The 55,727-nt window shown below is 72.8% G+C and carries 54 protein-coding genes (1 of these 54 running past the window's edge); 34 read left to right on the top strand and 20 right to left on the bottom strand.

Annotated features, from left to right (window positions below):
- The 7 genes from Sru01_RS02360 to Sru01_RS02330 all read right to left on the bottom strand — a co-directional run.
- Positions 1–129 carry the beginning of a Uma2 family endonuclease gene (locus Sru01_RS02360; RefSeq protein WP_203982143.1) on the bottom strand. 486 nt of this gene lie to the left of the window's left edge, so the window shows 129 of its 615 coding nt (coding positions 1–129); the start codon lies at positions 127–129; the stop codon falls past the left edge of the window.
- Positions 130–241: 112 nt separating this feature from the next.
- On the bottom strand, positions 242–1,267 hold the full coding sequence (locus Sru01_RS02355) for a PP2C family protein-serine/threonine phosphatase (RefSeq protein ID WP_239136794.1): 1,026 nt from the start codon (positions 1,265–1,267) through the stop codon (positions 242–244).
- 192 nt (positions 1,268–1,459) lie between these two features.
- Positions 1,460–1,972: a methylated-DNA--[protein]-cysteine S-methyltransferase gene (locus Sru01_RS02350; RefSeq protein WP_203982142.1), complete on the bottom strand. Its 513-nt coding sequence runs from the start codon at positions 1,970–1,972 to the stop codon at positions 1,460–1,462.
- Entirely contained in the window at positions 1,969–3,420 is a 1,452-nt protein-coding gene (locus Sru01_RS02345) for an AlkA N-terminal domain-containing protein (RefSeq protein ID WP_203982141.1), read from the bottom strand. The genes Sru01_RS02350 and Sru01_RS02345 overlap by 4 nt, the downstream gene beginning before the upstream one ends.
- Positions 3,421–3,502: 82 nt before the next feature.
- On the bottom strand, positions 3,503–4,438 hold the full coding sequence (locus tag Sru01_RS02340) for an NYN domain-containing protein (protein WP_203982140.1): 936 nt from the start codon (positions 4,436–4,438) through the stop codon (positions 3,503–3,505).
- A gap of 104 nt (positions 4,439–4,542) precedes the next feature.
- Positions 4,543–4,746, bottom strand: a complete 204-nt coding sequence (locus Sru01_RS36510) for an acyl-CoA carboxylase subunit epsilon (RefSeq protein ID WP_203982139.1) — start codon at positions 4,744–4,746, stop codon at positions 4,543–4,545.
- A gap of 8 nt (positions 4,747–4,754) precedes the next feature.
- Positions 4,755–6,353, bottom strand: coding sequence for an acyl-CoA carboxylase subunit beta (locus tag Sru01_RS02330; protein ID WP_203982138.1), 1,599 nt, complete (start codon positions 6,351–6,353; stop codon positions 4,755–4,757).
- A gap of 79 nt (positions 6,354–6,432) precedes the next feature.
- Here Sru01_RS02330 and Sru01_RS02325 point away from each other — a divergent pair, with 79 nt between their 5' ends.
- The 4 genes from Sru01_RS02325 to Sru01_RS02310 all read left to right on the top strand — a co-directional run bounded on the left by Sru01_RS02325 (position 6,433) and on the right by Sru01_RS02310 (position 12,384).
- A complete protein-coding gene (locus Sru01_RS02325) occupies positions 6,433–7,233 on the top strand; it encodes an ABC transporter ATP-binding protein (RefSeq protein ID WP_203982137.1) in 801 nt (266 codons plus the stop codon).
- A complete protein-coding gene (locus Sru01_RS02320; protein WP_203982136.1) occupies positions 7,209–8,762 on the top strand; it encodes a hypothetical protein in 1,554 nt (517 codons plus the stop codon). The genes Sru01_RS02325 and Sru01_RS02320 overlap by 25 nt, the downstream gene beginning before the upstream one ends.
- Before the next feature lie 91 nt (positions 8,763–8,853).
- Positions 8,854–11,559 (top strand): phosphoenolpyruvate carboxylase, encoded by a 2,706-nt coding sequence (locus Sru01_RS02315; protein ID WP_203982135.1) that lies wholly within the window; start codon positions 8,854–8,856, stop codon positions 11,557–11,559.
- Between the two features lie 195 nt (positions 11,560–11,754).
- Positions 11,755–12,384: an NYN domain-containing protein gene (locus Sru01_RS02310; protein WP_203982134.1), complete on the top strand. Its 630-nt coding sequence runs from the start codon at positions 11,755–11,757 to the stop codon at positions 12,382–12,384.
- A gap of 7 nt (positions 12,385–12,391) precedes the next feature.
- Here Sru01_RS02310 and fdhD read toward each other — a convergent pair whose 3' ends face one another.
- Positions 12,392–13,324 (bottom strand): formate dehydrogenase accessory sulfurtransferase FdhD, encoded by a 933-nt coding sequence (gene fdhD, locus Sru01_RS02305; RefSeq protein WP_239136792.1) that lies wholly within the window; start codon positions 13,322–13,324, stop codon positions 12,392–12,394.
- Between the two features lie 117 nt (positions 13,325–13,441).
- Here fdhD and Sru01_RS02300 point away from each other — a divergent pair, with 117 nt between their 5' ends.
- From Sru01_RS02300 to Sru01_RS02260, 9 genes are all read left to right on the top strand, one after another.
- A complete protein-coding gene (locus Sru01_RS02300; RefSeq protein WP_203982132.1) occupies positions 13,442–14,266 on the top strand; it encodes a biotin--[acetyl-CoA-carboxylase] ligase in 825 nt (274 codons plus the stop codon).
- Positions 14,267–14,396: 130 nt separating this feature from the next.
- On the top strand, positions 14,397–14,909 hold the full coding sequence (locus tag Sru01_RS02295) for a PH domain-containing protein (protein ID WP_203982131.1): 513 nt from the start codon (positions 14,397–14,399) through the stop codon (positions 14,907–14,909).
- Positions 14,910–14,942: 33 nt separating this feature from the next.
- Entirely contained in the window at positions 14,943–16,091 is a 1,149-nt protein-coding gene (locus Sru01_RS02290; RefSeq protein ID WP_239136790.1) for an adenylate/guanylate cyclase domain-containing protein, read from the top strand.
- 82 nt (positions 16,092–16,173) lie between these two features.
- Positions 16,174–17,259: an S-(hydroxymethyl)mycothiol dehydrogenase gene (locus tag Sru01_RS02285; RefSeq protein ID WP_203982130.1), complete on the top strand. Its 1,086-nt coding sequence runs from the start codon at positions 16,174–16,176 to the stop codon at positions 17,257–17,259.
- Positions 17,259–17,882, top strand: coding sequence for an MBL fold metallo-hydrolase (locus Sru01_RS02280; protein WP_203982129.1), 624 nt, complete (start codon positions 17,259–17,261; stop codon positions 17,880–17,882). Before Sru01_RS02285 ends, Sru01_RS02280 begins: the two co-directional genes overlap by 1 nt.
- 109 nt (positions 17,883–17,991) lie before the next feature.
- Complete coding sequence (locus Sru01_RS02275) at positions 17,992–18,171, top strand: (2Fe-2S)-binding protein (RefSeq protein ID WP_203982154.1); 180 nt, start codon at positions 17,992–17,994, stop codon at positions 18,169–18,171.
- Positions 18,172–18,199: 28 nt separating this feature from the next.
- Positions 18,200–18,700 carry a bacterioferritin gene (gene bfr / locus Sru01_RS02270; protein ID WP_203982128.1) on the top strand — a complete coding sequence of 167 codons (501 nt, stop codon included), beginning with the start codon at positions 18,200–18,202 and terminating at the stop codon, positions 18,698–18,700.
- Positions 18,701–18,941: 241 nt separating this feature from the next.
- On the top strand, positions 18,942–19,610 hold the full coding sequence (locus Sru01_RS02265) for a response regulator transcription factor (RefSeq protein ID WP_030451323.1): 669 nt from the start codon (positions 18,942–18,944) through the stop codon (positions 19,608–19,610).
- 11 nt (positions 19,611–19,621) lie between these two features.
- On the top strand, positions 19,622–20,896 hold the full coding sequence (locus Sru01_RS02260; RefSeq protein WP_203982127.1) for an ATP-binding protein: 1,275 nt from the start codon (positions 19,622–19,624) through the stop codon (positions 20,894–20,896).
- A 104-nt stretch (positions 20,897–21,000) separates the two neighbouring features.
- On the opposite strand, the gene Sru01_RS02255 is transcribed toward Sru01_RS02260, so the two are convergent.
- On the bottom strand, positions 21,001–21,717 hold the full coding sequence (locus tag Sru01_RS02255; protein WP_239136788.1) for a GtrA family protein: 717 nt from the start codon (positions 21,715–21,717) through the stop codon (positions 21,001–21,003).
- Between the two features lie 181 nt (positions 21,718–21,898).
- Between Sru01_RS02255 and Sru01_RS02250 the strand changes: the two genes are divergently transcribed.
- The 3 genes from Sru01_RS02250 to purE all read left to right on the top strand — a co-directional run bounded on the left by Sru01_RS02250 (position 21,899) and on the right by purE (position 24,643).
- Entirely contained in the window at positions 21,899–22,858 is a 960-nt protein-coding gene (locus Sru01_RS02250) for a hypothetical protein (RefSeq protein ID WP_203982125.1), read from the top strand.
- A gap of 67 nt (positions 22,859–22,925) precedes the next feature.
- Positions 22,926–24,119, top strand: coding sequence for a 5-(carboxyamino)imidazole ribonucleotide synthase (locus tag Sru01_RS02245; RefSeq protein ID WP_275412132.1), 1,194 nt, complete (start codon positions 22,926–22,928; stop codon positions 24,117–24,119).
- Positions 24,119–24,643 (top strand): 5-(carboxyamino)imidazole ribonucleotide mutase, encoded by a 525-nt coding sequence (gene purE / locus Sru01_RS02240; RefSeq protein ID WP_203982124.1) that lies wholly within the window; start codon positions 24,119–24,121, stop codon positions 24,641–24,643. Before Sru01_RS02245 ends, purE begins: the two co-directional genes overlap by 1 nt.
- Before the next feature lie 105 nt (positions 24,644–24,748).
- Here purE and Sru01_RS02235 read toward each other — a convergent pair whose 3' ends face one another.
- Positions 24,749–25,687 carry a helix-turn-helix transcriptional regulator gene (locus tag Sru01_RS02235; protein WP_203982152.1) on the bottom strand — a complete coding sequence of 313 codons (939 nt, stop codon included), beginning with the start codon at positions 25,685–25,687 and terminating at the stop codon, positions 24,749–24,751.
- A gap of 62 nt (positions 25,688–25,749) precedes the next feature.
- Here Sru01_RS02235 and Sru01_RS02230 point away from each other — a divergent pair, with 62 nt between their 5' ends.
- Positions 25,750–26,877 (top strand): epoxide hydrolase family protein, encoded by a 1,128-nt coding sequence (locus Sru01_RS02230; protein WP_203982123.1) that lies wholly within the window; start codon positions 25,750–25,752, stop codon positions 26,875–26,877.
- Positions 26,878–27,072: 195 nt separating this feature from the next.
- On the opposite strand, the gene Sru01_RS02225 is transcribed toward Sru01_RS02230, so the two are convergent.
- Complete coding sequence (locus tag Sru01_RS02225; protein WP_203982122.1) at positions 27,073–28,392, bottom strand: UDP-glucose dehydrogenase family protein; 1,320 nt, start codon at positions 28,390–28,392, stop codon at positions 27,073–27,075.
- Positions 28,393–28,562: 170 nt separating this feature from the next.
- Between Sru01_RS02225 and Sru01_RS02220 the strand changes: the two genes are divergently transcribed.
- Entirely contained in the window at positions 28,563–29,726 is a 1,164-nt protein-coding gene (locus Sru01_RS02220) for an acyl-CoA dehydrogenase family protein (RefSeq protein WP_203982121.1), read from the top strand.
- A gap of 610 nt (positions 29,727–30,336) precedes the next feature.
- Here the strand turns inward: Sru01_RS02220 and Sru01_RS02215 are convergent.
- Positions 30,337–31,311 (bottom strand): hypothetical protein, encoded by a 975-nt coding sequence (locus Sru01_RS02215; RefSeq protein ID WP_203982120.1) that lies wholly within the window; start codon positions 31,309–31,311, stop codon positions 30,337–30,339.
- Between the two features lie 266 nt (positions 31,312–31,577).
- Between Sru01_RS02215 and Sru01_RS02210 the strand changes: the two genes are divergently transcribed.
- From Sru01_RS02210 to Sru01_RS02200, 3 genes are all read left to right on the top strand, one after another.
- Positions 31,578–31,847: a transposase family protein gene (locus Sru01_RS02210; protein ID WP_275412133.1), complete on the top strand. Its 270-nt coding sequence runs from the start codon at positions 31,578–31,580 to the stop codon at positions 31,845–31,847.
- A 553-nt stretch (positions 31,848–32,400) separates the two neighbouring features.
- Positions 32,401–33,993 carry a glycoside hydrolase family 44 protein gene (locus Sru01_RS02205; RefSeq protein WP_203982118.1) on the top strand — a complete coding sequence of 531 codons (1,593 nt, stop codon included), beginning with the start codon at positions 32,401–32,403 and terminating at the stop codon, positions 33,991–33,993.
- A gap of 258 nt (positions 33,994–34,251) precedes the next feature.
- Positions 34,252–35,103, top strand: a complete 852-nt coding sequence (locus Sru01_RS02200) for an alpha/beta fold hydrolase (RefSeq protein WP_307811943.1) — start codon at positions 34,252–34,254, stop codon at positions 35,101–35,103.
- 102 nt (positions 35,104–35,205) lie between these two features.
- Here Sru01_RS02200 and Sru01_RS02195 read toward each other — a convergent pair whose 3' ends face one another.
- The 3 genes from Sru01_RS02195 to Sru01_RS02185 all read right to left on the bottom strand — a co-directional run bounded on the left by Sru01_RS02195 (position 35,206) and on the right by Sru01_RS02185 (position 37,987).
- Positions 35,206–36,636 carry a serine hydrolase domain-containing protein gene (locus Sru01_RS02195; protein ID WP_203982117.1) on the bottom strand — a complete coding sequence of 477 codons (1,431 nt, stop codon included), beginning with the start codon at positions 36,634–36,636 and terminating at the stop codon, positions 35,206–35,208.
- A 158-nt stretch (positions 36,637–36,794) separates the two neighbouring features.
- On the bottom strand, positions 36,795–37,487 hold the full coding sequence (locus Sru01_RS02190) for an SGNH/GDSL hydrolase family protein (protein WP_203982116.1): 693 nt from the start codon (positions 37,485–37,487) through the stop codon (positions 36,795–36,797).
- On the bottom strand, positions 37,484–37,987 hold the full coding sequence (locus Sru01_RS02185; RefSeq protein WP_203982115.1) for a hypothetical protein: 504 nt from the start codon (positions 37,985–37,987) through the stop codon (positions 37,484–37,486). The genes Sru01_RS02190 and Sru01_RS02185 overlap by 4 nt, the downstream gene beginning before the upstream one ends.
- Positions 37,988–38,079: 92 nt before the next feature.
- Here Sru01_RS02185 and Sru01_RS02180 point away from each other — a divergent pair, with 92 nt between their 5' ends.
- Entirely contained in the window at positions 38,080–38,673 is a 594-nt protein-coding gene (locus Sru01_RS02180) for a TetR/AcrR family transcriptional regulator (protein ID WP_203982114.1), read from the top strand.
- 29 nt (positions 38,674–38,702) lie between these two features.
- On the opposite strand, the gene Sru01_RS02175 is transcribed toward Sru01_RS02180, so the two are convergent.
- Positions 38,703–39,464 carry a DUF998 domain-containing protein gene (locus tag Sru01_RS02175; protein WP_239136784.1) on the bottom strand — a complete coding sequence of 254 codons (762 nt, stop codon included), beginning with the start codon at positions 39,462–39,464 and terminating at the stop codon, positions 38,703–38,705.
- A gap of 267 nt (positions 39,465–39,731) precedes the next feature.
- On the opposite strand from Sru01_RS02175, the gene Sru01_RS02170 reads away from it, so the two are divergent.
- From Sru01_RS02170 to Sru01_RS02160, 3 genes are all read left to right on the top strand, one after another.
- Positions 39,732–40,343 carry a TetR/AcrR family transcriptional regulator gene (locus Sru01_RS02170; protein WP_203982113.1) on the top strand — a complete coding sequence of 204 codons (612 nt, stop codon included), beginning with the start codon at positions 39,732–39,734 and terminating at the stop codon, positions 40,341–40,343.
- Between the two features lie 354 nt (positions 40,344–40,697).
- Complete coding sequence (locus Sru01_RS02165; protein ID WP_203982112.1) at positions 40,698–42,224, top strand: serine hydrolase domain-containing protein; 1,527 nt, start codon at positions 40,698–40,700, stop codon at positions 42,222–42,224.
- 44 nt (positions 42,225–42,268) lie between these two features.
- The gene (locus tag Sru01_RS02160) at positions 42,269–43,099 is read left to right on the top strand and encodes a phosphoribosylaminoimidazolesuccinocarboxamide synthase (RefSeq protein WP_203982111.1); all 831 of its coding nucleotides are present in this window, start codon (positions 42,269–42,271) and stop codon (positions 43,097–43,099) included.
- A gap of 6 nt (positions 43,100–43,105) precedes the next feature.
- Here Sru01_RS02160 and Sru01_RS02155 read toward each other — a convergent pair whose 3' ends face one another.
- A complete protein-coding gene (locus Sru01_RS02155) occupies positions 43,106–44,599 on the bottom strand; it encodes an LCP family protein (protein ID WP_239136782.1) in 1,494 nt (497 codons plus the stop codon).
- 105 nt (positions 44,600–44,704) lie between these two features.
- Here Sru01_RS02155 and Sru01_RS02150 point away from each other — a divergent pair, with 105 nt between their 5' ends.
- The gene (locus Sru01_RS02150; RefSeq protein WP_203982148.1) at positions 44,705–45,718 is read left to right on the top strand and encodes a glycosyltransferase family 2 protein; all 1,014 of its coding nucleotides are present in this window, start codon (positions 44,705–44,707) and stop codon (positions 45,716–45,718) included.
- A gap of 45 nt (positions 45,719–45,763) precedes the next feature.
- Here the strand turns inward: Sru01_RS02150 and Sru01_RS02145 are convergent, their stop codons facing one another.
- Complete coding sequence (locus Sru01_RS02145) at positions 45,764–46,498, bottom strand: IspD/TarI family cytidylyltransferase (protein WP_239136780.1); 735 nt, start codon at positions 46,496–46,498, stop codon at positions 45,764–45,766.
- 269 nt (positions 46,499–46,767) lie between these two features.
- On the opposite strand from Sru01_RS02145, the gene Sru01_RS36120 reads away from it, so the two are divergent.
- The 6 genes from Sru01_RS36120 (at position 46,768) to Sru01_RS02110 (ending at position 53,581) form a co-directional block, all read left to right on the top strand.
- Positions 46,768–49,056 carry a CDP-alcohol phosphatidyltransferase family protein gene (locus Sru01_RS36120; protein ID WP_275412131.1) on the top strand — a complete coding sequence of 763 codons (2,289 nt, stop codon included), beginning with the start codon at positions 46,768–46,770 and terminating at the stop codon, positions 49,054–49,056.
- Positions 49,053–49,676: a DUF5941 domain-containing protein gene (locus Sru01_RS02130; RefSeq protein WP_203982109.1), complete on the top strand. Its 624-nt coding sequence runs from the start codon at positions 49,053–49,055 to the stop codon at positions 49,674–49,676. The genes Sru01_RS36120 and Sru01_RS02130 overlap by 4 nt, the downstream gene beginning before the upstream one ends.
- Before the next feature lie 135 nt (positions 49,677–49,811).
- Positions 49,812–50,546: a phosphocholine cytidylyltransferase family protein gene (locus Sru01_RS02125; protein ID WP_203982108.1), complete on the top strand. Its 735-nt coding sequence runs from the start codon at positions 49,812–49,814 to the stop codon at positions 50,544–50,546.
- A gap of 76 nt (positions 50,547–50,622) precedes the next feature.
- Positions 50,623–51,663 (top strand): iron-containing alcohol dehydrogenase family protein, encoded by a 1,041-nt coding sequence (locus Sru01_RS02120; protein WP_203982146.1) that lies wholly within the window; start codon positions 50,623–50,625, stop codon positions 51,661–51,663.
- Entirely contained in the window at positions 51,641–52,408 is a 768-nt protein-coding gene (locus Sru01_RS02115) for a CDP-alcohol phosphatidyltransferase family protein (protein ID WP_203982107.1), read from the top strand. Before Sru01_RS02120 ends, Sru01_RS02115 begins: the two co-directional genes overlap by 23 nt.
- A gap of 294 nt (positions 52,409–52,702) precedes the next feature.
- On the top strand, positions 52,703–53,581 hold the full coding sequence (locus Sru01_RS02110; protein ID WP_239136777.1) for a glycosyltransferase family 2 protein: 879 nt from the start codon (positions 52,703–52,705) through the stop codon (positions 53,579–53,581).
- A gap of 60 nt (positions 53,582–53,641) precedes the next feature.
- Here Sru01_RS02110 and Sru01_RS02105 read toward each other — a convergent pair whose 3' ends face one another.
- Entirely contained in the window at positions 53,642–54,295 is a 654-nt protein-coding gene (locus tag Sru01_RS02105; protein WP_203982105.1) for a class I SAM-dependent methyltransferase, read from the bottom strand.
- 145 nt (positions 54,296–54,440) lie between these two features.
- On the opposite strand from Sru01_RS02105, the gene Sru01_RS02100 reads away from it, so the two are divergent.
- The gene (locus tag Sru01_RS02100) at positions 54,441–54,728 is read left to right on the top strand and encodes a type II toxin-antitoxin system Phd/YefM family antitoxin (RefSeq protein WP_203982104.1); all 288 of its coding nucleotides are present in this window, start codon (positions 54,441–54,443) and stop codon (positions 54,726–54,728) included.
- A complete protein-coding gene (locus Sru01_RS02095; protein WP_203982103.1) occupies positions 54,725–54,994 on the top strand; it encodes a type II toxin-antitoxin system RelE family toxin in 270 nt (89 codons plus the stop codon). Before Sru01_RS02100 ends, Sru01_RS02095 begins: the two co-directional genes overlap by 4 nt.
- Here Sru01_RS02095 and Sru01_RS02090 read toward each other — a convergent pair.
- Positions 54,985–55,727 (bottom strand): acetoacetate decarboxylase family protein (locus tag Sru01_RS02090; RefSeq protein WP_203982102.1); only part of this gene is annotated, 743 nt, incomplete at its 5' end. The genes Sru01_RS02095 and Sru01_RS02090 overlap by 10 nt on opposite strands.

The following is a 55,727-nucleotide window of genomic DNA, read 5'->3' as shown; positions in this document are numbered from 1 at the left end:
CCGGCCGCGCTGCTCGCGGGGGACCACGTAGCCGTCGACGATCTCCAGATCGCGGCGGACGTCCTCGTCGATGTCGAGGAACGTCTCCCACGTGATGGGCGTGTGTTGCGGTTCAGGCCACGCGATCATGTCGGGACGTCCTCGGCTCGGTCGGAATGGTTCCTACTCCACCTGCATCCTAGGGATCCCGGCCGGACGTGGCGGCGCGGCGGGCGATGCGGATCTGGTTTCCGGTGGCCGGTCACTGCTGGCGGCGCAGCAGGAGCATGGCGACGTCGTCCAGCACCGGGCCGCCCACGTGCCGTAGCAGGTCGGCCCGCAGCTCGTCCAGCGCCTCCTGCGGGTCGGTGGCGCCGGCCAGCAGCGTCGCGCGCTCGCCCAGCGGGTAGAAGGCGCGCGCGTGGTCGCGGGCCTCGATGACGCCGTCGGTGTACAGCAGGATCTGGTCACCGTCCTGGAACGGGATCCGCTGCGGCTTGGGCGCGCTCGCGGCGAGCGAGGCCAGGCCGAGCGGCGGGGCCTCGATGTCGGGGTCGACCGGCGTGATCGTGCCGTCGCCGCGGACGACCAGCGGGGCCGGGTGGCCGAAGTTGAGCAGGGTGATGCCGGTGCCGTCGACCTCGGCCAGGATGGCGGTGACGAACTTCTCGCCGCCCAGGTGGCGGGCCAGGCTGATCTCCAGCCGGTCGCCCACGCCGGCCAGCTCGGGCTCGTCGTAGGCGGCCTCGCGGAACGCGCCGAGCACCCAGGCGGCGGTCTCCACCGCGTCCAGGCCCTTGCCCTGGACGTCGCCGATGAGCAGCCGCACCCCGCCGGGCGTGGTGACCACCTCGTACAGGTCACCGCCGATGCGCGCCTCGGCGGTGGCCGAGGTGTAGGAGAGCGCGATCCGCAGGTCGCCGGCGCTGCGCGGCACCGGGCGCAGCAGCACGCGCTGGGCGGTCTCGGCCACCATCCGCACGTTGGCCAGCTCGAGTTCGCGGCGGATGCGCAGATGGGCGGCCAGCATGCCGGCCCCGGTCACCGCGAAGATCGTCACCAGGGTGAGCAGGTTCTGGGTGCTGAACTGCCGGTTGTGGAAGAGGGCGAGCGGTACGCAGACGGCCAGCGCCAGGACGCCGATGGCCGCGGTGCGCCGCACGCTGCCGGACACCGACGCGAACGTCGGGCCCAGGGTGAGCAGCGGCAGGAATCCCAGCCGGGGACCGGTGAAGAGGTCGATGAGGGCCACCGCCGCCAGGGCGACGAAGGGCAACGACCTCAGCACCACCGGGGTGTTCCGGTGCGCGCTGCTCGCCGGGGTCAGCAGGGCGGGCCTCCAGGGTTGGATCGATACGGGGAATTGATATATCAGTCCATCCCCATACCCAACCACTCAGTATCCGCGAACGCGCGGCTACGCCCGATTTCTTGAGCATTTATCAGGATCCGGCCCGCCCGATCCGGGCAGGTCGTCCGGTCACACCGCGCCCTCGTGCCGCAGGAGCCACTCCTTCACCGGAGTGCCGTAGTAGTAGCCGCCGTAGCCGCCGGTCGAGGGCAGCACCCGGTGGCACGGCACGAACGGGGCGATCAGGTTCTGCGCGCAGGCACCGCCGGCCGCCCGGGCGGCGGTGCGCGGCAGCCCGGCCCGTTCGGCGAGCCCGGCGTAGCTGACGGTGGTGCCGGCCGGGACGGCGCGCAGCGCCGCGAGCAGGCTCTGCCGGCGCGGCGACCCGGGCTGGTCGACCGGTATCGCGTCCAGCGCGCGCAGGTCGCCGGCCAGGTAGTCGCGGACGGCCCGGGCCGGCGCGCCCAGGTCGGCCACCCGGCGCAGCGGCAGCGCCCGCAGCGCGGCGGGCAGGCGCTGGAACATGGCCTCGGGGTCGGTGGTGAAGCCGGCGGCCACCAGCACGCCGTCCCGGGCCAGCAGGGCCAGCGGGCCGGGCGGGGTGGGCAGCACCTGCGCGTCGATGGTGTCGGTCGCGGTCATTCGGAACTCCATAGGTGCAGGGCGGCGTACGCCCGCCAGGGGCGCCACCGCTCGATGTCGTCGTCGGGGATGTCCAGCGCGGCCATGGCCCGGCGCAGGCCGAGGTCGCCGGCCGGCCAGGCGTCCGGGTCGCGCAGCGCGCGCATCGCGATGTAGCCGGCCGTCCACGGGCCGATGCCCGGTACGGCGAGCAGCCGGGCGGTGGCCTGCGCCGGGTCGGCGCCGCCGTCCAGGTCGATCTCGCCCGTGGCGACCCGCTCGGCCAGGGTCCGCAGCGTGGCGATCCGCCGGCCGGTCAGGCCGAGGCCGGACAGGTCCGCGCCGGCCAGCCGCCCGGCGTCCGGGAAGAGCAGGTCCGGCCCCTCCCCGGTCCCGGCGGTGCCGGCCCGGACCGGTGCGCCGGCCCGGGCGGCGATCCGGCCGAGCAGGGTACGGGCCCCGGCGACCGAGATCTGCTGCCCCACCACGGCGCGGACCGCCAGTTCGAACCCGTCGAACGCGCCCGGCACCCGCAGGCCGGGCCGGGCGGTGACCAGCGGCCGCAGGCTGGTGGGCGCCAGCGCGGCGGCGATGGCGAGCGGGTCGGCGTCCAGGTCGAGCAGCCGGCGGCACCGGGCGACGACCCTGGCCAGCCGGCGGGTGTCGTCCACGGCCACCGTCAGCCGCACGTGGTCGGCGGCCGGGACCAGCGTGATCGTCCCGCCCGGCACGGTACGGCGGTAGGTGGTCGCCGTCGCCTCCTCGACGCCCGGCACGGCCCGGGCGGCCAGGAAGGCGAACAGCGTCGCCGCGTCGTAGGGCGCGCGGTGGGAGAGCCGCAGGGTGAGCGCGGCCGGCCCGCCGCCCGGCGGGCCCGCGGCGGTCGTGGCCCGCCCGGCGGAGGAGGCGCGCAGGTCGCTCGGGGTGAAGCCGTAGGCGTCCTTGAGGGTGGCGTTGAACTGCCGCAGGCTGCCGAACCCGGCGGCGAACGCCACGTCACTGATCGGCAGCGCGGTCTCGGTGAGGAGCTGTTTGGCCAGCAGCAACCGCCGGGTCCTGGCCACCGCCAGCGGCCCGGCGCCGATCCGGGTGCTGAACAGCCGCAGCAGGTGCCGCTCGGTGATGTGCAACCGGCCGGCCAGGCCGGCCACGCCGTACTCGTCGGCCACCCCGTCGTCGATCAGCCGCAGCGCCCGGCCGACCAGGTCGGCGGCCACGTCCCAGCCGGGGTCGCCGGGGCTCAGCTCGGGGCGGCACCGGCGGCAGGGGCGGAAGCCGGCGGCCTCGGCGGCGGCGGCGTGCGGGTAGAACCGCACGTTGCGCCGGGCCGGGGTGCGGGCCGGGCAGACGGGGCGGCAGTAGATGCCGGTGGAGGTGACGGCCGTGTAGAAGCGCCCGTCGAACCGGGTGTCGCGGGCGCTGGCGGCCCGGTAGCACGCGTCGAAGTCGAGCGTCTGGTGTGGGGTCACGAGTACGACGTTATGCCCTGGCCAGGGGAGGGGACCGGCGGAAATCGGACCTCGCCGCGGCCGGTTCCGCGGCCGGGGAGGGTCACTTGGTGGAGATGCCGACACCGAGGTCGAACTCGCGGTAGACGCGGGCCCAGAAGCCGTCCCGCAGCCAGACCCGGGCCTCTGGGTAGGGGCGCAGGGAGTGGCCGAGCTCCTTCTCCGCCTCGATCAGCAGCTCGGTGTCGATCACCGTGGGCAGCAGCGGGCCGGGGAGCAGGTCGCGGATGTTGTCGCGGCCCCGGGTGAGGATCCACTTCTGCGCCACGTGCTCGCCGACCTCCTCGACCCGCGGGCGGCTCGGGCCGAGCTTGGTGACCTGCCCGGGATGCTTGACGGCCGGCTTGAGCGTGCGGCCGGCGAAGACCTGCGCGGGGGAGGGGGGAGCCGGCGCGGCCGGCACGACCTGGGCGGCGCGGTTGAAGTACGGGCGCAGGAAGTCGGCGGTCAGCTCCTCCACCGTGTCGGACTCCCAGACCAGCCGCTCGGCCTGGTTGGTGCCGTACGGCGGCTCGACCCCCCACAGGTGGATGCGCACCCCGAAGGTCTGGGCGGCCTCGACCGCGGGCACCATGTCCTCGTCGCCGGCGATCAGTATGGTGTCGCTGACCGCGTGGTGCCGGGCCAGCGCCTCCAGGTCGCTGCGGATCTGGGCGTCCACGCCTTTCTGCTGGCCGCGCGCGTTGAGGTTGCCCAGGCGCACCTTGACCCAGGGGAGCTGGGCGATCACCCGCTGGTCGACGGTGGGGACCCGGTCGCGGGCGGCGTCGTACCAGTAGATGCGGAGCAGTTCACCGGGGATGCGCTCCATGGCGTGCTTCTTGAGCGCCTGGATCAGCTCGTCGGCGGCGACCCGGTACTCCTTGCGCTCCTTGGCGCCCAGCAGGACCTCGCCCGCCGCCGCGTAGAGGTAGCCGACGTCCACGAGCACGGCGTATTTCGCCGCCACGGGATACGGTGTGAGGTCCGGGATTGCCATGCTCTCCTCCAGGCCTCTGGGTCCTCGCGATGATCGGCTGACTATATTCCCCCATTTCTAGATAGTCCCAACTCTCCGGCCTCTTGACACCCACTTCCGCAGATCTAATGCGGTCGCGCGGCGGCTCGCCAGCCGCCTGGACCAGCGATTACACCTCTTCGTAGGCGATGTACCGGGTTGCGCCAATTGCCGGATGGAGTGGGGTTCGGCGGGGCGGAAACCGTCCGGCCGGCCACCGCGATCACCAGCGCCGCCACCTCCTCCGGAGTGGCGTCGCCATGAACGATCTTCAAATAGGGCTGGTCCACGGGCGCTCCTACAGCGGGATGTTGCCGTGCTTCTTCGGCGGCAGCGTGCTGCGCTTGTTGCGCAGCGCGCGCAGCGCCTGGACGATCCGGACCCGGGTGTGCGACGGCCTGATCACCGCGTCGACGTACCCGCGCTCGGCGGCCAGATAGGGGTTGGCGAGCGTGTCCTCGTAGGCGGTGATCAGCCGGGCCCGCTCCTGCTCGGGATCGGCCGCGGCGGCCAGCTCCCGCCGGTAGAGGATGTTGACCGCGCCCTGCGCCCCCATCACCGCGATCTGCGCCGTCGGCCAGGCCAGGTTGATGTCCGCGCCGAGGTGCTTGGACCCCATGACGTCGTAGGCTCCGCCGTACGCCTTCCGGGTGATCACCGTGACCAGCGGCACCGTCGCCTCGGCGTAGGCGTACAGCAGCTTGGCGCCGCGCCGGATGATGCCGTTCCACTCCTGGTCGGTGCCCGGCAGGAAGCCGGGCACGTCCACGAACGTCAGCACCGGGATGTTGAAGGCGTCGCAGGTGCGGACGAACCGGGCGGCCTTCTCGGAGGCGGCGATGTCCAGCGTGCCGGCGAGGCTCATCGGCTGGTTGGCCACCACGCCGACCGAGTGGCCCTCCACCCGGCCGAAGCCCACCACGATGTTCGGCGCGAACCCGGCGTGGACCTCCAGGAACTCGCCGTCGTCCAGCACGTGCTCGATCACCTGGTGCATGTCGTACGGCTGGTTGGCCGAGTCGGGGATGAGCGTGTCCAGCTCGCGGTCCAGCTCGGTCACCGCCGGGTCGGCCGGCGCGTCGAAGGCCGGCACCTCGTCCATGTTGTTGGACGGCAGGTAGGACAGCAGCGCCCGGGCGAACTCCAGGCAGTCGTTCTCGTCGGCGGCCTCGTAGTGGGCGACGCCGGAGCGGGAGTTGTGGGTGTGCGCGCCGCCCAGCTCCTCGAACGTCACCTCCTCGCCGGTGACCGTCTTGATCACGTCCGGGCCGGTGATGAACATGTGCGACTTCTCCCGCACCATGAGCACGAAGTCGGTCAGCGCGGGCGAATAGACCGCCCCGCCGGCGCACGGCCCCATGATCATCGAGATCTGCGGGATGACGCCGGAGGCGTGCACGTTCCGCTTGAAGATCTCGGCGTACAGCCCGAGCGAGACCACGCCCTCCTGGATGCGGGCGCCGCCGGAGTCGTTGATGCCCACCACCGGGCAGCCGGTCTTGAGCGCGTGGTCCATCACCTTGACGATCTTCTCGCCGAACACCTCGCCCAGCGACCCGCCGAACACCGTGAAGTCCTGGGCGAAGATCGCCACCGGGCGGCCGGCCACCGTGCCGTGCCCGGTGACGACCCCGTCGCCGTACGGCCGCTCGCGCTCCAGCCCGAAGTTCGCCGACCGGTGCCGGGCCAGCTCGTCGAACTCCATGAACGAGCCCTCGTCCAGGAACGCCAGCACCCGCTCGCGGGCCGTCATCTTGCCCTTGGCGTGCTGCTTCTCCACCGCGCGCGCGGAACCGGCGTTCGCGGCCTCGTCCAGGCGGCGCTCCAGGTCAGCGATCTTGCCCGCGGTGGTGCGCGGGTCAGGTCCCTCGACGTGGGCGGCGGGTTCAGCACTCATGTTCCGTAGGTTAACGCCCGGCCCGCATCTCCACTCACCGGGAACCCGCCGGCCCGCGCACCGCCGTTAGAGTGGCGGCATGTCCGAATTCCCGAGTGCCCCCGCGCCGGGGGAACCGGTACCGGCGGTTCGCACCCACGGCCTGGTCAAGCGGTTCGGCGCCCAAACGGCGGTGGATCGGGTCGACCTGGTGGTGCCGCGCGGCAGCTTCGCCGGCCTGGTCGGCCCGAACGGCGCGGGAAAGACCACCACGCTCAGCATGATCACCGGGTTGCTGGTTCCGGACGCCGGCTCGGCGCAGGTGGCCGGGATCGACGTCTGGCGCGACCCGGCGGCGGTCAAGGCGCGGGTGGGCGTGCTGCCCGAGGGCCTGCGGCTGTTCGAACGGCTGTCCGGGCGGGAGCTGCTGCTGTACAACGGCCAGATCCGCGGCATCCCGCGCGAGGAGGTGGCCCGCCGGGCCGAGGAACTGCTGCGGGTCATGGACCTGGCCGCCTCGGCCGACAAGCTCGTGGTGGACTACTCCACCGGCATGCGCAAGAAGATCGCCCTGGCCGCCGCGCTGCTGCACAACCCCGAGGCGCTGTTCCTGGACGAGCCGTTCGAAGGCGTCGACCCGGTGAGCGCCAACACCCTGGTCGAGGTGCTGCGCCGCTACACCGCGTCCGGCTCCACCGTGGTGTTCTCCAGCCACGTCATGGACCTGGTGGAACGGCTGTGCGACTGGGTGTCGGTGATGAACCACGGCCGCATCGTCGCCCAGGGCCCGCTCGCCGAGGTGCGCGGGAACAGCACGCTCAACGAGGCGCTGCTGCAGCTGGTGGGGGCGCGCGACCATGGCGAGGAGGGCCTGACGTGGCTTGGCTCTTCGTCCGCCTGAAGCTCCGGCTGATCGCCGGGAACCTGCGCGGCGACACCATGCGCCAGATCGGCTACGCCTTCACCCTGGCCGGCGCGCTCGCGATCGCCGGCGGCGGCTTCGCGCTGCTCGCCCTGCTGCGGACCGCCCCGGCCGACCTCGCGCTGAACGTGTGCGTCGTGATGTTCACCGCGCTCACCGTGATCTGGCTGGTCGGCCCGCTGATGGTGTTCGGGGTGGACGAGACCGTGGACCCGGCCCGGCTCGCCCTGTTCCCGCTGACCGCGCGGCAGGCGGCGCTCGGCATGTTCGCCGCCTCGGCCGCCGGGCCGTGGCCGCTCGCCTCGCTCGTCCTGTCGCTCGGCGCGGTCGCCGGACTGGCCCGCGGCCCGGCCGCGGTGCCGATCGGGCTGGTCGCGGTGGTGCTGCACGTCGCGATCTGCCTGGTGGCCTCCCGGGCGCTCACCACCGCGCTGTCCGGCGTGCTGCGCACCCGCCGGGGGCGGGACCTGCTCGCCATCGGGGTGGTGCTGGTCATCCTGCTCACCCAGGTGCCGAACCTGGTGCTGAACCAGGGGATCGGCGGCGACCCGCGCGAGTACCTGGCCGGCGTCACCTCGGTGCTGCGCTGGACCCCGCCCGGGATGGCCGCGCACGCCATCGCCGACGGCGGCCTGGTCGCGCTGGCCGAGCTGGCCGTCCTCGCCCTGGTGCTGCTGGTCCTGGTCGAGCTGTGGACGGCCGCGCTGCGCCGGGCCATGGTCACCTCGGACGCCTCCACCCAGGTCGGTTCGGTGCGCCGCGGCCGGCTGGAAGGGGTGCTGCCCGGCGGCGCGCTCGGCGCCGTGGTCGCCAAGGAGCTGAAGTACCTGCGCCGGGAGCCGCGCGGGCGGATGGGATGGGTGGCCGCGGTCGGCTTCTCGATCGTGATGATGTTCTCGCTCGGCGGCCGCAACGGGATGGACGGACCGGCCCTCGCCGTGGTGGTGCCGTGCCTGGCCGCGCTCATGATCGGCCTGCAGGCGTCCAACGCCTTCGGCATCGACGGCCGCGCGCTGTGGATGAACGCCCTGGTCTACACCGGCGCCCGCGACATCAGGACCGACTTCGCCGGCCGCCACCTGGCGGTCTCGCTGGTCGCGGTCCCGCTGCTGGCCGTGCTGTCGGTGACCGCCGCGCTGGTCGCCGGCGATCCGGCGGCGGCGCCGGCCGCCCTGCTGACCGCCACCGGGCTGCTGCTCGTCGCGCTCGGCGTCGGTTCGGTGGTCAGCGTGGTGCTGCCGTACACCTACCCCGAGCGGGTCAACGCGTTCACCAGCGCCGCCCCCGGCCAGGGCGGCGTGGCGTTCGCCGGCTCGTTCGGCTCGATGCTCGCCACCGGCTCGCTCGCGCTGCCGGTGGTGGTGCCGGTGCTGCTCGGCTTCACCTGGGTCGCGCTGCTCGGCGTGCCGTACGGGCTGGCGGTCGCCGCCGGCGGCCGGCGGCTCGCCTCGGGCATCGGCTACGCCCGGCTGCCCGACTTGCTGGCCGCGGTCTCCCGGCCGTCCTGAATCCCCGCTCTGAACAGCCAAGACGTATGGTCTAGTCCACTAGGTGAGACCGGTATCCAGGCGATCGGAACCAGTGGATAACCTGCGTGGTATGGCCGCAACCGCCGCGAAGCAGGCACAGCGCTCTGCCACCGAACGTCACAGTGCCGTCTCCGAGGTCCCCGACGAGCTGCGCGCCGATGTGCGCCTGCTCGGCGAGCTGCTCGGCCGGGTCATCGCCGAGGACGGCGGGCCCGACCTGCTGGCCGACGTCGAACGCCTGCGCAAGGCCGTGATCGCGGCCCGCAGGCGCGAGGTGTCGGTGGACGAGGTGGCCGCCATGGTCGCCGGCTGGCCGGTCGAGCGCGGCGTGCAGATCGCCCGCGCGTTCACCTGCTACTTCCACCTGGTCAACCTGGCCGAGGAGCACTACCGCATCCGCACCCTGCGGGCGCGCGACACCGGCGAGGCGCCGTTGCCGGAGTCGCTGGCCCAGGCGGTCGGCGAGCTGCGGCACGACCTCGGCGCCGACGAGATGGCCCGCCTGATCGCCGACCTGGAGTTCCGGCCGGTGCTCACCGCGCACCCCACCGAGGCGCGCCGCCGGGCCGTCGTCACCGCGATCCAGCGGATCAGCACCCAGCTCACCGAGTACAACGCCCCCGACCGGGGCGCCCAGGAGCGGAGCGAGGCGCACCGGCGGCTGCTGGAGGAGATCGACCTGCTGTGGCGGACCGCCCAGCTCCGGCACACCAAGCTGGACCCGCTGGACGAGGTCCGGACCGCGATGGCGGCCTTCGACGAGACCCTGTTCCGCACGGTGCCGCGCATCTACCGTTCGCTGGACGCCGCGCTCGGCGAGGGCAGCGGCACCCGCGAGCCGCTGGCCCGGGCGTTCATCCGCTACGGCAGCTGGATCGGCGGCGACCGGGACGGCAACCCCAACGTGACCTCCCGGGTCACCCGGGAGGCCGTGCTCATCCAGGCCGAGCACGTGCTCACCGCGCTGGAGAACGCCACCACCCGGATCGGCCGCACGCTGACCGCCTCGGCCGCGTTCGGCGGGCCGCCGAGCCCCGAGCTGCGGGACGCGCTGGCCGCCGCGGCCGACGACCACCCGGAGCTGGCCACCGAGCTCGCCACCCGCGCGCCGCGCGAGCCGCACCGCCAGTGGCTGCTGTACGTCGCGGCGCGGATCGCCGCCACCCGGCGCCGCGACCTGGACCTGGCCTACCGCTCGCCGGACGACCTGCTGCGCGACCTGCGCGCCTGCCAGGCGTCCCTGGCCGCCACCGGCGCGCCCCGCCAGGCGTACGGCGAGCTGCAGCACCTCATCTGGCAGGTCGAGACGTTCGGTTTTCACCTGGCCGAGCTGGAGGTGCGCCAGCACTCCCAGGTGCACGCCCGCGCGCTCGCCGAGATCGCCGAGGGCCGGGTCTCGGAGGTCACCGAGGAGGTGCTGGCCACCATCCGCATGATCGCCTGGATCCAGGAGCGGTTCGGCGTCCGCGCCTGCTCCCGGTACGTGGTCTCCTTCACCCGCTCGGCCGGCGACATCGCCGCGGTGTACGAGCTGGCCCGGCACGCGGCGGGCTCCCGTGCCCCGGTGCTGGACGTCGTCCCGCTGTTCGAGTCGGGCGAGGACCTGGCCAACTCCGCCGACGTGCTCACCGGGATGCTGGGCATCCCGGCCGTGCAGGAGCGGCTGGCGGCCGGCGGGCGGCGGATGGAGGTCATGCTCGGGTACTCCGACTCGGCCAAGGAGCTCGGCCCGGCCGCGGCCACCCTCAAGCTGTACGACGCGCAGGCCGAGCTGGCCGGCTGGGCGCTGGCCAACGACGTGCGGCTGACGCTCTTCCACGGCCGCGGCGGCGCGCTCGGCCGCGGCGGCGGGCCGGCCAACCGCGCGGTGCTCGCCCAGGCCCCCGGCTCGGTCGCCGGCCGGTTCAAGGTCACCGAGCAGGGCGAGGTCATCTTCGCCCGCTACGGCCATCCGGCCATCGCCCACCGGCACATCGAGCAGGTGACCAGCGCCGTGCTGCTCGCCTCCACCCCGTCGGTGGAGGCCCGCACCGCCGAGGCCGCCGCGCGCTACCGGCTGCTGGCCGAGCGGGTCGCCGCCGCCTCCGAGCGGGCCTACCGCTCGCTCACCGAGGCCCCCGGGTTCCCCGAGTGGTTCGGCCTGGTCAGCCCGCTGGAGGAGATCGGCTCGCTGCGCCTGGGTTCCCGCCCGGCCCGCCGCGGCCTGGGCGCGCCCCGCTCGCTGGACGACCTGCGGGCGATCCCGTGGGTGTTCGCCTGGGCGCAGACCCGGGTCAACCTGCCCGGCTGGTACGGGCTCGGCAGCGGCCTGCTCGCCGCCACCCGCACCGGCGGCCAGGAGCCCGAGAACGGTACCGAGCCCGGGCCGGGGCTGGCGGAGCTTCGGCAGGCGTACCGGGAGTGGCCGCTGTTCGCCTCACTGCTGGACAACGCCGAGATGTCGCTGGCCAAGACCGACCGGCAGATCGCCGCCCGCTACCTGGCCCTGGGTGGCCGGCCGGACTTCGCCGACCAGGTGCTCGCCGAGTACGACCTGACCCGGCGGCTGGTGCTCGAGGTGACCGGCCACTCCCGGCTGCTGGAGAGCCGCCGGGTGCTGTCGCGCGCCGTCCAGCTCCGCGACCCCTACGTCGACGCGCTCTCGCACCTGCAGCTGCGGGCGCTGTCCGCGCTGCGGGCCGAGGGCGAGCTGGCTGCCGACGAGCGCGAGCGGCTGGAGACCCTGCTGCTGCTCAGCGTCAACGGCGTCGCCGCCGGCCTCCAGAACACCGGCTGATCATCACTCTGTTTTCTGAAGAATATCGGTATACGTCCGGCAGTAAGCTCAAAGAGATGTCCGCTGTCGGTCAAGAGTTCGGCGTGGAACGGGCCGCAGGTTGACATGGACCCCGCTAACCTCTTATAAAGGAGTCACTGCTCCCCGCCGTCCGGGATTTCCCGGACTGGCGGGGATTATTCTTTGTGAGGAAGTGTGGCAGACCGCACGATCTTGTTCCTTGACTATCAAAACGTTTACAAAGGGGCTCGATCCTGCTTCTATCCGCAATTATCGCCGCCCCATACGTTCGGTCAGGTGGACCCGGTTCGGTTGGGCCGACTGCTGGTGGATAGAAGTCCCTACCCGCGCGAGCTCACCGAGGTACGAATCTACCGTGGAAAACCGGCGGCGACGCGCGACATCAAGGGATATTCCGCCTGTACCCGACAGATCGCAATGTGGCAAGTGGACCCGCGAGTGGAGGTCATCGCGCGAACGCTACGCTACCCCGCCGGCTGGCCGGATAGCTGTCAGATAGGCGAAAAGCCGCAGGAAAAGGGCATCGATGTGGCGCTGGCCATCGATTTCGTCAGGTTGGCCATGGAACGCCGCTACGACGTCGGCATTCTGATGTCCACCGACACCGATCTCAAACCCGCTCTGGAAATGGTCTGTTCCATGCGGTCGGACGGCGGACCGCGTCCGGAGGTCGCCGCCTGGAGCGGTACCGGAGTACGGAACCCACGGCTGGCGATCTCCGAGGCGAACCTCTGGTGTCACTGGCTGGACGAAGAATCCCACAAACAAGTGAGAGACCCGACGAACTACACGCTGGAGCAGTGAGCCGCGATCAATTACCCTCAGGGCCGGCCCGCATGCCGCGCTGCGGTCGGGCGTCGGCATGTGGTGCGACGCGGGCGGGGTTGGCGTAGATGTTGAAGCGCTCGCCGCGCAGGAAGCCGACCAGGGTGACGCCGAACTCCCTGGCCAGGTCGACGGCCAGCGAGGAGGGCGCGGAGACCGCGCAGACCATGGGCAGCCCGGCGGCGACCGCCTTCTGCATGATCTCGTAGCTGGTCCGGCCGCTGACCATCAGCAGGCAGGACGCCAGCGGCAGCCGGTCGCCGAGCAGCGCCCAGCCGACGATCTTGTCCACCGCGTTGTGCCGGCCGACGTCCTCGCGGACCGCGAGCAGCTCGCCATCGGCGGTGAGCAGGCCGGCGGCGTGCAGGCCGCCGGTCTTGCCGAAGATGCTCTGGGCCGCGCGCAGCCGGTCGGGCAGCCCGTACAGCAGCTCGGCGGGCACCGGCGGGAAGGCGCCGGCCGCCGCCGGCGGCTCGCCCAGCCGGTCGCGCAGCGCGGCCAGCCCGGCCGCCCCGCAGACCCCGCAGGCGCTGGTGGTGACGAAGTTCCGCGCCAGCGCGGGCGAGTCGGGCAGCTCCCGGCGGTTCAGCCGGACGGTGACCGTGTTGTGCCGCGCCTCGGGGGGCAGGGCCTCCTCGGTGCAGTAGGCGATCGAGGCGATGTCCCCCGGCCCGGCCAGGCCCTCACCGGACAGGAACCCGGCGGCCAGCTCGAAGTCGGCACCCGGTGTGCGCATGGTGACGGCCAGCGTCCGGGTGTGGCCGCCGGCGGCGATCCGGATCTCCAGCGGCTCCTCGGTGGCCACGTCGTCGCGCCGGTCGCGGACGCGGCCACCGGTGACCTCGCGCACCCGCGCCCGGGTGGTCGGCCCCGGCCGCGCCGCCGGGGCGTCCACCGGAAGGTCCAGACGTTCGGTCACCGGGCGTCCCTTCATGGCGCTGCGTGCCGTGACACCCTACCCGCGGCCGGGCGGGTTCACCCGGTGCGGGCGGCGATGCGAGGTGCGGGCGGCGGGGTTGGCGGGGATGATGGGTGGATGATCGACTCCCCGTACCGCGATCTCGAACGGCCGCCGCTGTCGGAGGCGGCGCTGGCCCGGGCGATCGTCCGGCCCGGCGGCCTGTGGACCTCGCTGAGCGTCGTCGAGCGCACCGGGTCCACCAACGCCGACCTGGCGCAGGCCGTCCGGTCCGGCGCCGCCGAGGGGGCCGTGCTGGTGGCCGAGCTGCAGCTGCGCGGGCGCGGGCGGCTCGGCCGCACCTGGACCGCCCCGGCCCGGTCGGGTCTCACCTTCTCGGTGCTGCTGCGCCCGGACGTCCCGCCGGAGCGGCAGGGCTGGGTGACCCTGCTGGTCGCGCTGGCCGCGGCCGCGGCGGTCCGCCGTCTCACCGAGCTGGACGTCCGGCTGAAGTGGCCGAACGACCTGCTGGTCGGCGAGCGGAAGGTCGCGGGGGTGCTGGCCGAGCGGGTTGACGGCGCGGCGATCGTCGGCATGGGGTTGAACGTCTCGGTGCGGCCGGAGGAGCTGCCGGTCGCCACGGCCACCTCGCTGGCGATCGAGCACGCCGAATGCACCGACCGCGATCCGCTGCTCCGGGCCGTACTGCGGGAGATCGAGACCCGCTACCGGGACTGGATCGAGGCGGGCGGCGACGCCGACGCGGCCGGGCTGCGGTCCGCCTACACCGCGATGAGCGCCACCATCGGGCAGGAGGTCCGCGTCGAGCTGCCCGGCGAGCGGGTGCTGTCCGGCACCGCCACCGGGGTGGACGCGGCCGGGCACCTGCTGGTCCGGGCCGGGGACGCCGAAGAGGTGCTCAGCGCCGGCGAGGTGGTGCACCTGCGCCCGGCGGCGGGATGACGAGACGCCGCCCGGAGCCGGTGCACCGGCGCCCCGAGGCGGACGACGAGACGCCGCCCGGAGGTGGCACACCTTCCCCCGGCGGCGGGATGACGAGACGCCGGCGGATCTTCGTGCCACGATTCACCCCATGGGTCTTGCCGAACAGCATCTGACGGCGGGGGAGCGGGTCGTCCTTTCATTCCACCCGCACTGGAAGCGCCTGGTCCTGCCGGTCCTGGCGCTCCTGCTCGTCGTCGCCGCCTCCAGCGCGGCGTTCTACTTCATCCCGGTCGACTATGAGTACGCCGGGTACGCCTGGATCGCCGTCGCGGTCGTGTCGGTGGTCGCGCTGACGCTGTGGTCGTTCCTGCCGTACCTGCGGTGGAAGACCACCTCGTACACGCTGACGACCCACCGCTTCAACATCAGCACCGGCGTGCTGAGCAAGTCGACCGACGACATCCCGCTGGCCAAGGTGAACAGCGTCAGCTCCGACCAGTCGGTGGCCGAGCGGCTGCTCGGCTGCGGCACCCTGGTGGTGGAGTCGGCCTCCGACCGTGGGGAGATCACGCTGCGCGACATCCCGCGCATCCAGGCGGTCCGGGCGGAGCTGTTCCGGTTGGTGGAGGACGCGGCCGACGGGGAGGTCGAGGCCCGGTGAGAGCCGCCCGGAAGGTGGCGTAACCTCCGGAGAGTGCGCGAGACCGAGACCGCCGCGGCGAAGGCGGCCGAGAGGCGGACGCGCGCCGGGACCGCGGCGCGGGCGCCGGCCGAGCCGGCCGGTGCGGCGGAGCGGGCCGGCCAGGCGGAGCGGGGCGGCGCGACCGAGCAGGCCGGCCAGGCGGAGCGGGGCGGCGTGACGGGGCGGCCGACCGCCGAGCGGATCGAGCAGGTGTTCGTCGGCTCGCTGCCCAGGCACACCCGGGGCGAGATGGCCGAGCAGGCCGGGGTGCCCGCCGAGCTGGCCCGGCGCATCTGGCGGGCGCTGGGCTTCGCCACCCCGGCCGACCACACGCCCGCCTTCACCGACGCCGACCTGGCCGCGCTGCGCCGGGTGGCGGGCATGCTGGAACGCGGCCTGATCGGCGAGGAGACCGTCGTGCGGATGGCCCGCGCGCTCGGCCAGACCACCGCGCGGCTCGCCCAGTGGCAGGCGGAGATCATGATCGACGCCACCCTCGACCCGGCGGTGCCGCCCGGCGAGCGCGAGATGGCGGCGGTGCTGGAGCTGGCCGAGGCGCTGCTGCCGGACTTCGAGAGCCTGCTGTCCCACGTGTGGCGGGCCCAGCTCGCCGCGGCCGGCCACCGGCTGCTGGCGATGAGCGGCGTGGCGGCCGAGTCGCTGCCGAACCGGGCCACCATGGCCGTCGGGTTCGCCGACCTGGTCTCCTTCACCCAGGTCTCCCGGGAGCTGGACGAGCGGGGCCTGGCCGAGCTGGTGGAGACCTTCGAGGGCCGGGCCTCCGACGTGGTGGCCGCGCACGGCGCCCGACTGGTGAAGACGCTCGGCGACGAGGTGCTGTTCACCGCGCCGGACGCCGGCACGGCCGCCCGGGTGGCCGTCGAGCTGGTGGACGCGATCCGCGACGAGGGCCGCGAGGTGCGGGCGGGGCTGGCGTACGGGCCGGTGCTGCCGGTCATGGGCGACGTCTTCGGCACCACGGTGAACCTGGCGGCCCGGCTGACCGCGATGGCCCGCCCGTGCACCGTCCTGGTGGACGACGGGGTGGCCGGGGCGGTGTCCGACCTGCCGGACCTGGCCGCCCAGCGGATCCGCCGGCGGCCGGTCCGCGGGCTCGGGATGGTGCAGCCGCACGTGTTACGTCGCGCCGGAGGGCGGTAGACATCGGCGAGGACCCGGGCCGTGCCGCCGGGGCCGCCGGGCCGCCGCGGAGCCGACCCCCATCGAGAGGAAGGAACAGGCCATGCCGTACGAAGTCCAAGGGGTGATCGCCGCAGGCAAGGGCGAGCCGGTGTCGGTGCGGACCGTGCTGGTGCCCGACCCGGGCCCGGGCGAGGCCGTGGTGACCGTCCAGGCCTGCGGGGTGTGCCACACCGACCTGCACTATCGGGAGGGCGGGATCAACGACGACTTCCCGTTCCTGCTCGGGCACGAGGCGGCCGGCGTGGTGGAGGCGGTCGGGCCGGACGTCACCTCGGTGGCCCCCGGCGACTACGTGATCCTGAACTGGCGGGCGGTCTGCGGCAACTGCCGGGCCTGCCTGCGCGGCCGCCCCTGGTACTGCTTCGCGACGCACAACGCCGCGCAGAAGATGACCCTGGAGGACGGCACCGCGCTCAGCCCGGCGCTCGGCATCGGGGCGTTCGCGGAGAAGACTCTGGTCGCCGCCGGCCAGTGCACCAAGGTCGACCCGGACGCCCGGCCGGCGGTGGCCGGCCTGCTCGGCTGCGGGGTGATGGCCGGTCTCGGCGCGGCGATCAACACCGGCGGGGTCACCCGCGGCGACTCGGTGGCGGTCATCGGCTGCGGCGGGGTGGGCAACGCGGCGGTCCTCGGCGCCTCGCTGGCCGGCGCGTCCCGGATCATCGCGGTCGACGTGGACGCCCGGAAGCTGGAGCTGGCCGGCCGGTTCGGCGCCACGCACACGGTGGACGCCTCGTCGGCCGATGTGGTGGAGTGCGTGCGCGAGCTGACCGGCGGGCACGGCGCCGACGTGGTGATCGACGCGGTGGGCCGCCCGGAGACCTACCAGCAGGCCTTCTACGCGCGTGACCTGGCCGGCACGGTGGTGCTGGTCGGCGTGCCCACCCCGGACATGACCCTGGAGCTGCCGCTGCTGGACGTGTTCGGCCGGGGCGGCGCGCTGAAGTCGTCCTGGTACGGCGACTGCCTGCCGAGCCGGGACTTCCCCATGCTGATCGACCTCTACCTGCAGGGCCGGCTCGACCTGGACGGTTTCGTCTCCGAGACGATCGAGCTGGACCAGGTCGAGGAGGCGTTCGCCAAGATGCACGGCGGCGAGGTGCTGCGCTCGGTGGTGGTCTTCTGATGACGGTCGAGCGGATCGTGACCTCCGGGACGTTCACCCTGGACGGCGGCAGCTGGGACGTCGACAACAACGTCTGGCTGGTCGGTGACGACCACGAGGTGGTGGTGATCGACGCCGCGCACGACGCGCGGGCGATCGCGCGGGCCGTGGGGGACCGGCGGCTGGCCGCCATCGTCTGCACGCACGCGCACAACGACCACGTCAACGCGGCCGGGGCGCTCGCCGACGAGGCGGGCGCCCCGATCATGCTGCATCCGGACGACGCGCCGCTGTGGGAGATGGTCTACGACTCGGCCCGCGGCTTCGAGCCGCTGGCCGACGGCCAGGTGATCGAGGTGGCCGGCCTAGGGCTGCATGTCGTGCACACCCCGGGTCACGCGCCCGGGGCGGTGTGCCTGTACGCGCCGGAGCTGGGCGTGGTCTTCACCGGCGACACGCTGTTCTCCGGCGGGCCGGGCGCCACCGGCCGGTCGTACTCGTCGTTCGACACGATCATCGCGTCGATCCGGGGCCGGCTGCTCGGCCTGCCGCCGGAGACGGTGGTGCACACCGGACACGGCGATTCCACCACGATCGGCGCGGAGGCTCCGAACCTGGAGGAATGGCTGGCCAGAGGGCACTGACCGCCTGGCGGGCGACCGGACCGCACCGGCAATGTAGGCAAGCCTAACCAAAGTGAGTTATCTTAGGTATGCCTTGCCTACCTTCCCCTGTCGAGAGGCCGCCCGCTTCATGTACGTATGCATATGCCAGGCTGTCACCGAGGATGAGGTGCACGCCTGCGTGGCCGCGGGAGCCCGCACCGCCCGCCAGGTGCGGGACATCACCGGTGCCGGCCGGGACTGCGCGACATGCATTCGTAAGGTCTGTGCGATTCTGAAGCGCTCCGAGGAGCTTGTGGGGACCGCGTAACCGCACGGAACGACGAAGGGATCCGCCCATGCAGGGGGACAAGGACGTAATCGCGCTGCTCAACGAGCAGCTCACGTCGGAGCTCACCGCCATCAACCAGTACTTCCTGCACGCCAAGCTGCAGGAGCACTGGGGATACACCAAGCTCGCCGCCTACACCCGGGCCGAGTCGATCGACGAGATGCGGCACGCCGAGGTGCTCACCGACCGCATCCTGCTGCTGGACGGCCTGCCCAACTACCAGCGGCTCGGCACCCTGCACATCGGCCAGACCGTCCGCGAGCAGCTGGAGGCCGACCTCCAGCTTGAGGTCGAGGTCGTCCAGCGCCTGCGGCCGGGCATCCAGCTCATGCGCGAGCGGGGCGACGTCACCTCCGCGCGGCTGTTCGAGGCCATCCTGGAGGACGAGGAGCACCACATCGACCACCTGGAGACCGAGCTGCAGCTGCTCGACACGCTGGGCGAGGCGCTCTACCTGCAGCGGTTCGTCGAGCTGCCGGGCGGCGCCGGGTCCGGTTCGTCCACCTGACGGCGGTTCGCCGCCGCGGCCTCGCGGGTCGTTCACGATGGCTCGCCGGAAATCTCCGGCGGGCCATCGGCGTGTCGTGACCCCCGGCGGCCGGGTGGCCGTGATCCGCTTGGAGCTCCAGGCACTGCGGGTGGGCTCCCCCTGTTTTGCCACGTTTGCCCAGGTCAATTGCTGGGTCAACGACGAGTCAAACCGCGCGCTGTACCCGGGAAACGATCGCCTAAGGTCCTACGATCGCTTTATGACCTGCGTACTTCTCGCCGAGGATGACACCTCGATCTCCGAGCCGCTCGCGCGCGCCCTGCGCCGCGAGGGCTACCAGGTTGAGGTGAGCCCAGACGGCCCGCAGGCCCTGGAGAGGGCCCTGTCCGGCGGCGTCGACCTCATCGTGCTCGACCTCGGCCTTCCGGAAATGGACGGGCTGGAGGTCGCCCGCCGTATTCGCGCCGAGGGGCACGGCACGCCCGTGCTCATCCTGACGGCCCGCGTGGACGAGGTCGACACCGTCGTCGGCCTCGACGCCGGCGCCGACGACTACGTCACCAAGCCGTTCCGGCTCGCCGAGCTGCTCGCCCGCGTCCGGGCGCTGCTGCGGCGCGGCACCTCCGAGACCCCCGTGGTCCAGGGCGTGCGCATCGACGCCGACTCGCGGCGCGCCTGGATGGGGGACAAGGAACTGCACCTGACCACCAAGGAGTTCGACCTGCTGCGGGTGCTCGTCCGGGACGCCGGCAAGGTCGTCACCCGCGAGCAGATCATGCGGGAGGTCTGGGACACCAACTGGTGGGGGTCCACCAAGACCCTCGACATGCACATCTCGTGGCTGCGGCGAAAGCTGGGGGACGACGCCGCCAAGCCGCGCTACATCACCACCGTCCGCGGGGTCGGCTTCCGGTTCGAGCGCGAATAGCCCCGGGCTAGATGCGCCGTAGGTTGCTGTCCTCGACCCTGGTGGTCGCGGCCGTCGCGGTGTTGCTGCTCGGCGTCCCGCTCGGGCTGGTGGTCACCCGCCTCATCAACGACGAGGCGGTCCAGCAGCTCAGGGCGCAGGCGACCCTGCTGCTCAGCCAGGTGGAGTACACCCGGATCGAAGACCGGCCCATCGACGCCGACGAGCTGCAGCGGCAGTACCCGAGCAGGTACGTCCAGATCTTCGCCCGGAACAGTCCCACGGTCATCGTCGGGGTGGAGCCGCCGCCCGCCCGGCAGATGACCGAGGAGACCCGTTCGGAGAGCGGGGTCTACGTCCGGATAACGCGGGACCGCGCGCAGGTGGAGCGCAACGTCCGAGGGTGGCTCATGCTCATCGTGGCGCTGGCCGGCCTGGCGCTCGCGGTCGCGGTGTCGCTCGCCGTCGTGCAGTCGCGCCGGCTCACCCTGCCGCTCCTGGATCTGGCCAGGATCGCGGAGCGGCTGGGATCCGGCGAGGCACGGCCGAGCCGGCACCGCTACGGCATCCCCGAGCTCGACCGGGTGGCCGAGGTGCTGGACCGCAGCGCCACCCGCATCGCCGACCTGCTGGGCCGGGAGCGCGAGTTCGCCACCGACGCATCCCACCAGCTGCGCACCCCGCTCACCGGCCTCACCATGCGGCTGGAGGAGATCGTGGCGGCCGCCGACCAGCCGTCGATCGTCCGGGAGGAGGGCGAGGCCGCCATCGTCCAGGCGGAGCGGCTCACCGCGGTGATCGACGAGCTGCTGGCCGCGGCGCGGCGGCAGCGCCATGCCCAGGCGGAGGCCATCACGGTGGACGACGTGCTCCGGCAGCAGGTCACCGAGTGGGAGCCGGCGTTCCGCAGGTCCAGGCGCTCGCTCCGGCTGGCCGGCGACCGGGGCCTGCGCGCGCTGGTCAGCACCGGCGGGCTGAGCCAGGTGCTGTCCACCCTGCTGGAGAACTCGCTGGAGCACGGCGCCGGACCGGTGACGATCACCACCGGCAGCTCGGACCGCTCGGTGGTGATCGAGGTCGCCGACGAGGGGCCGGGCATTCCCGAGCATCTGCGCGCCCGGGTGTTCGACCGGAACGTCAGCGGGGCCGGCGGCACCGGGCTCGGGCTGACGCTCGCCCGGGCGCTCACCGCCGCCGACGGCGGGCGGCTGGAGCTGGTGCGGGCGCGGCCGGCGGCGTTCGCGCTGTTCCTGCGGCCGGCCGAGCAGCCGGCGGCCCGGTACCGGGTGGTCAGCGGTCCGGCCTGACCCGGGGTGCGCCGCGTCACGGCGGCCGGGGTGCGGCGCGGTCCGGCCGGCCGGGTGCCGCCGCGCGGGAGCGCGGGCGATCAGGCGGGCGATCAGGCGGGCGATCAGGCGGAGGGCGACCGGCCGTTGCGGCTCGCCGGGGCCGGCCGGTCCGCGGTCGGCGGCGCGGCGGGCGGCGTGCGGAACGGCGTGAGCGAGGACGCGGCGGGCGGTGCGGCGGGCGGGGCGGCGGTCTCCGCCGACGGGTCCGGCCGGAAATCCGATGAAACGTTCAGCCCGCCGGCGGCCGGCGGAGCGTCCGGCACGGCGGCCGGGCCGGGGGCCTGGGCGGCCTGGGCGGCCTGCTCGGGGCTCTCCGGCAGGCCGGTGTGCGGGTCGACCGGCGGCAGCTCCGGGGGCAGGAACACCCACTTCTTGTACGACCAGAAGCGGAACAGCGTGCCGAGCGCGGTGCCGGCGATGAGGGAGATGTTGTAGCTCACCGGATCGGTCAGCCCCAGCGTGTACTCCACGAAGCCGATGATCAGCAGCGAGATCAGCAGGCCGACGCCGTTGAGCACGAAGAACAGGAAGTACTCGCGGGCCAGGCCGCTCTGCTCGCGGTGCCGCCAGGTCCAGAACCGGTTGGCCAGGTAGGCGAGGGTGGCCGCGACCACGGTGGCGATGGTCTTCGAGGTCAGCGGCCCCTGGTGCAGGCCGTAACGGATCAGGTTCGTGCCGCCGGTGTCGACGACGAAGGCGACCGCCCCGACCGTGCCGAACTTGGCGAGCTCGTGGAGCAGCGCGGCGAACCTGCCATACAGGCTTTTGATGAACTGCACGACGGTCCTTCCTCGGGTCCGGAGCTCAATCAGCGTACCGGGGACCGGGCGGATGCCAAGCCGTCCACTCTGATACTGAAATATGCGCATTTAACGGCTAGTAATCATGCTGATGCACTAGGCTGCGGCGCAGATCGCGACGGCCTGCCCTGGAGAGGTGGCTCCTGCCGTGATGCGGCGAATGATCGCTTCGGGAATCGCGGCCATTCTATTGGCCGGCCTGCTGGCCGGCTGCGGCGCGCAGGCCGCCGAGCCGCCCGCCGAGCGGGCGGCGCCGGCCACCGTGCCCACGACCGGGGGCGGGTTCGCCCGCGCGCTGAACCTCGCCGACGCCCGCTCGGCGATCGGCGTGCTCGCCGCGCTGCGGGACGCCTGGCGGCGGCGCGACTGCGACAAGATCCAGTTCCTGACCGCCGCCGCGGCGGGCGAGCTGGGCGGCCGGCCCTGCCAGGCCGCCCGCGAGGGCCGGCCGGCTCCGGCGAACCCCGACTGGACCGACGTGCGGCTGTTCATCCCCACCGGTGCCGACGACCGGCCCTACGTGGTCGCGCTGGCCCGCCGGCCGCGCCCCGCCTACTTCGTCTTCGCCCGGGCCGAGGACCGCTGGCGGCTGGCGTACGGCCCGGTGGAGGTCGTCCGGGAGGCCGCCGAACCCGACGCCGACCAGGAGAGCCGGGTGGCGCCGCCGCTGGCCGGCGGGGACGTGCTGCGCGCCCGCCTCGCCCCGCAGAAGCACCTGGCGTTCCTCGCCGACCCGGCGGGGCTGAGCGGCGTGCGGTTCGCCGCCGACGACCCGGTCCGTGACCTGCGGGACGAGCTGGCCCGCCGGCCCGGCAAGGTGCGCCCGGACCGGCTGGAGGTCGCGGTCCGCGTGCTGCCGGACGACCCGCACGCCCTGCCGCTGCCCGGCGGCGGCGCGCTGGCCTTCCACGCGGTCAAGATCATTTACATCCAGCGCGCGACCGGCCGCCGCCTCGCCCACCCGATCTTCGGCCGGGACGCGGTGCGCGACTTCACCGGCAAGGCGTCGCCGGCGAAGATCGAGGTGACCGAGCTGGTGACGCTGGCCACCAAGGTCGCCGCCGACGGCCGGCTGACCACCGTCGGGATGACCCGCGCCCTGGCCGGCATCACCGGCTGACCCGACCGGCAGGGCCGCCCGGCCCGGTGTCGCGACCGCCGCGCCGGCCTCGGTAGGGTCGGAGGCTGTGACCAGTGTTCCGACCAGCGCCGGCCCGCCGGCCCGCCGGCCCGTCGTCGGCCCCGTCGTAGGCCCCGTCGTAGGCATGGTGGGGGCCGGCCAGCTCGCCCGGATGACCCAGCAGGCCGCCATCGCGCTCGGCGTCGACCTGCGCGTCCTGGCCGCCGCCCCGGACGAGAGCGCCGCCCGGGTGATCCGCGACGTGCGGATCGGCCACCACACCGACCTCGACGCCCTGCGCGCCTTCGCCGCCGGGTGCGACGCGGTCACCTTCGACCACGAGCACGTGCCGACCGGCCATGTGGAGGCCCTGGCCGCCGCCGGTGTCGCGGTGCGTCCCGGCGCGGCGGCCCTCGTCCACGCCCAGGACAAGGCCGTCATGCGCGAGCGCCTCGGCGCCGCCGGGGTGCCCTGCCCGGCCTGGGCCCGGGTCGCCTCCGCCGCCGACCTCAAGGAGTTCGGCGAGGAGCACGGCTGGCCGGTGGTGCTCAAGGCGGTGCGCGGCGGCTACGACGGCCGCGGCGTGTGGGTCTGCGACTCGGCCGAGCAGGCCGCCGAGGTGCTCGGCTCGGGCGTCGAGCTGATGGCCGAGGCGTTCGTGCCCTTCGAGCGCGAGCTGGCCGTCCTGGTGGCCCGCTCGCCGCACGGCCAGGGCGTCAGTTACCCGGTGGTGGAGACCGTCCAGCGCGACGGCATCTGCGTCGAGGTGATCGCCCCGGCCCCCGGGCTGGACCCCGAGCACGCCGCCCGGGCACAGCACATCGCCCTCAAGGTCGCCACCGAGCTCGGCGTGACCGGGCTGCTCGCCGTGGAGATGTTCCAGCTCCCCGGCGGCCGGGTCGTGGTCAACGAGCTGGCGATGCGCCCGCACAACAGCGGCCACTGGACCATCGAGGGCGCGCGCACCTCCCAGTTCGAGCAGCACCTGCGGGCGGTCCTCGACCTGCCGCTCGGCTCGCCGTCCCCGGTCGCGCCGGTCGCCGTCATGGCGAACGTCCTCGGTGGCGCCGATCCGGACGTCTTCGCCCGCTACGAGCACGTCATGGCGCACGATCCGGGGGTCAAGGTGCACTTTTACGGCAAGGAGGTGCGCCCCGGCCGCAAGATCGGGCACGTCACCGCGCTCGGCACCGACCTGGCCGAGGTCCGCGCCCGGGCCCGGCACGCCGCCGTCCACCTGGCCACCGGGGAGTACGTGTGATGAGCGCCGCCACGCCGCTGGTCGGCCTCGTCATGGGCAGCGACTCCGACTGGCCGGTCATGCGGCTCGCCGCCGAGGCGCTCGCCGAGTTCGACGTGCCCTTCGAGGCGGACGTGGTGTCGGCGCACCGGATGCCGCAGGAGATGATCGCCTACGGCGAGAACGCGGCCGGGCGCGGGCTGCGGGTGATCATCGCCGGTGCCGGCGGCGCGGCGCACCTGCCGGGCATGCTCGCCGCGGTGACCCCGCTGCCGGTGATCGGCGTCCCGGTGCCGCTGAAGTACCTCGACGGCATGGACTCGCTGCTGTCCATCGTGCAGATGCCGGCCGGGGTGCCGGTCGCGACGGTGGCGGTCGGCGGGGCCCGCAACGCCGGGCTGCTCGCCGTGCGGGTGCTGGCCGCCGCCGACGCGGGGCTACGCGACCGGATGGCCGCCTTCCAGGCCGCGCTGCGCGACCAGGCGCACGCCAAGGGCGAGCGGCTGCGCGCCGAGGCCGCCACCCTGGCCGCCGCCCGGGACTGAGCGAGCGCCGGCCAGCCGGCGCTCGGCCGGGCGCCGGCGGCACGCGGGTCGCCGGGGCTCCGCCAGGCGGTCACCCGCCGGTCGCCGGATCTCCGGCGCGCGGCCTCAGCCCGGTGGCGCGCACCTGGCGTGGATCAGCCGGAGCGCCTCCAGAAGCTCGGGCGGGCCGGCCACCTCGAACGGCGCGTCCAGCATGAGCAGGTGCAGGGCCAGCCGGTAGGGGGTGTCCGCGCCGGCGTGCACCACGCAGGTCTCCTCGTCCACCGGCTCCACCAGCACCGACGCCGGGACCCGCGCGGTGATGACCGCGGCCGGGGCCCGCACGGTGACCCGCGCTCGGTGGTGGGACAGCGCCGCGTCCACCCCGCGCGGCACCAGGTCGTCGGCGGGCGGCTCGCGCGGGACGAACCGCGGCCCCGGCGGCGTGCGCGGGCTCATCCGGTCCACCCGGAAGGCCCGCCAGCCGTCCCGGTGCACGTCCCAGGCGACCAGGTACCAGCGGCGGCCGGTGTGCACCAGCCGGTACGGTTCGGCGTCGCGCGCCTGTTCGGTGCCGGCGTGGTCGCGGTAGTCGAACCGCAGCCGGCGCCGGTCGCGGCAGGCGGTCGCGACGGCGGTGAGGGTCGCCGCGTCCACCACGGGGCCGCCGGCCGGCAGCGGGACGGTGTACCGGTGCAGGGCCGCCACCCGGTGGCGCAGCCGGGCGGGCAGCACCTGCTCCAGCTTGGCCAGCGCGCGCACCGAACTCTCCTCGATGCCCGCCACGGTGCCGTGCGCCGCGGTACGCAGGCCGACGGCGACCGCGACCGCCTCGTCGTCCTCCAGCAGCAGCGGCGGCAGGGACGTGCCCGCGCCGAGCCGGTAGCCGCCGGTGATCCCCGGCTCGCCGTGGATGGGGTAGCCCAGCTCGCGCAGCCGGCCGATGTCGTAGCGGACGGTCCGGCGGCTCACCTTGAGCCGCTCGGCGAGCTGCGGCCCGGTCCACCCCGGCCTGGACTGCAGCAGCGACAGCAGGCGCAGCAGGCGCGCCGAGGTCTCCAGCATGTTCTCCAGCATGCCGCCGGATGCGGCAAGAAGTTTGCCGCATCGGATGTGAGAGTGTGGTCATGAGCAACGAGATCCGCCCGTTCACCATCGACATCCCGCAGGCCGACCTGGACGACCTGCGCGAGCGGCTGGCGCGTACCCGCCTCCCCGCCGAGGTTCCGGGGGCCGGCTGGGCGCGCGGCGTGCCCGTCGACCACCTGAAGGAGCTGGTGGCGCACTGGGGCACCACCTACGACTGGCGCGCGCACGAGGCCCGGATCAACGCCTTCCCGCAGTTCGTCACCACCATCGACGGGCAGGACATCCATTTCCTGCACGTCCGCTCGCCCGAGCCGGACGCGCTGCCGCTGGTACTGACGCACGGCTGGCCCGGCTCGATCGTGGAGTTCCTGGACGTCATCCGCCCGCTGGCGGATCCCCGGTCCTGCGGCGCCGATCCGGCGGACGCCTTCCACCTGGTGATCCCCTCCCTGCCCGGGTACGGCTTCTCCGGGCCGCTGCGCGAGGGCGGCTGGGAGCTGCGCCGCATCGCCCGGGCGTGGGCGGTGCTGATGGACCGGCTGGGCTACCGGCGCTACGGCGCGCAGGGCGGCGACTGGGGGTCGGGCGTGTCCCGCCAGCTGGGGCTGGCCGACGCCGAGCACGTCGCCGGCGTGCACCTCAACTACCTGCTGACCTTCCCGTCCGGCCGGCCGGGCGAGCTGGAGGGCCTGGACGACGCCGACCGCGAGCGGCTGGCCGGCCTGGACCGGTTCCAGAACGAGATGGCCGGCTACCTGCGGATCCAGGCGACCCGCCCGCAGACCCTCGCCTACGGGCTGGCCGACTCGCCGGTGGGGCAGCTGGCGTGGATCGCCGAGAAGTTCCACGAGTGGACCGACCAGGACATCGACCGCGATCTGCTGCTGACCAACGTGATGATCTATTGGCTGACCAACACGGGCGGGTCGTCGGCGCAGCTGTACTGGGAGTTCATGCACGCGTGGGGCCGGCCCGAGCGGTCGGAGACCCCGACCGGGGTCGCGGTGTTCCCCCGCGAGCTCGCGCTGCCGGTCCGCCGGCTCGCCGAGCGCACCGACAACATCGTGCACTGGAGCGAGTTCGACCGCGGCGGCCACTTCGCGGCCCTGGAGCAGCCGGAGGCGCTGGTCGGCGACATCCGCGCGTTCTTCCGCACGCTGCGGTAGCCGGGGCCCGGCCGCGAGCCACCGGAGGCGCCGGCCCCCGGTGGCCCGGTCGCGTCGAGACGTTCGATCGGGACGCGCGGGGCGATCATCGCCGGCCCCGGTCGCCCTGGTCGCCCGGTCACGTCCCCGGCGAACCGGTCCTTTCACTGCTGCGCGGCCGGACTCCGGGACGCCGCCGGGGTCCGGCCGGTGCGGTCAGGGGCGGCCGAGGGCGCGGTAGTGCCAGCCCGCGGCCCGCCAAACCTCGGCGTCCAGCGCGTTGCGGCCGTCGACCATCCGGCGGCGGGCGACGACCTGGCCCAGGGCCTCGGGGTCGAGGTCGACGAACTCCTGCCACTCGGTCAGCAGCAGGACGACGTGCGCTCCCCGGGCCGCGTCCAGCGCCGACTCGGCGTAGCCGAGGTCGGGGTGGGCCCGCCGGACGTTGTCCAGCGCCACCGGGTCGTACACGGTGACCTGGCCGCCCTGCCGGCCGATGGTGACCGCCACGTCCAGCGCGGGGGAGTCGCGGATGTCGTCGGAGTTCGGCTTGAAGGCCGCGCCGAGCACGCCGACCGTGCAGCCGCGGAAGGAGCCGCCGGCCAGCTCGCGCGCCAGGTCCACCATCCGGGCGCGGCGCCGCATGTTGATCGCGTCCACCTCGCGCAGGAAGGTGAGCGCCTGGTCGGCGCCCAGCTCCCCGGCCCGGGCCATGAAGGCGCGGATGTCCTTGGGCAGGCAGCCGCCGCCGAAGCCGAGGCCCGGGTTGAGGAACCGGCCGCCGATGCGGTCGTCGAAGGAGAGCGCCAGCGAGAGGTCCTTGACGTCGGCGTGCGCCGTCTCGCAGACCTCGGCCATCGCGTTGATGAAAGAGATCTTGGTGGCCAGGAAGGCGTTGGCGGCGACCTTCACCAGCTCGGCGGTGGGGTAGTCGGTGATGACGACCGGGACCCCCTCGGCCAGCATCGGCTGGTAGACCTCGCGCATCACCTTCTCCGCCTTGTCCGACACCACGCCGAGCACGATGCGGTCGGGGTGCAGGGTGTCCTGGACGGCGAAACCCTCGCGCAGGAACTCGGGGTTCCAGGCCAGCTCCACCAGCTCGCGGGCCGGCGCCAGCTCGGCCAGCTTGTCGGCCAGCCGCTGCGCGGTGCCGACCGGCACCGTGGACTTGCCGACGATCAGGCACTCGCGGTCGAGGTGCGGCGCCAGCGACTCGATCACCGCGTCCAGGTAGGAGGTGTCGGCGGCGTACTCGCCGCGCTTCTGCGGCGTGCCCACGCACACGAAGTGGACGTCGCCGAACTCGGCCGCCTCCTGGTAGGAGGTGGTGAACCGCAGCCGGCCGGAGGCCAGCCCCTGCTGGAGCAAGTCCTCCAGGCCCGGTTCGTAGATCGGCAGCTCGCCGGCCTGCAACCGCGCTATCTTCGCGGCGTCCACGTCCAGGCCCAGCACTTCGAAGCCCAGTGCGGCCATGCACGCCGCGTGCGTGGCACCCAGGTAGCCGGTCCCCAGGACCGTCAGGCGGTAGGGCACGAGCGCGCTCCTTCCATCTCGGCTGTCGATCCAATCTTTGCCGTTGTGTTGCCGAGGCATGCTACCGGCCCCACGACACCCGGCAACCCGACAAATCGGACCCTACGCAGGGGTGCTGACGATATACCCTCGGCGCGACGGCATATTGTTGGACGTCCTAGTATCTGGTTATGAGCTTCCCTCTCTACGCGCCCGCCGAAGAGCACCAGATGCTGCGCGAGACCGTGCGGGCCCTCGCCGACGAGAAGATCGCGCCGCACGCCGCCGAGGTCGACGAGACCGGCGAGTTCCCGTGGGACGCGTACAAGGCGCTCACCGCCGCCGACCTGCACGCCGTGCACGTCCCCGAGGAGTACGGCGGGGCCGGCGCCGACGCGCTGGCCGCGGTGATCGTCATCGAGGAGGTGGCCCGGGCCTGCGCGTCCAGCTCGCTGATCCCGGCCGTCAACAAGCTCGGCACCGTGCCGCTGCTGCTGTCGGCCTCCGACGACCTCAAGCGGCGCTACCTGGCCCCGGTGGCCCGCGGCGAGGGCATGTTCTCCTACGCCCTGTCGGAGGCGGAGGCCGGCTCGGACGCCGCCGCCATGAAGACGCGCGCGGTGCGCGACGGCGACCACTACGTGCTGAACGGCAGCAAGATGTGGATCACCAACGCCGGCATCTCGGAGTTCTACACCGTGATGGCGGTCACCGACCCCGAGGCGGGCGCCCGCGGCATCTCGGCGTTCGTGGTCGAGAAGGGCGACGAGGGCGTGAGCTTCGGCCCCAAGGAGAAGAAGCTCGGCATCAAGGGCTCGCCCACTCGCCAGGTCATCCTGGAGAACGTGCGTATCCCGGCCGACCGGATGATCGGCCCGGAGGGCACCGGCTTCAAGACCGCGCTGGCCACCCTGGACCACACCCGGATCACCATCGCCGCGCAGGCCCTCGGCATCGCCCAGGGCGCGCTCGACTACGCCGTCGGCTACGTCAAGGAGCGCCGGCAGTTCGGCAAGCCCATCGCCGAGTTCCAGGGCCTGCAGTTCATGATCGCCGACATGGCGATGAAGCTGGAGGCCGCCCGCCAGCTCACCTACGCCGCCGCCGCCAAGTCCGAGGCCGCCATGCAGGGCGAGAAGGTCGCCGACCTGACCTTCTTCTCCAGCGCCGCCAAGTGCGCCGCCTCCGACGCCGCCATGGAGATCACCACCGACGCCGTCCAGCTGCTCGGCGGCTACGGCTACACCCGCGACTACCCGGTCGAGCGCATGATGCGCGACGCCAAGATCACCCAGATCTACGAGGGCACCAACCAGATCCAGCGCATGGTCATGGCCCGCCAGCTCCTCAAGTAGGCATTGACCAGCAGAAACCCCGCCTCACCCGTGTGGCGAGGCGGGGCCTGTCGGGTCGAGACAACCGCTTCAAAGGCACTTGTTCCGTGGCTGTTCCGTCATAGATGCCCCCGGATCTACCCCAGCGGTCGTACTCGTCCATGCTGGATGAGAAGCCCGTCCATCAGACGAGCTGCCGCGTCACCTCGCGTCGGTTGCCCAGGCTGAGCAACAGCAGCAACTCTGGAAAGTCAATGCCGTGGAAAAGATCCAGCGCATTCTAGTGAGCGAGGCCGCGGATACCATCCGAGCAGAGTGATGGCGGCAGATGATGTTCCTTCTCTTGGTGTGCTAGCTTCGATCATTATTGGGTAGCAATAAACCTCCTCGTCCCTGATGCACACGCACATGCAAATGATGCTGGTGGTGCTGGCGGAACGCCACCAAGACGAAGAGCCGCAGAACAACCGACATGACGGTGGGATGACCTCAGCGCGGCGGGTGCGGTGTGATGCCTTCAAACTGCTGTCGGCCGAACGCCGCCGACTGGGCACCCGCGCGGGGTACAGGACTGTACGGTTACTGGACAGACCCGCCACCCGGATGGACGCGAAAGATCGAGGCTAGATCATCATACGGTGTGACGTTCTGTCACAATGAAGGACGTACCAGCGAGCGCCGTCCCTACCGGGGTATTAGCCCAAGCTTCGAGCAGTTTTGGCTCGTTCTCGCTGCGGTCCAGCAGGTTAACGATATCAGCTACTGTGGGCGGCACCGGGCAGGCGCAGGTAAGCAGGGTGTGGCCCGTGAAGCTGTCGTCCTGCGGTTCATCCGGCACCCAGTGTCCGATATCCACGCGCCAAACATCGGCGTCATCGCCCGGTTGGGGGAGGTTCACGGTCAGATAGTGATCATTGGCTCTGTCCGGCTCATGAAAGATCTCGAACTCCGATTCCAGGAATCCGGGAGTGGCGTGGCACTGCAGATATGCCGTGGCCAGCACTCGGAGATCGGCGATCGCCCGCTCGCGCTGCTCTGCGGTAATCCCCTCCTCGCGACGGTCCATGAATTCGCGGCTCATGCCGGCGAGGTCGGGCATCCCGCCGTCGAAGAGCACGAACGGAAATGTGGAGTCCCAACGGCGCCGGGTCTCCGACTCCGGCCAATCCTTCCCGGCATAGTAGGCCAGTTCACCTCGCAGCTCGTGCGCTTCCTCCTCGAGCTCCGCTGTGATCGCCTTCCCGACAGGCGCGGGCACCTTCGCCAGGGCATCGTCCAGGTCAGCTAGCGCCCCATGCAGCAGCAGCTTCACGTGTTCGTACCACAGGCTGTGCGTGCCGGTGAGCAGGGCCGCGCGAGCGCCGGCGTCGGTCAACGCCACCAGGTGCTCACTGGGGTAGTGGCGGATCTTGCCGTCACGAGTGTCACGGACGCTTACGGGAATGGTGGCCAGGGCGGAGATGCGGTTGAGAGCGTTAACGATCGGTGCCGCGAGGTCGCTGCTGGCCAAGCTTGTGACGGTTGTGGATGTGGTTCCCGCCGCTCCTTCATAGGTCGCGAGGATCTGAATCTTCCCGCGATTCGGGTGCTGGGAGTAGATGGTCATGGCGAAGCCTTTCGGCTGACTCGCGCCCCTTGCGGAGGTGCGTTGTCAGCAGGAATGCAGATAGGACGGAGGCGGTGGCGAGCGCGTTCCCACGCTTCATGCCTCAAAGAGGTTCGGTGGTGGCTCAGGCGCGATCCCGAACTCCGTACCTGGAGCAGAACATAAGGCATCACGGAGACGATGGCAACTGGAACGATCAACAGCCTCCGGGCTGGCGTCGATGGCTCGATGGCCGGACGTGACCCCGGTCGGGGAGATCGGTACGGATCCGGGCAAGGACCCGCACGCCCCAGGCCGCCTGCCCGCAGTGCGCGATGGTCTCTCGGCGGGGGGACAGCAGCCATGAGCGGCGAGTGTGTGACACCGCGGTCGGCGGCCAGGAGACGGTGCTGCACCTGCGGGTGCGGCGATTTCGGTGCGGCAACGACGACTGCGGCAAGCGAACCTTCGCCGAGCAGGTCCCCGGACTGACCGTCCGCTACGGACGCTACAGCACCCCGCTTCGCACGTTGCTGCAGACGATCGGCCTGGCGTGAGCGGCAGGGCCGGTGCCCGGCTCACCTGCCGCCTGGCCGCGGCGGTGAACCGCATGCTCTCCTCGGCGTCGGGATTCGCCTTGTCCTGGCAGGAATCCTGAACGATCGCCGTTCCGTCCTGGGCGATCAGCTTTGGCCGTTCCCGGTCACCGCACCAGGTGACGTCGTCCGCTGAACGCGGTCCGGCGACCAGCGAGGTCGACCCGTCACACGACGTCGATCCGCAGGTCGCCGTGTCGCTGAGCGGCCGGACTCGCGCGGGCCGCGTGCAACTTTCAGGCTGTTGCGCTGAACCGTGGCCGGGCCGGTACCGAGCCGGTACCGAGCTGGCGAGGCTTGACCAGGAGACGCGCCTAGTCGGCGGGCCGAGCCTTCCTGCTACCGCTTGGCCGGCCGTCCGCCGCGCGACCGCCGTGCCTTGACCGGGGTGAGCCATCGGGTCAGGCTCCTCGATTGTTGACCGATGGATCAGTTGACGGGAGCGTCGATGATGGGTGCTCAACGGCGGCGGAGGCCGCGACCGGCCGCGACGCTCGGCGTGGCGGTGTCCTTGGTGGCGGGGATACTTACCGTCCAGGCGGCCCAGGATCCGGCGGTGGCCGCGGCGGGTCCCACGCTGTCGGTGGACCTGTCCGCCGGCCGGCACGCCATCAGTCCGGACATCTACGGCATGAACGGCGCCGATCCGGCGTTCGCCGCCGAGATCGGCCTGCCGGTGGCGCGCTGGGGCGGCAACGCGAGCACGCGGTACAACTTCAAGAACCACACCTACAACACGGGCAGCGACTGGTACTTCGAGAACATCGTCGCCGGGCCCGACAAGACGGTCGAGGCGTTCGTCCAGACCAACCGGGACCGCGGCACCAAGCAGGTCGTCACCGTGCCGATGAGCGGCTGGGTGGCCAAGGACTCGCCCGACCAGCACCCGTTCGCCTGCGGGTTCCCCTCCAGCCGGTTCCCCGAGCAGGACTCATTCGACCAGTGGGACCCCGGCTGCGGCAACGGCAGGCTGAACAACGCGAACCTCACCGGGGCGGTGCCCGAGGACACCTCGATCCCGGCGGACGCCTCGTTCGACGGCGAGATGGTGTCGCATCTGGTGAGCCGGTTCGGCAAGGCGGCGCGCGGCGGCGTGTCGATCTACGAGCTCGACAACGAGCCGGTGTTGTGGAACTCCACGCACCGCGACGTGCACCCCGAGCCGGTCTCCTACGACGAGCTGGGTGGCAAGGCCACCGCGACCGCCGCGGCCATCAAGGCCGCCGACCCGAGCGCGGCGGTGCTGGGCCCGTCCGGCTGGGGATACTGCGAGTGGGTCGCGTCCGGGGTGGACGGCTGCGCGCCGGGCGCCGACGCGGCCGCGCACGGGGGGCTCAACCTGTCGCAGTGGTGGCTGAAGAACATGAAGGACTACAGCGACGCGCACGGCGGCAAGCGCATGCTCGACTACTTCGACCAGCACTACTACCCGCAGATCAACGGTGGGAAGGACCCCGAGTCCAACGCGTGGCGGCTGCGCTCCACCCGTTCGCTCTGGGACCCGACGTACGTCGAGGAGTCCTGGATCGGGCCCACCGGCGTGAACGCGCCGCCGCTGCAGTTCATCCGCACGATGAAGCAGTGGATCGCCCAGTACTACCCCGGCACCAAGACGGCGATCACCGAGTACAACTGGGGCGCGCTGGACGACATCAACGGCGCCCTGGCGCAGGCCGACGTGCTCGGCATCTTCGGGCGGGAGGGCCTGGACCTCGCCACCATCTGGGGTGAACCCCAGCCGGCGCAGCCCGGCGCCTACGCGTTCCGGATGTACCGCAACTACGACGGGGCCGGGAGCCGGTTCGGTGACGTGAGCGTGTCGGCCACCAGCAGCGATCAAGGGCAGCTGGCGGTGTACGGGGCGCAGCGCTCCCGCGACAAGGCGCTGACCCTGATGGTCATCAACAAGACCGGCGGCGAGCTGACCGCGCCGCTGTCGATCGCCGGGCTGCGCGGCGACGCCAAGGCACAACGGTTCACCTACAGCGCGGCCGATCTGACCTCGATCGTGCGCGGTGCCGATCTCCGGGTGCATCGGGGCCGGGTCGACGCGGCGTACCCGGCGAACTCGATCACCTTGCTGGTCCTGCCGGCGCATCGGCGTTGACGGTTCCCGGGAGGGAGCGACCCTGGCCGGCCGCCCCCTCCCGGCCTGGACGTCACGCGAGTGTTCGACCGGCTCGCCGCCGGCCATGCCTGCACCGGCCGACACCCCGCCCGCGTCGCCCGGCCAGGGCGACGCGACCTCGGGCTTCCAGCCGGCGCCCTGACAGCACCGGACGTGGTGGAGACCTTCTCGCGACGCCACCAGCTTGACCTTGACACGGTGACAAGGCCTTCACTGCTGCCAAGGAGGTGGTCCCCGGTGCGATCCGCGATGACCATGATCTACAAGTCCGAGGCCGGTGAACGCGAGCTCCGCGACCACTACCGGCAGGTGCTGGCGACCTGGCCGGTTCCCGCCGAGCACCTACGGGTGCCGACGCGCGAGGGCGAGACCTTCGTGCTGGCCTGCGGCCCGACGGACGCGCCGCCCCTGGTGCTGCTGCACGGCGCGGGCGCGAACACCTCGATGTGGCGAGAAGACGTCGCCACCTGGTCGCAGCACTTCCGCACCTACGCCGTCGACCTCGTCGGCGAGCCGGGCATGAGCGCGCCCTCGCGCCCCGCCCTGGACTCCGATGCGGTATCCCGCTGGCTGGACGACGTACAGGAAGGACTCCAGATCGCCGAGGCCGCGTTCGTCGGCACGTCGCTGGGCGGCTGGACGGCCCTGGACCACGCCATCCGCCGTCCGGAGCGAGTGACCCGCCTGGTGCTGATGTGCCCTGGCGGCGTGGGACGGCAGAAGGTCGGCTGGATCTTCAAGGCCCTGCTGGCCCGCCCGTTCCGGCGCGACGGAGTACGCCGGTCGGCGATGGCCGTCGCAGGACTGGACGCGGACGAGCACCGGCAGGCGCTCGACGCCGTCGTCCTGACCTTCACCCACTTCAACCCGCGCCGGGAGAAGCTCCCGGTATTCGCCGATGAGGCGTTGCGCGACCTCACCATGCCCGTGCTCGTCATCGTCGGTGGCCGCGACGCCATGTTCGACTCCCACCAGACCGCCCGCCGGGTCGCTGAGTGCGTGCCGCACTCGACGGTGATGCTGCTCCCCGACGCCGGTCACGCCATCTTCGGCCAGGCCGAGCCGATCGCCGTGTTCCTGCGGGCCTGAGACGAAGACGGCGGCGAAGACGTCTCGCCGCCGAGATCGCCCCGGGCCGGTCCGGCCTCGGGAAGGCGCTGTACTCCGAGGCCGGACCTGGCCGGCCGGCACCTAGGCGACGTCCGGCCGGGTCGTCAGCGGCGACCGCAGGTGCACCATCAGGTCGAGGTTGCTCAGCGGGGGGATGTTCCACGTCGCCGTCGCGGTCCCGGCGCGGGCGTCGACCACCAGCCGGACCCGGTGCGGCGAGGTGATGACGTAGAGGTCGGCGACGAACGTGTCGCCCTGCCAGCCGCCCGTCGCGACGACCGGGCGGCCGAGCGGTGAGCCTTCCCGCCATTCGCCGTGGCCCACCTCGACGGTGAGAAACGACCCGAACCGCACCGCCCAGCCGCCGGCCACCGGATCGATCACGACGGTGGTCCCGCCGGGCAGCGCGGAATCCTCGGCCGAGGCGTCGAGTGTCGCCTTGGCCGAACGCCCCGGGTCGGCCGTCCCCGGGACCGGCGGCAATGACAGCCGGCGCAGCCGGTCGGCGAGGATCTCGTCGTCGCGGGCGTCGTCCGGCCGGTCCAGGCCGGGCAGCAGGCACTCCCAGATCGCGTCGTGCATGGCCTGCACCTCCGTGGTGGCGGAGGTCACCGCGATCACCAGGTCGTGCGCCGGGACGACCAGGCATTTCTGGCCGTAGGCGCCGTCGGCGTGGTAGCCGTGCCGTGACATCCAGAACTGGTACCCGTACCCCTGGAGGAAGTCGGCCTTCTCCGAGCCGTCCTCGTCCGGCAGGGTGCCGATGTGCCGGCGGGTGGCCAGCTCCACCCAGTCACGCGGGACGAGCTGCCGGTCGCCCCAGCGGCCCCCGTGCCGTAGCAGCTCCCCGAACGCGGCGACGGCCTCGGTGGTGAGGTGCAGGCCGTGGAACCCGAAGACCTCGCCGCTGGCCACCCGGTCCCATTCGGCGTGGCCGATGCCCATCGGCCGGAAGAGGCGCTCGTCGAGCAACTGCGGCAGGGGGCGACCGGTGACCCGCTCCACCATCCGGGCCACCAGGAACGTGGTCGCGTTGTCGTAGGCGTGCCGGGTGCCCTCGCGCTCGGGGAACGGCACGCGCAGGAAGCCCTTCACCAGGTCGCCCGGCTCCAGTGCCCAGGCGTCGGCCAGGCTGTCGGTGCGGTGCCCGGCCGTCATGGACAGCAGGTGGTGCAGGGTGAGGCGGCGTCCCTGCTCGGAGATGTCGTCTGGAACGTGCTCGGGCAGCACGTCCACCACCCGGTCGTCCAATGAGAGCAGCCCGTCGGCGATCGCCAGGCCCGCGGCGATCGAGGTGAACGACTTGGTCACCGAGTAGAGCAGGTGCGGGCGCCCGGTCGAGTACGGCGCCCACCACCCCTCGGCGACGACCTGACCGCGCCGGACGATCATGATCGAGTGACACTCGATGGACCGCGCCTCCAGCCGGTCCAGCAACGCGGCGATCGCCCGCGACGACACCCCCGAGGTGGCCGGAGTCGAACGCGGCAGCAGATCGCGATGGGAAGACATCCCGGCACTGTAGCCAACCCCCGAGGAGCCCTACGACCGCATTTCGCGGTCGCCGTTCGCGCTGCGGGCCGAGTCGAGGGCAGGGGCGGGGTTCAGCCGTCGACGCGTTCGTGGCGGACCGGTTGACCGCTGGATGATCTGAAAGCGTGCGCGACCCGTCAGATCGGAATGTGGTCGGCGATGATCTGGGACCAGCGCCGGTAGCCGGCCGCCGAAAGATGGAATCGGTCCGTTGCGAAGAAATGCCGCGGCGGGATTTCGGTCATCGTGACCCAGGTCGTGCTCGGGCGCGTCCGGCAGATGTCGCGCGAGGCCTTGTCGAGTGCCTCAGCGCGCGCGGTCAACACCCGGCCGAGGGCCGGCGGGATCGACGGAAACAGTGCGAAGGGCGGGGTGCCGGCCACGATCACATGGCCGGAGCGCGCCGAGAGATCGTCGACGATGGCCGCCAGGTCCGCGGCCCACTCGTCGGGGAGCCGGCCGCCCATGACGTCGTTGCCGCCGGCCAGGAGGACGGCCGCATCGAGATCCTCGCCGATCTCCGACAGCAGCCGATAGCGGATACGGCGCGCGGTGGCGCCGAACTGGCCGACCACCTGCCACCGCACCGGCCGCCGCGTGCGCGAGGCCAGTTCTCGGGCGAGCCACCCGGTGAAGCTCTCATCATGGGTGTCGACTCCGCACCCGGCCGCCGTGGAGTCACCGAGGACGGCGACACGCAAGGGCCGGCCCGCCATGGACGTTCCGGCCATGCCGGTGGTCGGCCCGGCCGCCGGCGGCGCCATCTTGATGGTGGCCTTGAGCCACAAGCCCTGCATCGCGGCGATGGGCCGGTCCAACGCCTTCATCATCGGCCCGACACCCCGCCGCGGGCCTCGTCCGCCTCGATCCGCGACGCCGCCTTGCGTAGTACGCCGGGCACGAGCCGGCGATGCAGGAGCGACAGCGGAGGCCAGAGCAGGTGCGCCGGCCGGCGGTCGTAGCGGAGAAATGTTCCCAGGGCCACGCTGTCACCGGTCGCCTGGACGACCAGGTCGGCAGCCAGGAACCAAGAGGTGGCCTCGAGCCGGATCCATCCGTCACCCCGCTCGCCGATCCGCCAGCCGGCCACGGTGTCCGCCGACACGGTCCGGCCGAGCCGCAGGCCCAGTAGGCCCCGCCACAGGAACAGCTCGACGGCGTCGGGCCTGTCCCCGAACATCACCCGGGCCCACCGTTCGGCCGTCGCGGCGGCGTCGGTCGGTAGCACGAAGTGGTCGGCATAGTCGATCCGAGACAGGGAACTGAGGGCCCGCACCGGCGCGGGCAGACGTTCGGTCCCTACGGTGCTGACGGCCGCGCCTACGCTCATAGGGACAGCTCCATTCGTGATATACGGTACCGTACATTGGCACGCTAGCAGAAATGTACGGTTGCGTATACAACAGGACGAGGTGAGACGCCGTGGGTGCCACCCGCACGCCCCGCGACCGGTGGATCGAGGAGGGCCTGCTGGTCCTGGCCGAGGGCGGCCCGGACGCCGTCCGGGTCGAGGTGCTCGCGAAGCGGCTCGGCGTCACCAAGGGCGGTTTCTACGGCTTCTTCGACGACCGTGACGCGCTGCTGCGCGCGATGCTCGACGTGTGGGAGCGCGAGAGCACGGACGAGGTGATCGCGCGCGTCCAGCGTGAGGGGGGCGACCCGCGCAGCCGGATCCAGCGGGCCGGCGTGCTCACGTTCTCGAGCAGCCGGTTGCTGCCGATCGACCTGGCGATCCGCAGCTGGGCGCGGCGCGACGAGGTGGTCGCCGAGCGGTTGCACGCGGTAGACAACCGGCGGATGGCGTTGCTGCGCCAGATGATCGGCACCTTCTGCTCGGACCCGGAGGAGATCGAGGCTCGCGCCCTGCTCGCCTTCTGCATGGCCATCGGCGTGCACTTCCTGGCCGCCGATCACCAGCAGCACACCCGGAGTGAAGTCGCGCAGCGTGCGCTCGACCTGTTGTTCGATCGCGCGCCCGGCTCCGCGGCGGCCGAAACGGGGGCACGCGAACCCTGACGGGGCCGCAGTGCTCGAAGAGTTCGGCGTCAGGCCGCCATTTCCCTGGTGACGCGGGACGCGAGGGGTTCGTTCACTGTCTTCCGCTTCCAGATCGGTGCTCCAGCGCAGATGAGGCCGATCAAGAACGGGTGAACGGCGCCGCGTTCGATGAGGCCGATGATGCCGACGGGGGTGTCGTCCGCGGTAAAGATCATCGCGAGGTAGAGCACCATTGAAAGCAGGCCGATCACGCCGACCGTGATCAGTGCTCGCCCCGTTCGCGGAGAGATGCCGATGCGCCGCCATCTGCTTCCGAGCACGATGACCAGCGCGTTCCCGCCGACGAAGCCGGCGAATGCTCCCATGCTGTGGTACTCACCGGTGCCGTTGTCGAGTGCCTCGCCAGATCCGGGGAACAGCGCCAGCAGGACGCCGCTGACGGCCAGCAGCGTCGCGGGGGCGAGCACGGCCCAACGGCGGCCGCCCGTCAGGTCGCGCAGTGTGGCCACTCCGGCCAGGATCGTGATCCCGAATAGGAGGAATCCGGCGTTCATCACCCAGGCCAGGGGCGAGTACATGTACTGCCCGAACAGAGTCGAGGGCCCGTGGACTCCGAGGTTGCTGATGAAATGGTGCGTGTAGCTGTAGGCGGGGTCGGTCCATGCTGCGGCGGCGACGAACTCCCCGAGCAGGAAGATCGCCGGCCCGGCGATGAGCAACGCTCCCGCCACTCGGCGCTGCGCGGGCAAGCGCACGCCGGAGGCAGGCATCTCGCGACTTTTAGGCCGTGAGTCCATTGCTTCGGACATGGTCGGGTCCCTTCTGGTGGCGGAATCGGCGGGAGGGCCCGCCGGAGATTGACGCGCCTTGCTTGTGCCTGCGACTCCCGATCGACGGCGGCGACCTTCGGGCGCGCCGGAGGGCGAGCGGCTGGGCTGAGACCTCATTGCCTAGGAGCCCGGTAACCGTCAACGAGTACGCCATGAGCGAGGATGCCTGACTTCACTCACTCACTAACTATATCGAGACTACTTTTACTGTCAATATACTTAGTGTTCGGGTGTAGGGTGTGCGCCATGGTGGATGCAGCGACGGCGGGCCGACGTGAGCGCAAGAAGGCGGCGACGCGGGCGGCGATACTGGAGGCGGCGACGACGCTTTTCCTCGCACGCGGCTTCGATGCGGTGACCGTGCGCGAGATCGCAGATGCGGCCGATGTGTCGCCCAAGACGGTCTTCACACACTTCCCGCACAAGGAAGCGCTGGTCTTCAGTGACGAAGGCGAGCGGCGCGACCACCTGGTCGCTGCGGTGAGTGGCCGCATGACGGGCACCTCGATCTCCGACGCGCTGAAGGCCCATTACCTCTCCGAAATCGCCGCGCTCAGATCCGAGCCGCAGAGCCGAATACTCGCTCTCATGGAGGAGACGCCGGCTCTGGTCGACTACGCGGAGAAGATGTGGTTGCGGCAGGAGGAAGCCTTGGCCGCGGCGATCACCCAGGAATTCGCGCTGGAGGAGCCAAGCGAAGAGATCCGGTTCTACGTCCGGTTTGCCCTGCAGATTCAGCTCATGGCCATCCGTGAGCCCGATCCGGCGGCGGCCATCGATGCGGGGTTCCACCTTCTCGATAAGGGGTGGGCGCCCTACGAGGCCGGAGGGCGACAAGCGCAGCCGCAAGGGTCGTGAGCCGCCGCCATCCGGGCAGCTGAGGACAGTCTCAAAGCCAGGGCCTCACGTCGCGGCGGCGCCCCGTCGGGCCCGCCGCTCCGGCGTCGGTCCTGCTTTCCAGCAGCAGGTGGCGGCCGAGGCGGTCGAGCTCTTGGACGGTCGGCAGGTCGCCTTCGCGGATGTAGGACAGCGGTGAGGATGTCGGGCAGGTCCGCGGTGGCGAGCGGACCGTCACCTTGCAGGTCCACGCCCTCGCCATCCCATCACCGCCGGCCTGGTGCGCCGGATGCGCGCGGACCGCGACGGCGAGCGGCCGTGAGTGCACGGTTCCCCGCCGGTGGCGGGCGAAGGGCGCGGGCGTAGCCTTCGATCATGTCGAGTCGGGGGATGCGGTGGGGTGGCCTGCTGCTGTTGCTGATGGTGGTTCCCGCCGCGCTGTGGTGGCCGTTCGCGCCGCGGATCGGGCCGGGGGCCGGGTCCGGGGGCGGGTTCGCGGCGGTCGACGAGTTCGTGGCGGAGCGGCTGACCGCCGCGCGGCTGCCGGGGGCGGCGCTCGCGGTCGTGCGGGACGGCCGGGTGGTCCATGTCCGCGGGTTCGGGCACACCGGAGGCGGCGGGCCGGTCACGCCGGCCTCCGGGTTCCGGATCGCCTCGCTGACCAAGGCGTTCACCGCCACCGCGGTGCTGCGGCTGGTCGAGGCGGGCCGGGTGCGGCTGGACGCCCCGGTGACCGACTACCTGCCGGGATTCCGGGTGGCCGACCCCCGGGGCGGGCGGATCACCGTGCGGCACCTGCTGAACCAGACCAGCGGCCTGGCCGACACCGGGTTCCCCGAGCAGACCATGCCGCCGCCGGCCGACCTGTCGGGCCGGGTGGTGAGCCTGCGGGCGGCCCGGATGGTCAGCGCGCCGGGCACCCGGTTCCACTACTTCAACCCCAACTACGACGTCCTCGCCCGCGTGGTCGAGGTGGTGACCGGGCGGCCGTACGAGACCGCGCTGCGCACCACGATCTTCGAGCCGCTCGGCATGCGCGGCACCAGCGTCGTGCTCTACGGGCGGGGGCCGCGCGGCGCGCCGCCGCCGGAGAACGGCCACGTCCTGGTCTACGGGGTGGCGGTGGCCCGGCCGGAGCTGGACGGGTTCCTCGGCGGCGAGGGGTCGGTGGTGTCGACCGCGGACGACATGGCGCGCTGGCTGGTCGTCCAGAGCACCGGCGAGTACGCCGGCCGCCGGCTGCTGACGCCCGCGAGCCTTGAGCTGATGCGCACCCCGCCGCCCGGCGTCGCCGGGACCGCCTACGGCATGGGCTGGACGGCCGAACGCGCCCCGGACGGCTCGGCTCGGCTCACCCACAACGGCGTGCTGTCCACCTACTACGCCGAGGCGTCGCTGGACAGGGCGAGTCGCGGCGGGGTGGTGCTGCTGTTCAACTCCGGCAACGCCCTGGCGCCATACCACGCGATCATGCAGGGGGTGACGGCGATCCTGGACGGGCGGCGCGCGGAGCCGGGGCTTCCGTTCGCCGCGATCGAGTTGCCGCTGACCTGGCTGACGATCCTGGTGCTGATGGTCCGCGGCCGCCGGCTGGTGCGGTTCCGTGCCTGGGCGGCGCGCCGGCGCGGCGACCCGGTCTGGCGCCACCTGCTGGTGCTGCCCTGGCTGTTCGCGCCCGCCGTGCTGCTGGCCGCGCTGCCCGCCCTGACCGCGGCGTTCAGCGGGCGGGTGTTCGGGCAGCACCAGCTGCTGCGGGCGATGCCGTCGGTCTACGGGCTGCTCGGCGCCGCCGCGCTCACCGGACTGGTCCTGGCCGGCTGCCGGGTGGCGTTCGCCGTCCGGCGCCCGCGCGGGCCGCGAGCGGACGCCCTGGACGGCGGGGTGCGACAGCCCGTTCGGTAACCTGTCGGCCGTCGGTGACGTCGGCGGGACGGTAGGGGGCCAAGGTGCGGCTGCTGCACTCCGGGAAGGTCCGGGACGTTTACGAGGATCGCGGGGACGTGATCCTGGTGGCCTCCGACCGGGTGTCGGTGTACGACGTCGTGCTGCCGACACCGATCCCGGACAAGGGGAAGCTGCTCACCGCGCTGTCGCTGTGGTGGTTCGAGCAGCTCGCCGACCTGGTGCCCAACCACGTGATCTCGGCGGACGACGTGCCGGCCGAGTTCGCCGGCCGGGCCGTCCGCTGCCGGCGGCTGGAGATGATCCCGGTCGAGTGCATCGCCCGCGGCTATCTGACCGGCGGCGGGCTCAAGGAGTACCAGGCGTCCGGCTCGGTGTCCGGAGTGGCGCTGCCGGCCGGCCTGGCGGACGGCTCCCGGCTGCCCGAGCCGATCTTCACCCCGACGACCAAGGCCCCGCTCGGCGCGCACGACGAGGCCATCACCTTCCAGGACGTGGAAGCGCGCGAGGGCGCCGGGACGGCCGAGGAGCTGCGGCGGCTCACCCTCGAGGTGTACCGGCGCGGCGCCGAGCTGGCCGCCGGCCGCGGCGTGCTGATCGCCGACACCAAGCTGGAGTTCGGCCGGGCCGCCGACGGCACCCTCATGCTGGGTGATGAGGTGCTGACGTCGGACTCCTCGCGGTTCTGGCCGGCCGCCGAGTGGGAGCCGGGCCGCGCGCAGCGGTCGTTCGACAAGCAGTTCGTCCGCGACTGGGCCACCGGCACCGGCTGGGACCGCACGGAGCCCGCGCCCGAGGTGCCCGCGGACGTGGTCGAGGCCACCCGGGCCCGCTACGTCGAGGCCTACGAGCGCATCACCGGCCGCACCTGGTAGCCCGCATCACTTCTTGCAGATGTTGTCGGTGGCGGTACGGGCCGCCGGGGTGGCGGTGGCGGACGGGGTAGGGGTGCCGGCCGGCGGCTCGGTGACGGTGACCTTCTTGGTCCCGGAGTACTTCGTACCGGCGACCACCTCGATGCCGGTGACGTCCGCCTCCCGCAGCTTCGCGCCGGGGATGGCGGCGGCCACCGTGCGGGCGGAGTCCTCCCGGCCGGCCGGGTAGCGGACCAGGGTGTCCACCGCGTCCGGCGTGCCGGCGTTGGTGGGGATGCCGGGCACCTGGAAGCCCTGCTTGACCAGGTCGGCCTTGGCGCGCGCGCCGAGGCCCTTGATCGTGGTGCCGTTGAGCACCCGGACGGCGATCCGCGCCGGCGGGATGGTCAGCGCCGGCGCCGACGGGGTGGCCGACGCCGACGGGGTGGCACCGCCCGGCTTGGCGGGCTTGACCGGTTTGACCAGTGCCTCGTCCCGGTTCACCCGCCCGAACAGATCGCGGGCCGCAACCTTGTCCCACAGCACCGCCGACTCGCCGGTCGGCGCCTTGTAGTCGACGTTCGCCAGCGGCACCGTGGTGAAGGCGACGTCGTCGGTGGAGACGTCCTTGAGCTGCTCGGCCAGCTCCAGGAGGTTGGCGGCCAGTGCCTTGTCCACCGTCAGGGTCTTCAGCGTGGAGTCGACCAGGGGCAGCAGCCGGGCGGGGTTGGCGAGCGTGCCGCTGCTGAGCGCCCGCTGGAGCAGCGAGGAGATCACCTGCTGCTGGCGGTCGATACGGTCGAGGTCGGCCCGCGCGGTGGCCCGGGTGCGCGCATAGAACAGCGCCTTGACGCCGTCCAGCCGGTAGGTGCCCGGCTGGAGCCGGAAGCCGGTGTGCAGGTCGTTGATCGCCACCGGGGTGCACACCGACACCCCGCCGATGGCGTCCACCACGTTGATGAAGCCGAGCACGTTCACCTCGACGTAGTGGTTGATCTCCAAGCCGGTGAGCGACTTGATCGTGCGCACCGCCAGCTTGGCGCCGCCCAGGGAGTAGGCCGCGTTGAGCTTGTGCTGCCCGTTGCCCGGGATGTCCACCCAGCTGTCCCGGGGCAGGCTGATCACGGTGATCTTGGAGTGGTCCTCCGACACGTGGATCACCATCATGGTGTCGGTGCGCCGGCCGACCTCGCGGCCCAGGCGCAGCCGGTTCTGCTGCTGCCGGGTGAGGTCGTCGCGCCGGTCCACCCCGACCAGCAGGATGTTCATCGCGCCGCGCGCGTCGGAGCCGGCGGTGCCCGCCTCGATCGGCTTGACGGTGTTGGCGGCGTACGCCGACAGGAACCACAGCGCGCCGGAACCGGCCAGCACCGCGGCGGACAGGGCGCCGGTGAGGATGATGCCGCGCATGCCCGAGCGGACCCGCCGGCTGCGGCGGGCGGCCAGCCGGACGCCGCCGTAGGCGTCGCCGCCGACGTGCACGCCAGGGTCGGCGGAGTCGGCGGAGTCGTCGTCGCTCACCGTCGTGCCCCCCTCGTAGAACCGAGAACGCTCACCGGTGAGGACGCGGCCCGCCGCCCGTGGGTTGCCGTCCCCACCCGCTCGTACAGTAGCGTGAGCGCCGCCATGAAGGAGTTCCCCGACTCGCCCCGAACCGGCCCGGCCACCCCGGTCTGGCCGCCGATCTCGGTCATCATGCCGGTGCTCAACGAGGAGCGCCACCTGCGTGAGGCCGTGCGGCAGGTACTCGCGCAACGCTACGACGGACCGGTCGAGGTCGTGCTCGCCGTCGGCCCGTCCCAGGACCGCACCCAGGAGGTCGCCGACGCCCTCGCGGCCGAGGACCCCCGGGTGACGGTCGTCGCCAACCCCACCGGACGCACGCCGAACGCCCTGAACGCGGCGATCGGCGCGTCCCGGTACGGGATCATCGCCCGGGTCGACGGGCACGCCATGCTGCCGGAGGACTACCTGCGGGTGGCGGTGGAGACGCTGGAGGAGACCGGCGCCGACAATGTGGGCGGCATCATGGCCGCCGAAGGCATCACGCCGTTCCAGCAGGCCGTGGCGCGCGCGATGACGTCCAAGATCGGTGTGGGCAACGCGCGCTTCCACACCGGCGGGCAGGCCGGCCCGGCCGACACCGTCTACCTCGGGGTGTTCCGCCGCGAGGCGCTGCACCGGGTCGGCGGGTACGACGAGCACTTCCAGCGCGCCCAGGACTGGGAGATGAACCACCGCATCCGGGAGACCGGGGGCCTGGTGTGGTTCCAGCCGCGGATGCGCGTCACCTACCGCCCGCGGCCGAGCGTGCCGGCGCTGGCCAAACAGTACTTCCACTACGGCCGCTGGCGCCGGGTGGTGGCCCGCACCCACGAGGGCACGATCAACCTGCGCTACCTGGCGCCGCCGATCGCGGTGCTGGCGATCCTGCTGGGCCTGCTGGCCGCCCCATTCTTCTGGCCCGCGCTGCTGGTGCCCGGGGCCTACCTGCTGGCGATCCTCGCCGGGTCGGTGCTCACCGGCCGCGGGCTGCCGCCGGCCGCGCTGGTCCGGCTGCCGCTGGTGTACGCCACCATGCACATGTCGTGGGGCTGGGGCTTCCTCACCAGCCCGGCGAGCCTGGGCCGTCCTGGCTGACCAGCCGATACGGCCGACGGGGCGGCCCGCCGGACCCGGCCGGGTTCAGCGGGCCGCCCGGAGCAACTCGGCGGCGATCAGCAGGTCGACCGGGTGGGTCACCTTCATGTTCCGCTCGTCCCCGGGCACCAGGTGGATCGGTATCTCCGGCAGGTAGCGCAGCACCACGCCGCAGTCGTCGGTCGCCGGACGGTCGCCGAACCCCGGGTCGGCGTACGCCCGCTCGTACGCCTCGCGGATCACCGACAGGTGGAAACCCTGGGGCGTCTGCACCCGGCGCAGCGCCGACCGGTCCGGGACGTCCCGGATGAGCTCGCCGCCCGGGGTGGCGGCGGCCACCACGATCGTGTCCGAGGACGGGATCGCCGCCGTCACCGCCGCGTGGGTGGCCAGCGCCGCCACGCAGTCGGTGATGACGCGCGGGGGCAGCAGCGGGCGCACCGCGTCGTGCAGCAGCACATGGCACTCCCGCGGGCCGAGCGCGGCCAGCGCCCGCCGGGTCGACTCGGTGCGGCTCGCCCCGCCTTCCACCACCGCGGTGACCTTGCCATACCCGCCCCGCCGCACCAGGGTCTCCACCTCGGCGGTGTGGCCGGCCGCCATCAGCACCAGGATCTCGTCGATCTCGGGGGCCGCCTCGAAGGCGGCGATGGTGTGCTCGATGATCGGGCGTCCGGCCAGCTCCAGAAGCTGCTTGGGCACGGCGGCGCCGACACGCTGCCCGGTGCCGCCGGCCAGGACCACTCCGACGGTTCGCGGGCGGGGCGGTGATGGGGTCAAAGCAGGTCTTCCTTCCGCGAGACGTTCCGGCCCGACCTTACTGATCGGACGCCGGCCGCCACCGCCGGCCGGTCCGCCGGGAAGCCGGGCGGTCGCGGAGAGTGACCGGCGGCCGGGCGTGATGCCGGAATCGTCCACCCGGTGGCGGTGGCACCCGGCCGTCGACCAGCGGAGCCGTCCGGCGGACACGCGGATAGGGATTGCCGGGGGAGTGACGGCTCGGTTACGTTGCGAGGTGGAAACTGCCGGTCGCGGAAGGAGACCCCCGGTTGGCTGCGCCCGCGTACCCACCCCCCGACGGACCGCCGCGGCGCCCGCCCTCCGCCGGCCGGGCCCGCACCCCGGCCCAACCGGCCGCGCCCCCGCCACGACCGGCGGTCGCCGTCATCCTGGCCACCACGCCGGGCGCCCGGCCGGCGGTCGCGGGTGACACGCTCACCGGCCGGCTGGCGGGGCAGCTGGCCGAGCTGTCGGTCCGCCGGCTGTGCGTGGTCACCCGGTCCGCCGGTCCGCCGCCGCCTCCGGACGCCGCCCCCGCCGGCCCGCGGGACGGCGCCGCCTCCGCCGAGGGCACGCCGGCCGGGGGGCCGCCGTCCGGTACCGGTGGGCGGCCGAAGGACGTGCGGGTGGCCGTGCCGGTCCAGCCCGCCGCCGGCGACGAGGCGCCCGGGGAGGCCGGTGTCCCGATGGCCGGCGGCGGCGCCCCGCCGGACCGGCCCGGGCCGGGCGGCCCGCGGCCCGAGGCGGCCAGGTCCGGACCCGAGGCGGGTGGAGCACGCTCTGAGGCGGCCAGGTCCGGGCCCGAGGCGGGTGGAGCACGCTCTGAGGCGGCTGGAGCCCGGTCGGAGGCGGGTGGGCCTCGGCCCGAGGTGGGCGGCACGCGGCCGGAGGCGGGTGGGTCCCGGTCCGAGGCGACCGTGGTGGTCGTGCACGAGGCGCCGGACCGGCCCGCCGGGCGGCCCCCCGCGCCCCGGCCCGCCGCCGAGAGCAACGGCGAGCTGATCGCCCGCGGCGAGGAGCCGACCGAGGTCATCCTGGACGCCGGCGAGTCCACCGAGGTCATCCCGGCGATCCGGCCGTCCGCCGCGCCTTCCGGCGGCGTCCCGTCCGTCGCGTCTTCCGGCGGTGTCCCGGCCGCCATGGCCCCGCCGGGTGCCCCGGAGCGGCCCGGCGGGCTGCGGGAGACGGTGTCCAGCCCGGACCTGGCCGGTGATCTGCGCAAGGTCGCCGAGGTCGCCCGCGCGCAGCGGGCCCCCGGACGTCCGGTCGCGGTGCTCCCCGGCGACCTGGTGGCGCACACCGCCGCTCTCGCCCTGCTGCTCGCCGACCCGGCCCGCGTCACCGGGGCGCTGGTCTCCCCCCACCCGTCCCCGCCCGCCGGTCCCGAGAGCCGGGGCGGCACCGGCGGCGTCCCGCCCGGGGCGCCGCCCGGCGGCCCCCCGGGCGGCCCCCCGGGCGGCGCCCCCACCGGTGTCCCCGGGAACGCGTCCAGGAACGCGGCCGGGGACGCGTCCAGGAACGCGGCCGGGGACGGGCCGCCGGTGCGGACCGAAAACGGGCGGGTGATCGCGGCGGGGAACTCCTTCCACACCGTGAGCGACCCGAACGGCTCCTTCCGCGGCGTCATCTACGTGGCCGAGCGCGATCTCGCCGCGCTCGCCGAAGTCGCCGACGAGCTGGCCGCGCTCGCCGCCGACCGGCGGCTCGGCGACGTGGACGCCTCCGAGGTGCCCGAGCTGCTGCTGGCCGGGCTGGTGCGGGTCGGGGTGCCGGTGCGCGCGGCGCCGCTCGGCCGGTTGCGCTGCTACCGGGTGGCCGACCTGCCGGCCGCCGAGGCGGCCCTCGCCCGGCTGGCCGAGGTGGACGAGCCGGCGGCCCGGCTGGCCGCCGCGGTCCGGGCGGAGGACGGCCTGGCCGCCGGCCTCCTGGTGAGTTCCTGGTCGCGGTACCTGGTCCGCCCGGCCGCCCGGATGGGGCTCACCTCCGACGCGGTCACCGGCCTGTCGGTAGGCCTGGCCGGGCTGGCGGCCGTCGCGTTCTCCGCGGGCCTGCGCCGCGCGCAGGTCGCCGGCGCCGTGCTGCTCTTCCTGTCCTTCGTGCTGGACCGGGCCGGCGGGCAGCTCGCCCGCTACACCCGCACGGTCTCGCCGCTCGGCGCCTGGCTGGCCGCCATCTGCGGCCGGCTCGCGGAGTACGTCGTCTACGTGGGGCTGGCCATCGGGTACGCGGCGGGCACGGAGTCCGGCGCCACCGGCCCGGACGGCATCTGGGCGCTGGCGGCGGCCGCCATGATCCTCCAGACGGTCCGGCACATGATCGGCTTCTCGTCGGGCGCCGCCCGGGCCGGTGGCGCCGGCCCGCCGGCCGAACGCCCCGGCACCGGCCCGCGGTGGGCGACGGCGGTGACGGTGCTGCCGGCCGGCGAGCGCATGGTGCTGATCGCGGTCACCGCCGCGCTGTTCAACGCGCGGATCACCTTCCTGGCGCTGCTGGCCGTCGGCGGGCTCGCGGCGATCTCCACTCTCACCCGCCGGATCGCGAGGTCACGCCGTCCATGACCCCCACGCACCCGGCCCCGGCGCCGCGCGGCGCGCTGCTGACCTACCGCGACGACGGGGTGCTGGCCCGCGGGGCCGGTCTGCTGGTCGCCGGCCAGCTGCCGCCGCTGCCTCCGGCGCTGGCCGGGGCGTTCGTCACCGGGGTGATGCTGTTCCTCGGCATCGCGGGCGCGCAGGGCCCGGCCGTCTTCGCGCCGGCCGTGGCGCTGCTGCTGGCCGGTCCGGGCAGCTCCCACCAGCACGACGGCCGGCTCGACTGGCTGGTGCCGCCGTTGCTGCGGCTGACCGAGTACGGCTTCGTGGCCGCCGTCGGGTTCGCCTGGTCGGTGCCGACACCGCTGGTGTTCGTGGTGCTCGGCGCGACCATCTTCCATCACTACGACGTCGTCCACCGCTGCCGGCAGGGTTTCCCCCCGCCGGGGTGGCTGGCCTCGGCCGGGCTCGGCTGGGAGGGCCGCATGCTGCTGGCCGCGCTCGCCGCGCTGCTCGGCGCGGCCACCACGGGGTACGCGCTGCTCGCGGTGTATCTCACCGCGCTGTTCTGCTGGGAGAGCGTGACCTGCTGGCTGGCCGTGCCGCGGACCGGGGTGGAGACCGCCGACCTCGCCGCGGAGGAGTGAGCGTGCGATCCCACCGGCCGCATATCATCCCACCGGTCCCATTACGGACTAGATGCACCGCCGATTGCGCGTTCAGCCCGACCGGCCAACTAAGGTTTGGGCCTACATACTCTGGCTCTTACTGAGGAGTGCACGTTGCTGGGAATGGTGCTGGCCGCCGGGGCCGGACGACGCCTGCGGCCGTACACCGACACGCTGCCCAAAGCGCTCGTGCCGGTCGATGGTGAGACCACGATTCTGGACATCTCGCTGCGCAACCTCGCCGCGGTGGACCTGCGGGACGTCGTAGTGATCGTCGGTTACGCGGCCGAGGCCGTCCACGAGCGCAAGGCCGAGCTGGAGCGGCGGCACGACGTGCGGCTCACCCTCGTGCACAACGACAAGGCCGAGGAGTGGAACAACGCCTACTCCCTGTGGTGCGCCCGCGAGCACTTCGCGGCCGGCGCGCTGCTGGTGAACGGCGACACCGTGCACCCGGTCTCGGTGGAGCGCACCCTGCTCGCCGCGCCGCCCACCAGCGACATCCTGCTCGCGGTGGACGACGTCAAGCAGCTCGCCGAGGAGGAGATGAAGGTCACCCTGGACGAGGACGGCCACCTGCGGCGCATCACCAAGCTGATGGACCCGGCCGAGGCGGCCGGCGAGTACATCGGCGCCACGCTGATCCGCCCGGGTGCCGCCGAGCGGCTGGCCGACGCGCTGCGGGCCACCTTCGAGCGTGACCCGCAGCTGTACTACGAGGACGGCTACGGCGAGATGGTCGCCCGCGGCGAGAAGATCGCGGTGGCGCCGATCGGGAAGGTCGACTGGGTCGAGGTGGACAACCACGACGACCTGGCCCGGGCCCGGGAGATCGCGTGCACGTACTGACCGGCGCGCGTCCCGGCGGAGCGCCGCGGCCGGCCGGCACCGACGGGCGGGGGCGCGGATGCCACTGCTAGCCAGAATGCTCACCGCGCCGCTCACCGTCGAGGTGCGCCGGGGCGCGGTGGCCGGCCTCGGCGGGCTGCTCGCCGACAGCCGGGTCGCCACCTCCGGCCGGGTCGCGGTCGCGGTCGGCGCCGGGCAGGGCGACCACATCACCCGCCTGATCACCCCGACGCTGGACGAGGCCGAGGTCTTCCGGGTGCCGGACGGCTCGGTGGACGCCGCCGTGGCGCTCGGCGCCGACCTGCGCAAGGGCGCCTACGAGGCGGTGGTCGGCATCGGCGGCGGCAAGACCATCGACGTGACGAAGTACGCCGCGTCGCTGGCCGGCATCCCCATGGTGGCGGTGGCCACCAACCTGTCGCACGACGGCATCTGCTCGCCGGTGTCCTCGCTGGAGCACGAGGGCGGCAAGGGGTCGTTCGGCGTGCCGATGCCGCTGGCCATCCTGGTCGACCTGGACTTCGTGCACGACGCGCCGCCCCGGCTGGTCCGGTCCGGCGCGGGCGACGTGATCAGCAACCTGTCGGCGATCGAGGACTGGCAGCTCGGCAACGCCGAGCGGGGCGAGCCGATCGACGGGCTGGCGGTCTCCATGGCGCGCACCAGCGCCGAGGCGGTGCTCGGCCGCACCGATTCGGTGGAGTCCGACGCGTTCCTCACCGTGCTGGCCGAGTCGCTGATCCTGTCCGGCATGTCGATGGTGGTGGCCGGCTCCTCGCGGCCGGGAAGCGGTGGTGACCACGAGATCCTGCACGCGGTGGACCAGCTCTACCCCGGCACGTCCAACCACGGCGAGCTGGCCGGCGTCGGCGCCGCGTTCTGCTACTACCTGCGCGAGGACCAGCGCATGCTCTCCCTGGTGGCCGGCTGCCTGCGCCGCCACGAGCTGCCGGTCACCCCGGCCGATGTCGGGTTGAGCGCCGAGCAGTTCACCGCCGCGGTGATGCTCGCGCCGTCGACCCGGCCCGGCCGTTACACGATTCTGGAGCACCTGCGGCTGTCCGAGGCCGAGGTGCGCGACCGGGTGGAGGAATATGTCCGGGCCCTCGGTCATTGAGCTGCGCGCGGTCGCCCAGCCGCACAGCACGATGGACCGCAACTCCGGCGAGCACTGGGCCGGCGCGCTGTACATGCGCAAGCTGTCGATCTATGTCACCTGGGCGCTGGCCCGCACCCGGATCACGCCGAACCAGGTCACCGGCCTGATGATCGTCACCGGGCTGGTGGCCGCCGCGGTGCTGGCGCTGCCCGGGCTGTGGGCGGCGGTGGCCGCCGCGCTGCTGGTCCAGCTCTACCTGCTGCTGGACTGCTCCGACGGCGAGCTCGCCCGGTGGACCGGCCGCACCTCGATCACCGGGGTGTACCTGGACCGGGTCGGTCACTACTTCGCCGAGGCGGCGCTGCTGGTCGGCCTGGGCTTCCGGGCGTCGGTCGTCCTGCCCGACTGGTACACCGTGCTCGGCTGCGCCGCGGCGCTGGGCGCCATCCTGATCAAGTCGGAGACCGACCTGGTGGACGTGGCCCGGGCCCGGTCCGGGCTGGCGGCCACCACCGAGGCGGCCGCCGGGCAGTTCGCCTCGCGGCGGCTCGGCGCGGCCCGCCGGATGGTCGCCGCGCTGCGCTTCCACCGGCTCTTCCAGGCGGTGGAGCTGTCCATCGCCGCGGTCGTCGCCGCGGTGTGGGACGCGGTGGCCGGCGGCCTGGCGGCGACCCAGCTGCTCACCGTGGCCTGCGCGGTGTTCGCCGCGCTGCAGACGGTGCTGCACCTGGTGAGCATCCTGGCCTCGCGGCGGCTCGCCTGATCCGCCCTGGGTCCGGTGGCCGGCCCGCCGCCCGGGACATCCCGGACGGGCCGGCCGCCCGCCGCGGGTGGTTCCGGGCGGGCGGCGAAGAACGCCGGAACCGGGCGTGCCGCTCCGGCGTCGTATCTCTGTCGGCTCGCCGACGCCGCGCGGACCGCTGCCGTTTGGCCGGGGTTCGCCGGCAGTTCCGATACGCTTGCCTCGCAGGATTGAGACACGAGCCGCGGTGCCTTTCGCAGACAGACACGGTGATCATGACTACATGCGTTCTCCACGCGTCAGGACGATGACGCGTTGAAGATCTCTTGTGTCATCCTCACGATGGGGAACCGGATCGCCGAGCTGGACCGCGCCGTCGAGTCCGCGGTCACCCAGACCGACGGCGACGTCGAGGTGGTGGTCGTCGGCAACGGCGCGGACGTCCCGAAGCTGGCCGAGCTGCCGCCGCACGGCGCCGCGTCGGTCCGTATCATCCGCACCCAGGAGAACCTCGGCATCCCCGAGGGGCGTAACGTCGGGGTCCGCGAGTGCACCGGCGACGTCGTGCTGTTCCTGGACGACGACGGGTGGTACGCCGACGACAAGGTCGCCGCGCACGTGCGCGAGCGGTTCGCCGCCGAGCCCGACCTGGCGGTCATCTCCTTCCGGGTGATGGACCCCGACGGCGGTGCCGGCCAGCGCCGGCACGTGCCCCGGCTGCGCGCCGGCGACCCGCAGCGCTCCTCGCCGGTGACGACCTTCCTCGGCGGCGCCTGCGCGATCAGGCGCTCGGCGTTCCTGCAGGTGGGCGGGCTGCCGGGCCATTTCTTCTACGCCCACGAGGAGACCGACCTCGCCTGGCGGCTGCTCGGCGAGGGCTACCGCATCGAGTACGACGCGGACGCGGTGATGTACCACCCGCAGGTGCCGCCCACCCGGCACGCCGAGTTCTACCGGCTCAACGCCCGCAACCGGGTGTGGCTGGCCCGGCGCAACCTGCCCTGGCCGCTGGCCGGCGTCTATCTGCTCGACTGGATCCTGCTGACGCTGGTGCGCGAGCGCTCGTCGGTGGCGATCCGGTCCTGGTTCCGCGGGTTCGGCGAGGGCCTGCGCGAGCCGGCCGGCGAGCGCCGGCCGATGGCCTGGCGCACCGCCTGGCGCATGCTCCGCCTGGGCCGCCCGCCGATCGTCTGAACCCGGGCGGTACCGCCGGCCAGGGCCCCGCACGTGGTGCCGAGCCGGCGGCGCGGCGGGTCAGGGGCGGCGGGCCCGCACGTGATACCGCAGCCCGGGCAGCGGGCCCTGCGACTCCACCTCGAATCCGGCGTCCGGGACCATCGTGCCCAGCAGGTCTTCCGGCGCGTGCCGCATGGCGGGGCTCAACCGGCGGACCAGGTCCCGGGCCGGCCGGCTCGCCGGCGGCCGGGACTCGATGATCAGCAACTGGCCGCCGGGCCGCAGCACCCGGTACATCTCGCGCATCGCCGCGGCCCGCAGGCCGCCCGGAATGTGATGGACGGCGAACGTGGAGATGACCGTGTCGAACGATCCCTCGTCGAACGGCAGGTCCTGCCCGGCGCCGACCACGTAGTCGCAGTTGCCCGGCGCGCGGCGGCGGGCGTATTCCACCATCTCCGGGGCCAGGTCGAGCCCGGTGACGTGCCCGCTCGGCATGACGACGGGGGAGAGGATCCGGGTGAGGTAGCCGGTGCCGCAGCCCACGTCCAGGATCCGGTCGCCGGAGCGCGGCTTGGCGAGGGCGGCCATCCGGGTGAAGGCGGCGCGCCGCCCGCCGCCGAACAGGACCCAGGTCATGATGTCGTACGCGCGCGGCCGGTCGATGGTGCCGCCGTGCTCGTGCCGCCCGGCGTGTTCGGAGTGGTCGTGCAGGATCTTGCCCAGGCCCATGTCCGTCCCTTCAGCTGTTCGTTTCCTCTGGTGACCTACCATATCCAGGAATGAACAGCCGTTCATAATGTGATTGGCCCGGACGGGGCCTGGTGGATGGCAGGAAATCTGGCCGGGATTCCGGCCAGAAGACTAGTATGGCGCTATGGAACTCATCCCGATCAGCGAAGCCAAGGATCGACTCACCGAGCTGGCCGACCGAGCCGCCCGCGAGCATGATCACTTCACGCTGACCAGGAACGGCCGGCCGCACGCGGTGATCCTCTCCGTCGCCGAGTGGGAGTCCCTGCAGGAGACCCTGGAGATCCTCGCCGATCCCGAGATGCGCGCCGACCTGGTGGAGGCGGCGGCCGCGGAAGCGCGCGGAGACCTGACGACGGAGGAGGAGATGGCCGCGGTCATGGCGGCTCGACTGGGCAAGGCGAGTGCGTGAGCGACCGGTACGCCGTCATTCTCACTCCGCCGGCGCGTCGTGCGCTGACCTCGGGTCTCCCAGCGGTGGTCGCCGCCGCGGCTTGGGAGCTGATCACCGGTGCGATCGCCCGGGATCCGTGGCGGGTCGGTAAGCCCTTGCAAGAGCCATACGAAGGGCTGCATGTGGCACGCCGGGGTACCTACCGGGTCGTCTACCTCATCGACGAGGCGCGACGGAGGGTGACGATTCAAACGGTCAAGTACCGGCGGGACGCCTACCGGTGACGTTCCGGGGTGGGGTGGGCGGGCTCGGCGGGGTGGAAGGTGAAGGCGGCGTGCGCGGCGGTCACCGTCAGCAGGGCTCGCCTGGGCAGGCCCAGCTCGCTCAGCTCCTTGGCGATCGGGTGGTTGCCCAGCCGGATCAGCGCGCCGCCCGGGCGGACGCGCACGCCCCGGGGGCGCAGCGTCCACGGCACCCGCCGGGTCAGCCCGTCCAGCCGGGTGTAGGCGTCCAGCCGCAGCGGGCGGATCGGGGCGGGCGCCGGCAGCCCGGGTTTGAGCAGCAGGTCCAGCACCAGCCGGCCGTCCTTGCGCAGCACGCATCGCTTGTACGGTGACGACAGCCGCAGGTCGATGTCCGCCATCTCCTTGGGGAAGCCCCAGATCGCCCGGCCCGCCGCCAGGGTGAACCCTTGGTCCACCGGCAGCCAGTGCACGAACGCGCCGGGCGGGTGCGCGCGCAGGCCGGCCAGGCCGGACAGCACGCCGCGGCGCGGCATGCGGCCGGCGCCGGGCGGGCGGACCACGAAGCCCATGCCGAACTCGCGGTAGGCGCCGAGATCGCCGTCGTGGTACCGGACGAACCCCAGCACGCACAGCGCCCGGCCGGGCAGCACCTCGGCGACGTCGAGATCGCCGTAGGCGAGCACCGCACGGGCGGCCTCCGCGCGGACCAGGTACATCGCGGCGCCCGAGGTGGCGTCCCGGACCTCAACCGGCAGGGCGACCCGGCGGCCCT

The sequence above is a fragment of the Sphaerisporangium rufum genome (genome assembly GCF_016863395.1).
GTDB lineage: Bacteria > Actinomycetota > Actinomycetes > Streptosporangiales > Streptosporangiaceae > Sphaerisporangium > Sphaerisporangium rufum.
Note: the sequence above shows the minus strand (reverse complement) of the source record. Positions and strands in the feature narration are given on the sequence as shown.

Excerpts from the sequence above, each read along its gene's own strand:
- Sru01_RS02300 (WP_203982132.1), top strand. The coding sequence starts at position 13,442 with ATGATCGACTCCCCGTACCGCGATCTCGAACGGCCGCCGCTGTCGGAG.
- Sru01_RS02230 (WP_203982123.1), top strand. The coding sequence starts at position 25,750 with ATGAGCAACGAGATCCGCCCGTTCACCATCGACATCCCGCAGGCCGAC.
- Sru01_RS02220 (WP_203982121.1), top strand. The coding sequence starts at position 28,563 with ATGAGCTTCCCTCTCTACGCGCCCGCCGAAGAGCACCAGATGCTGCGC.
- Sru01_RS02315 (WP_203982135.1), top strand. The coding sequence starts at position 8,854 with ATGGCCGCAACCGCCGCGAAGCAGGCACAGCGCTCTGCCACCGAACGT.
- Sru01_RS02285 (WP_203982130.1), top strand. The coding sequence starts at position 16,174 with ATGCCGTACGAAGTCCAAGGGGTGATCGCCGCAGGCAAGGGCGAGCCG.
- Sru01_RS02165 (WP_203982112.1), top strand. The coding sequence starts at position 40,698 with ATGTCGAGTCGGGGGATGCGGTGGGGTGGCCTGCTGCTGTTGCTGATG.
- Sru01_RS02175 (WP_239136784.1), bottom strand. The coding sequence starts at position 39,464 with ATGTCCGAAGCAATGGACTCACGGCCTAAAAGTCGCGAGATGCCTGCC.
- Sru01_RS02105 (WP_203982105.1), bottom strand. The coding sequence starts at position 54,295 with ATGGGCCTGGGCAAGATCCTGCACGACCACTCCGAACACGCCGGGCGG.
- Sru01_RS02235 (WP_203982152.1), bottom strand. The coding sequence starts at position 25,687 with ATGCTGGAGACCTCGGCGCGCCTGCTGCGCCTGCTGTCGCTGCTGCAG.
- Sru01_RS02115 (WP_203982107.1), top strand. The coding sequence starts at position 51,641 with ATGTCCGGGCCCTCGGTCATTGAGCTGCGCGCGGTCGCCCAGCCGCAC.
- Sru01_RS02280 (WP_203982129.1), top strand. The coding sequence starts at position 17,259 with ATGACGGTCGAGCGGATCGTGACCTCCGGGACGTTCACCCTGGACGGC.
- Sru01_RS02150 (WP_203982148.1), top strand. The coding sequence starts at position 44,705 with ATGAAGGAGTTCCCCGACTCGCCCCGAACCGGCCCGGCCACCCCGGTC.
- Sru01_RS02340 (WP_203982140.1), bottom strand. The coding sequence starts at position 4,438 with ATGGCAATCCCGGACCTCACACCGTATCCCGTGGCGGCGAAATACGCC.
- Sru01_RS02100 (WP_203982104.1), top strand. The coding sequence starts at position 54,441 with ATGGAACTCATCCCGATCAGCGAAGCCAAGGATCGACTCACCGAGCTG.
- Sru01_RS02130 (WP_203982109.1), top strand. The coding sequence starts at position 49,053 with ATGACCCCCACGCACCCGGCCCCGGCGCCGCGCGGCGCGCTGCTGACC.
- bfr (WP_203982128.1), top strand. The coding sequence starts at position 18,200 with ATGCAGGGGGACAAGGACGTAATCGCGCTGCTCAACGAGCAGCTCACG.
- Sru01_RS02190 (WP_203982116.1), bottom strand. The coding sequence starts at position 37,487 with ATGATGAAGGCGTTGGACCGGCCCATCGCCGCGATGCAGGGCTTGTGG.
- Sru01_RS02260 (WP_203982127.1), top strand. The coding sequence starts at position 19,622 with ATGCGCCGTAGGTTGCTGTCCTCGACCCTGGTGGTCGCGGCCGTCGCG.
- Sru01_RS02250 (WP_203982125.1), top strand. The coding sequence starts at position 21,899 with ATGATCGCTTCGGGAATCGCGGCCATTCTATTGGCCGGCCTGCTGGCC.
- Sru01_RS02195 (WP_203982117.1), bottom strand. The coding sequence starts at position 36,636 with ATGTCTTCCCATCGCGATCTGCTGCCGCGTTCGACTCCGGCCACCTCG.
- Sru01_RS02185 (WP_203982115.1), bottom strand. The coding sequence starts at position 37,987 with ATGAGCGTAGGCGCGGCCGTCAGCACCGTAGGGACCGAACGTCTGCCC.
- purE (WP_203982124.1), top strand. The coding sequence starts at position 24,119 with ATGAGCGCCGCCACGCCGCTGGTCGGCCTCGTCATGGGCAGCGACTCC.
- Sru01_RS02330 (WP_203982138.1), bottom strand. The coding sequence starts at position 6,353 with ATGAGTGCTGAACCCGCCGCCCACGTCGAGGGACCTGACCCGCGCACC.
- Sru01_RS02170 (WP_203982113.1), top strand. The coding sequence starts at position 39,732 with ATGGTGGATGCAGCGACGGCGGGCCGACGTGAGCGCAAGAAGGCGGCG.
- Sru01_RS02265 (WP_030451323.1), top strand. The coding sequence starts at position 18,942 with ATGACCTGCGTACTTCTCGCCGAGGATGACACCTCGATCTCCGAGCCG.
- Sru01_RS02215 (WP_203982120.1), bottom strand. The coding sequence starts at position 31,311 with ATGACCATCTACTCCCAGCACCCGAATCGCGGGAAGATTCAGATCCTC.
- Sru01_RS02350 (WP_203982142.1), bottom strand. The coding sequence starts at position 1,972 with ATGACCGCGACCGACACCATCGACGCGCAGGTGCTGCCCACCCCGCCC.
- Sru01_RS02295 (WP_203982131.1), top strand. The coding sequence starts at position 14,397 with ATGGGTCTTGCCGAACAGCATCTGACGGCGGGGGAGCGGGTCGTCCTT.
- Sru01_RS02120 (WP_203982146.1), top strand. The coding sequence starts at position 50,623 with ATGCTCACCGCGCCGCTCACCGTCGAGGTGCGCCGGGGCGCGGTGGCC.
- Sru01_RS02275 (WP_203982154.1), top strand. The coding sequence starts at position 17,992 with ATGTACGTATGCATATGCCAGGCTGTCACCGAGGATGAGGTGCACGCC.
- Sru01_RS02325 (WP_203982137.1), top strand. The coding sequence starts at position 6,433 with ATGTCCGAATTCCCGAGTGCCCCCGCGCCGGGGGAACCGGTACCGGCG.